Source organism: Streptomyces sp. NPDC019890, from assembly GCF_044903445.1.
Taxonomy (GTDB): Bacteria; Actinomycetota; Actinomycetes; order Streptomycetales; family Streptomycetaceae; genus Streptomyces.
The window spans coordinates 530,056-579,938 of record NZ_JBJDQK010000004.1; the positions used below are offsets into that span (position 1 = coordinate 530,056).

Annotated in this window: 41 protein-coding genes and 1 pseudogene (1 of these 42 running past the window's edge); 26 read left to right on the plus strand and 16 right to left on the minus strand. The window is 70.2% G+C overall.

Going from position 1 to position 49,883, the window contains the following annotated elements; genetic code table 11:
- Nucleotides 1-346, plus strand: partial view of a hypothetical protein gene (locus ACI2LP_RS14690; RefSeq protein WP_404724886.1) — the 3' portion only. 788 nt of this gene lie to the left of the window's left edge; only the last 346 of its 1,134 coding nucleotides appear in the window; its start codon lies off the left edge, out of view; the stop codon is at nucleotides 344-346.
- A gap of 14 nt (nucleotides 347-360) precedes the next feature.
- Nucleotides 361-1,710, plus strand: coding sequence for a hypothetical protein (locus ACI2LP_RS14695; protein ID WP_404724943.1), 1,350 nt, complete (start codon nucleotides 361-363; stop codon nucleotides 1,708-1,710).
- A 71-nt stretch (nucleotides 1,711-1,781) separates the two neighbouring features.
- Here the strand turns inward: ACI2LP_RS14695 and ACI2LP_RS14700 are convergent, their stop codons facing one another.
- A complete protein-coding gene (locus ACI2LP_RS14700; RefSeq protein ID WP_404724887.1) occupies nucleotides 1,782-3,293 on the minus strand; it encodes a peptide MFS transporter in 1,512 nt (503 codons plus the stop codon).
- Between the two features lie 463 nt (nucleotides 3,294-3,756).
- On the opposite strand from ACI2LP_RS14700, the gene ACI2LP_RS14705 reads away from it, so the two are divergent.
- Entirely contained in the window at nucleotides 3,757-4,434 is a 678-nt protein-coding gene (locus ACI2LP_RS14705) for a response regulator transcription factor (RefSeq protein ID WP_360882079.1), read from the plus strand.
- A gap of 365 nt (nucleotides 4,435-4,799) precedes the next feature.
- Nucleotides 4,800-6,065 (plus strand): ATP-binding protein, encoded by a 1,266-nt coding sequence (locus tag ACI2LP_RS14710; RefSeq protein ID WP_404724888.1) that lies wholly within the window; start codon nucleotides 4,800-4,802, stop codon nucleotides 6,063-6,065.
- A gap of 3 nt (nucleotides 6,066-6,068) precedes the next feature.
- Here the strand turns inward: ACI2LP_RS14710 and ACI2LP_RS14715 are convergent, their stop codons facing one another.
- Complete coding sequence (locus ACI2LP_RS14715) at nucleotides 6,069-6,578, minus strand: GtrA family protein (protein ID WP_404724889.1); 510 nt, start codon at nucleotides 6,576-6,578, stop codon at nucleotides 6,069-6,071.
- Between the two features lie 192 nt (nucleotides 6,579-6,770).
- Between ACI2LP_RS14715 and ACI2LP_RS14720 the strand changes: the two genes are divergently transcribed.
- From ACI2LP_RS14720 to ACI2LP_RS14735, 4 genes are all read left to right on the plus strand, one after another.
- Nucleotides 6,771-7,889, plus strand: a complete 1,119-nt coding sequence (locus ACI2LP_RS14720; protein WP_404724944.1) for a 5-(carboxyamino)imidazole ribonucleotide synthase — start codon at nucleotides 6,771-6,773, stop codon at nucleotides 7,887-7,889.
- Nucleotides 7,886-8,422, plus strand: a complete 537-nt coding sequence (purE, locus tag ACI2LP_RS14725; protein ID WP_404724890.1) for a 5-(carboxyamino)imidazole ribonucleotide mutase — start codon at nucleotides 7,886-7,888, stop codon at nucleotides 8,420-8,422. The genes ACI2LP_RS14720 and purE overlap by 4 nt, the downstream gene beginning before the upstream one ends.
- A gap of 21 nt (nucleotides 8,423-8,443) precedes the next feature.
- Nucleotides 8,444-9,628 carry a dipeptidase gene (locus tag ACI2LP_RS14730; protein WP_404724891.1) on the plus strand — a complete coding sequence of 395 codons (1,185 nt, stop codon included), beginning with the start codon at nucleotides 8,444-8,446 and terminating at the stop codon, nucleotides 9,626-9,628.
- A 163-nt stretch (nucleotides 9,629-9,791) separates the two neighbouring features.
- Nucleotides 9,792-10,916: a dipeptidase gene (locus tag ACI2LP_RS14735; RefSeq protein WP_404724892.1), complete on the plus strand. Its 1,125-nt coding sequence runs from the start codon at nucleotides 9,792-9,794 to the stop codon at nucleotides 10,914-10,916.
- A gap of 12 nt (nucleotides 10,917-10,928) precedes the next feature.
- Here the strand turns inward: ACI2LP_RS14735 and ACI2LP_RS14740 are convergent, their stop codons facing one another.
- The gene (locus ACI2LP_RS14740; protein ID WP_404724893.1) at nucleotides 10,929-11,291 is read right to left on the minus strand and encodes a VOC family protein; all 363 of its coding nucleotides are present in this window, start codon (nucleotides 11,289-11,291) and stop codon (nucleotides 10,929-10,931) included.
- Nucleotides 11,292-11,385: 94 nt separating this feature from the next.
- Here ACI2LP_RS14740 and ACI2LP_RS14745 point away from each other — a divergent pair, with 94 nt between their 5' ends.
- Complete coding sequence (locus ACI2LP_RS14745) at nucleotides 11,386-11,901, plus strand: CGNR zinc finger domain-containing protein (RefSeq protein ID WP_404724894.1); 516 nt, start codon at nucleotides 11,386-11,388, stop codon at nucleotides 11,899-11,901.
- Between the two features lie 34 nt (nucleotides 11,902-11,935).
- Here the strand turns inward: ACI2LP_RS14745 and ACI2LP_RS14750 are convergent, their stop codons facing one another.
- The gene (locus tag ACI2LP_RS14750) at nucleotides 11,936-13,279 is read right to left on the minus strand and encodes a UDP-glucose dehydrogenase family protein (protein WP_404724895.1); all 1,344 of its coding nucleotides are present in this window, start codon (nucleotides 13,277-13,279) and stop codon (nucleotides 11,936-11,938) included.
- A gap of 166 nt (nucleotides 13,280-13,445) precedes the next feature.
- Between ACI2LP_RS14750 and ACI2LP_RS14755 the strand changes: the two genes are divergently transcribed.
- Nucleotides 13,446-14,612, plus strand: a complete 1,167-nt coding sequence (locus tag ACI2LP_RS14755) for an acyl-CoA dehydrogenase (protein WP_404724896.1) — start codon at nucleotides 13,446-13,448, stop codon at nucleotides 14,610-14,612.
- A 64-nt stretch (nucleotides 14,613-14,676) separates the two neighbouring features.
- On the opposite strand, the gene ACI2LP_RS14760 is transcribed toward ACI2LP_RS14755, so the two are convergent.
- A complete protein-coding gene (locus ACI2LP_RS14760) occupies nucleotides 14,677-14,985 on the minus strand; it encodes an antibiotic biosynthesis monooxygenase family protein (protein ID WP_404724897.1) in 309 nt (102 codons plus the stop codon).
- Between the two features lie 104 nt (nucleotides 14,986-15,089).
- The gene (locus ACI2LP_RS14765) at nucleotides 15,090-16,304 is read right to left on the minus strand and encodes an LCP family protein (RefSeq protein ID WP_404724898.1); all 1,215 of its coding nucleotides are present in this window, start codon (nucleotides 16,302-16,304) and stop codon (nucleotides 15,090-15,092) included.
- Between the two features lie 106 nt (nucleotides 16,305-16,410).
- On the opposite strand from ACI2LP_RS14765, the pseudogene ACI2LP_RS14770 reads away from it, so the two are divergent.
- Nucleotides 16,411-16,960 (plus strand): annotated as a pseudogene (locus ACI2LP_RS14770) (acyl-CoA thioesterase).
- Between the two features lie 57 nt (nucleotides 16,961-17,017).
- Here the strand turns inward: ACI2LP_RS14770 and ACI2LP_RS14775 are convergent.
- Nucleotides 17,018-18,466, minus strand: a complete 1,449-nt coding sequence (locus tag ACI2LP_RS14775) for an LCP family protein (RefSeq protein ID WP_404724899.1) — start codon at nucleotides 18,464-18,466, stop codon at nucleotides 17,018-17,020.
- A gap of 148 nt (nucleotides 18,467-18,614) precedes the next feature.
- Between ACI2LP_RS14775 and ACI2LP_RS14780 the strand changes: the two genes are divergently transcribed.
- Nucleotides 18,615-19,625 carry a glycosyltransferase family 2 protein gene (locus tag ACI2LP_RS14780; protein WP_404724900.1) on the plus strand — a complete coding sequence of 337 codons (1,011 nt, stop codon included), beginning with the start codon at nucleotides 18,615-18,617 and terminating at the stop codon, nucleotides 19,623-19,625.
- Nucleotides 19,626-19,688: 63 nt separating this feature from the next.
- Here the strand turns inward: ACI2LP_RS14780 and ACI2LP_RS14785 are convergent, their stop codons facing one another.
- From ACI2LP_RS14785 to ACI2LP_RS14800, 4 genes are all read right to left on the minus strand, one after another.
- Nucleotides 19,689-21,419: an LCP family protein gene (locus ACI2LP_RS14785; RefSeq protein ID WP_404724901.1), complete on the minus strand. Its 1,731-nt coding sequence runs from the start codon at nucleotides 21,417-21,419 to the stop codon at nucleotides 19,689-19,691.
- 51 nt (nucleotides 21,420-21,470) lie between these two features.
- Nucleotides 21,471-23,210 (minus strand): LCP family protein, encoded by a 1,740-nt coding sequence (locus tag ACI2LP_RS14790; RefSeq protein ID WP_404724902.1) that lies wholly within the window; start codon nucleotides 23,208-23,210, stop codon nucleotides 21,471-21,473.
- A 221-nt stretch (nucleotides 23,211-23,431) separates the two neighbouring features.
- Complete coding sequence (locus ACI2LP_RS14795) at nucleotides 23,432-24,943, minus strand: LCP family protein (RefSeq protein WP_404724903.1); 1,512 nt, start codon at nucleotides 24,941-24,943, stop codon at nucleotides 23,432-23,434.
- Nucleotides 24,944-25,113: 170 nt separating this feature from the next.
- Entirely contained in the window at nucleotides 25,114-25,866 is a 753-nt protein-coding gene (locus ACI2LP_RS14800; RefSeq protein WP_404724904.1) for a TIGR03089 family protein, read from the minus strand.
- Nucleotides 25,867-25,994: 128 nt separating this feature from the next.
- On the opposite strand from ACI2LP_RS14800, the gene ACI2LP_RS14805 reads away from it, so the two are divergent.
- The 3 genes from ACI2LP_RS14805 to ACI2LP_RS14815 all read left to right on the plus strand — a co-directional run bounded on the left by ACI2LP_RS14805 (nucleotide 25,995) and on the right by ACI2LP_RS14815 (nucleotide 29,709).
- Nucleotides 25,995-27,329, plus strand: a complete 1,335-nt coding sequence (locus tag ACI2LP_RS14805; RefSeq protein WP_404724905.1) for a peptidoglycan recognition protein — start codon at nucleotides 25,995-25,997, stop codon at nucleotides 27,327-27,329.
- Between the two features lie 107 nt (nucleotides 27,330-27,436).
- Nucleotides 27,437-28,519, plus strand: coding sequence for a sugar phosphate nucleotidyltransferase (locus tag ACI2LP_RS14810; protein WP_404724906.1), 1,083 nt, complete (start codon nucleotides 27,437-27,439; stop codon nucleotides 28,517-28,519).
- 146 nt (nucleotides 28,520-28,665) lie between these two features.
- A complete protein-coding gene (locus ACI2LP_RS14815; protein WP_404724907.1) occupies nucleotides 28,666-29,709 on the plus strand; it encodes a DNA-3-methyladenine glycosylase 2 family protein in 1,044 nt (347 codons plus the stop codon).
- Nucleotides 29,710-29,721: 12 nt separating this feature from the next.
- Here the strand turns inward: ACI2LP_RS14815 and ACI2LP_RS14820 are convergent, their stop codons facing one another.
- From ACI2LP_RS14820 to ACI2LP_RS14830, 3 genes are all read right to left on the minus strand, one after another.
- Entirely contained in the window at nucleotides 29,722-31,035 is a 1,314-nt protein-coding gene (locus ACI2LP_RS14820; protein WP_404724908.1) for a coenzyme F420-0:L-glutamate ligase, read from the minus strand.
- Entirely contained in the window at nucleotides 31,032-31,988 is a 957-nt protein-coding gene (gene cofD / locus ACI2LP_RS14825; RefSeq protein WP_404724909.1) for a 2-phospho-L-lactate transferase, read from the minus strand. Before cofD ends, ACI2LP_RS14820 begins: the two co-directional genes overlap by 4 nt.
- A gap of 67 nt (nucleotides 31,989-32,055) precedes the next feature.
- The gene (locus tag ACI2LP_RS14830) at nucleotides 32,056-32,556 is read right to left on the minus strand and encodes a cysteine dioxygenase (protein WP_404724910.1); all 501 of its coding nucleotides are present in this window, start codon (nucleotides 32,554-32,556) and stop codon (nucleotides 32,056-32,058) included.
- Between the two features lie 663 nt (nucleotides 32,557-33,219).
- Between ACI2LP_RS14830 and ACI2LP_RS14835 the strand changes: the two genes are divergently transcribed.
- The 3 genes from ACI2LP_RS14835 (at nucleotide 33,220) to ACI2LP_RS14845 (ending at nucleotide 38,937) form a co-directional block, all read left to right on the plus strand.
- Nucleotides 33,220-33,483: a WhiB family transcriptional regulator gene (locus ACI2LP_RS14835; RefSeq protein WP_023541320.1), complete on the plus strand. Its 264-nt coding sequence runs from the start codon at nucleotides 33,220-33,222 to the stop codon at nucleotides 33,481-33,483.
- Nucleotides 33,484-33,664: 181 nt separating this feature from the next.
- A complete protein-coding gene (locus tag ACI2LP_RS14840) occupies nucleotides 33,665-37,372 on the plus strand; it encodes a glycosyltransferase (protein ID WP_404724911.1) in 3,708 nt (1,235 codons plus the stop codon).
- Nucleotides 37,369-38,937, plus strand: coding sequence for a DUF5719 family protein (locus ACI2LP_RS14845; RefSeq protein ID WP_404724912.1), 1,569 nt, complete (start codon nucleotides 37,369-37,371; stop codon nucleotides 38,935-38,937). Before ACI2LP_RS14840 ends, ACI2LP_RS14845 begins: the two co-directional genes overlap by 4 nt.
- A 155-nt stretch (nucleotides 38,938-39,092) precedes the next feature.
- Here the strand turns inward: ACI2LP_RS14845 and ACI2LP_RS14850 are convergent, their stop codons facing one another.
- Entirely contained in the window at nucleotides 39,093-39,521 is a 429-nt protein-coding gene (locus ACI2LP_RS14850; RefSeq protein ID WP_404724913.1) for a metallopeptidase family protein, read from the minus strand.
- 274 nt (nucleotides 39,522-39,795) lie between these two features.
- On the opposite strand from ACI2LP_RS14850, the gene ACI2LP_RS14855 reads away from it, so the two are divergent.
- The 7 genes from ACI2LP_RS14855 (at nucleotide 39,796) to ACI2LP_RS14885 (ending at nucleotide 46,175) form a co-directional block, all read left to right on the plus strand.
- On the plus strand, nucleotides 39,796-40,221 hold the full coding sequence (locus tag ACI2LP_RS14855) for a DUF3499 domain-containing protein (RefSeq protein WP_404724914.1): 426 nt from the start codon (nucleotides 39,796-39,798) through the stop codon (nucleotides 40,219-40,221).
- A gap of 53 nt (nucleotides 40,222-40,274) precedes the next feature.
- On the plus strand, nucleotides 40,275-40,400 hold the full coding sequence (locus tag ACI2LP_RS14860) for a hypothetical protein (protein ID WP_404724915.1): 126 nt from the start codon (nucleotides 40,275-40,277) through the stop codon (nucleotides 40,398-40,400).
- Between the two features lie 61 nt (nucleotides 40,401-40,461).
- Nucleotides 40,462-41,826, plus strand: coding sequence for a phosphomannomutase/phosphoglucomutase (locus ACI2LP_RS14865; RefSeq protein WP_404724916.1), 1,365 nt, complete (start codon nucleotides 40,462-40,464; stop codon nucleotides 41,824-41,826).
- A 602-nt stretch (nucleotides 41,827-42,428) separates the two neighbouring features.
- Complete coding sequence (locus ACI2LP_RS14870) at nucleotides 42,429-42,611, plus strand: Trm112 family protein (RefSeq protein ID WP_360882018.1); 183 nt, start codon at nucleotides 42,429-42,431, stop codon at nucleotides 42,609-42,611.
- A gap of 33 nt (nucleotides 42,612-42,644) precedes the next feature.
- Entirely contained in the window at nucleotides 42,645-43,781 is a 1,137-nt protein-coding gene (locus ACI2LP_RS14875; RefSeq protein ID WP_404724917.1) for an SIS domain-containing protein, read from the plus strand.
- 86 nt (nucleotides 43,782-43,867) lie between these two features.
- A complete protein-coding gene (gene manA, locus ACI2LP_RS14880) occupies nucleotides 43,868-45,043 on the plus strand; it encodes a mannose-6-phosphate isomerase, class I (RefSeq protein ID WP_404724918.1) in 1,176 nt (391 codons plus the stop codon).
- Between the two features lie 154 nt (nucleotides 45,044-45,197).
- Nucleotides 45,198-46,175 (plus strand): cation diffusion facilitator family transporter, encoded by a 978-nt coding sequence (locus ACI2LP_RS14885; RefSeq protein ID WP_404724919.1) that lies wholly within the window; start codon nucleotides 45,198-45,200, stop codon nucleotides 46,173-46,175.
- A 149-nt stretch (nucleotides 46,176-46,324) separates the two neighbouring features.
- On the opposite strand, the gene ACI2LP_RS14890 is transcribed toward ACI2LP_RS14885, so the two are convergent.
- Nucleotides 46,325-48,418, minus strand: coding sequence for a fructose-specific PTS transporter subunit EIIC (locus ACI2LP_RS14890; protein WP_404724920.1), 2,094 nt, complete (start codon nucleotides 48,416-48,418; stop codon nucleotides 46,325-46,327).
- Between the two features lie 361 nt (nucleotides 48,419-48,779).
- Here ACI2LP_RS14890 and ACI2LP_RS14895 point away from each other — a divergent pair.
- Nucleotides 48,780-49,883, plus strand: a 1,104-nt coding sequence (locus ACI2LP_RS14895) for an adenosylhomocysteinase (protein WP_404724921.1), incomplete at its 3' end; no start/stop codon positions are given.

Consider the following 49,883-nt stretch of genomic DNA (forward strand, 5'->3'; position numbering starts at 1 on the left):
TCAGGTCTCGGTGAAGTACGGCACCACAGTGCTGGCCGAACAGCCGTGGGGCGTCGGCCGCCCCTGGGGCGTCACGATCTTCTGGATCCTGCTCGCGGTCGTCGTGCCCGCCGCGGTGTTCCGCATCGGCATGGCGATCGTGGACCGCGTCCGCCCCGGCGCCCGCCCTCGCGGCAACGGCCGCCACCGTACGGTCCGGCTCCCCGCCTTCCGCCGCCCCGGCCCACGCCCGTCCCCTACGGAACCGTCCGCGCCGAAGAGCACCGCGACCACCACGGCTCTGCCGTGGTTCACGCCTGACTCCGCACCGTCAGAGAACCGATCCACGACGAAGGGACATTCGTGAGCACGCAACGGAGGATGAGCGCGGCCGGAGTCGCGCTGATGCTCGGCGGTGCGGGGATCCTGCTGGCCGCAAGCCCCGCCCAGGCAGCCGAGGTCTCGTACCGGACGGAGTGCATCCCACCGCCGATCTCGGGTCTGCCACCCGTGCAGGGCACCACCAAGGTGCAGATCACAGCGCCCGCCGAGGCCAAGGTCGGCGACGAGGTCGAAGTGGTGTGGAAGTTCGTCGAGGCGGCTTCCAAGAACCCGGACATCCTCGACCTGGAGAAGGACACGGTGAAGCCGACCGGCACCCTCAAGGCGGCCGGTGCGCAGACCGCGGACATCGCCATGGAGGGGCCGCGGACGAACCCGCCGATTCCCAAGAACAGCCCTATGAAGCTGTCCGACATGAAGGGCAGGATCAAGCTCACCAAGGCGGGAGAGGTCACGCTCACGCCCGATGCGTACACCATCAACGTCTCCAAGCCGATGTCCACCGACACCAAGTGCACGCCGAAGGAGACGGTCAAGGCCGCGGCGACGATCAAGGTGTCGGACGGCGGTGGCACGTCGGGCGGTACGACCACGTCCGGCGGGACGACCGCGGGCGGCACCACTGTCTCCGGCGGTACGACCACTTCGGGCGGGACCACTTCGGGCGGGACCACTTCGGGCGGGACCACCTCGGGCGGCACCGCCTCGGGCGGGGGCGACGGCGGCCAGAGCGACTTCCCGGGCAAGGAGGTCGCAGTCACCTTCGAGTGCAAGTCGCCGGGACCGGCGAGCATCAACTCCAAGGTGACGATCAACGCCAAGAAGAACGGCGGCAGTTACGACCTCGTCGTCAAGACGGCCAAGGGCGTCATGAACAGCCCGGCGGCACTCCCCGCAGGCGCGCTCAAGCCCTCCATGGCCGTCCTTCTCGGCGGCGCGGACAAGGGCACCGTCCCCGTCACGGGCCCCGCCAACAAGGATCCGCTGGAGCAGGGCAAGCCGGTGGACCTGCCCGACATGGCCGGTACCTACAAGCCGGGCGCCAGTGGCAAGTCCACGCTCAGCCCGGGCACGCTGACGATCGACGTCACCCTGGCCGGTCAGAAGATCAGCATCCCGTGCACGGTCAAGGGCGCGGCGACGGTCTCCCTGGAACTCGACACCTCGGCCCAGCCGGGCGGCGCGTCGGGCGGCTCCGGCTCCGGCGGCACATCCTCAGGCGGTGCGTCCTCGGGCGGCTCCGCGAGCACCAGCGGCGGCCTCGCCCAGACCGGAGCCGAGGACAACGGCGCCCTGCGTGCCCTCGCCCTGGTCGCGGGCACCGTGATCCTGCTGGGCGGCGCGGTGTTCACGTTCACCCCGTGGCGCCGGCTGCGCGGCACGCGGTAGCGGTCCCGGTACGGCGAAGGGCCGTCGCACCGAATCCGGTGGGACGGCCCTTCGTATGCGCAATAGCTACGTCAGTGGACGTCGCCCATCAGCGTTTCGACCTTCTTGCGGTACATGTAGATCGCGAATCCGGCCGTGGCGGCGAGCAAGGCCTGCATGGCGATGATCGCGGTTCCGTTCAGGTCGACCCCCGCGAGCGAGAGCAGACCCGTGACGCAGTCGCCCGCGGTGACGGAGAGGAACCAGACACCCATCATCTGGCTGGCGTACTTCTTGGGCGCCATCTTCGTGGTGACCGAGAGACCGACCGGGGAGAGGCACAGCTCTGCGATGGTCTGGATCATGTAGATCGAGACCAGCCACATCGGGCTGACCTTCGTGCCGTCACCGGCCATGCCCATGGGCACGACGAAGACGAAGAACGAACCGCCGACGAGGACCAGAGCCATCGCGAACTTCACGATGGTGCTGGGCTCCTGGTTCTTGCGGGCCAGCCACAGCCACATCCAGGCGAAGACCGGGGCGAGCGCCATGACGAACAGCGGGTTCAGCGACTGGAACCAGGTGGCCGGGAAGCCGAAGCCGAGCAGGCTGTCGCCGGTCTTGCTGTCCGCGAACAGGGACAGGGTGGAGCCGCCCTGGTCGTAGATCATCCAGAAGACGGCCGCGGCCACGAAGAACCAGATGTAGCCGCTCATCTTCGACTGCTCGGCCTTGTCCAGGCCCTTGTCGAGCTTGATGCGGACGAGCACGGCGATCGGGATGATCAGACCGGCCAGGGTGAGCGGCACCAGCGCCCAGTTCAGGGTGTACATGCCCGCAGTGACCACGGCGCCGTAGAAGCCGGCGATCACGACGGCGCCGATGGCGACCTTGACCAGAATGCCGGTGCGCTCCTCGACGGAGAGCGGGTTCGGGACGACGCTGCTCTTCGCGCTCAGGTTCCGGGTGCCGATCAGGAACTGGGCCAGACCCAGGGCCATACCGACCGCGGCAAGCGCGAAGCCGAGGTGCCAGTTGTGCTTCTCACCGACGGTGCCGATCACCAACGGCGCGGCGAACGCACCGAGGTTGATGCCCATGTAGAAGACCGTGAAGCCACCGTCACGGCGCGGGTCGTCCGGGCCGTCGTAGAGGTGACCCACCATCGTGGAGATGTTGGCCTTCAGCAGACCGGAGCCGACCGCGACGAGGATCAGGCCGACGAAGAACATCGCCTGGCCCGGTACCGCGAGCGAGAGGTGGCCCGCCATGATCACGAAACCGGCGATGGTGACGGTCTTGCGAGCGCCCCAGACGCGGTCGCCGAACCAGCCGCCGGGCAGGGCCATGAGGTAGACCATCGAGACGTAGACGGCGTAGATCGCCGACGCCGTGGCCGCGGTCATGGCGAGGCCGCCGCCCTGGGAGCCGGTCGCCGCGTCGGCGCCACCGGAGACCAGGTAGAGCACGAGAAGGGCGCGCATGCCGTAGTAGCTGAAGCGCTCCCACATCTCGGTCATGAAGAGAGTGGCCAGGCCGCGGGGGTGGCCGAGGAAGGTCTTCTCGGTGACAACCGAGTCCTTCGTCAGGCTGGACGCCATGTCGATCCTTGCTAGCTCGGGACGCGGTGCTTCGTGAGCGGGGTACGCGCCCTGCGGGGGGAGGCCGGCACCGGCAAGGGACGTGCCCCACCCCACGCCTGAGGGGTCGCTCCGCGGTCTGCAGAGGGGGACAGTCGCCACCGGGATCCACGCCCCTCGCGCCATGTCGCGCTCAGGGCCCGGCCCACAGGTCATTCACTGTTGTCGAGGCTGGGCAGGCCAACCTCGCACAGAAAAGAGACCCTTGGCTCGTGTGCAGGCCAAAGGTCCCGTGTCGTGCTACAGGCGTCTCGCCACCATACGACACGACACTGCGGCATATGGAAGGACTTGAGAGATGGATCACAGGTTTTCCTGGAACCAGCTGCCCTGAATCGAAGGTCGTAGTCATGATCGCATCCCAAAGCCACAGGGCTCGACGATCAAGCACCAGTGCGTACGTGTTGCGGACTACCATCACCCCATGACCCGTGTACTGCTCGCCGAGGACGACGCGTCCATCTCGGAGCCGCTGGCCCGCGCCCTGCGCCGGGAGGGTTACGAGGTGGAGGTGCGGGAGGACGGCCCGACCGCGCTCGACGCGGGACTGGCCGGTGGCGTGGACCTCGTCGTGCTCGACCTGGGACTGCCCGGTATGGACGGCCTGGAGGTGGCGAGACGGCTGCGCGCCGAGGGCCACACCGTGCCGATCCTGGTGCTGACCGCGCGCGCGGACGAGGTGGACACCGTGGTCGGTCTCGACGCCGGCGCGGACGACTATGTGACCAAGCCGTTCCGACTCGCCGAACTGCTCGCCCGGGTCCGGGCGCTGCTCCGCCGCGGCGCGACGGAACCGGCGGCGGCGCCGGCCACGCACGGGGTGCGGATCGACGTCGAGTCGCACCGCGCGTGGATGGGCGACGAGGAACTGCAGCTCACGGCGAAGGAGTTCGACCTGCTGCGGGTCCTGGTCCGGGACGCGGGCCGGGTGGTCACGCGGGACCAGCTGATGCGCGAGGTGTGGGACACGACGTGGTGGTCGTCCACGAAGACGCTGGACATGCACATCTCATGGCTGCGGAAGAAGCTGGGTGACGACGCGGCGAACCCGCGGTACATCGCGACGGTGCGCGGGGTCGGCTTCCGCTTCGAAAAGAGCTAAGTCCAGTCGCCACGGTCCGTGGCCGCCCCTTCCCGAGCGCGGCTGCGCTCCCGGGCCCGCCCCGGATCTGGCGAACCCCGAATGGGTCCGGAGCCCGCGCACTGCGGGCCGCGCGGGGCTTTCGCGCCGCCTGGAAGGGACTCGCCCCGGATGTCGTTACCGTGGGAGGAGCCGTGAAGGGTCGTCCCCGCAGGGGATCGGCGGCAGGACCCGGTGATCAATGCGCACCGCCGTAGGCCGCCGACCCCGAGGAGTCGAGCCCGTAGGGGCTCCGGAACCCGCGCCCCGCGGAGGCCCGCACCGCGGACCGCCCAGCCGCGCAACGGCACCCCGCACCAGAAACGCACCCCCCGCCGGAGGCGACCTTGCGTCGACGACTGATCAGTTCAACCCTCGCCGTCGTGCTCGTCGTCATCGCCGTCTTCGGCGTCTCCCTCGTCCTCGTCGAGTCCCGCACCATCTCCAATTCGGCCCAGGAAAGCGTCGACTCCGAAGCCCTCCGGCTCGTCAGCATCGTCGACAGCCGCCTCGTCGGCGGTGAGCCCGTCAACCCCGACATCCTCGCCGAGCAGATCGGGGCCAAGCGGTACGCCCTCATCCAGATCCCCGGCCGCGACCCCATCGAGATCGGCAAGCGCCCCACCGACGACGTCATCCGCGGTGTCGCGCACGGCGAGCGCAAGGAGACCGTGACCGTCGAGGAGTCCCGCTCCTCCGTCACCCGTGAGCTGGGCCGGACCCTGATGATCATCGGTGCCGTCGCCCTGCTCGCGGTCGTCGCCGCGGTCCTGCTCGCCGTGCGCCAGGCGAACCGCCTCGGCTCCCCGCTCACCGACCTCGCCGAGACCGCCGAACGCCTCGGCTCCGGCGACCCGCGCCCGCGCCACAAGCGGTACGGCGTGCCCGAGCTCGACCGGGTCGCGGACGTGCTCGACGCCAGCGCCGAGCGCATCGCGCGGATGCTCACCGCCGAGCGCAGGCTCGCCGCGGACGCCTCGCATCAGCTCCGTACACCGCTGACCGCGCTCTCCATGCGGCTGGAGGAGATCACCGTCACCGACGACCTGGACACGGTGAAGGAGGAGGCGAGCATCGCGCTCGCCCAGGTGGAGCGGCTCACCGACGTCGTGCAGCGGCTGCTCACCAACTCCCGCGACCCCCGCACCGGTTCCGCCGTCGTCTTCGACCTCGACGAGGTCGTCAAGCAGCAGCTGGAGGAGTGGCGCCCCGCCTACCGCAGCGCGGGCCGCGCCATCGTCTGCTCAGGACGGCAGGGCATGCAGGCCGTCGGCACCCCGGGTGCGGTCGCCCAGGTGCTTGCCGCGCTGATCGAGAACTCCCTGATGCACGGCGGCGGCACCGTCGCCCTGCGCACCCGCGTCACCGGCAATCAGGCCGTGGTCGAGGTGACCGACGAGGGCCCGGGCGTACCGGCCGACCTCGGCGCGCGGATCTTCGAGCGGACCATCAGCGGCCGCAACTCCACCGGCATCGGACTGGCCGTGGCCCGCGACCTCGCGGAGGCGGACGGCGGCCGCCTCGAACTCCTCCAGCAGCATCCGCCGGTCTTCGCGCTGTTCCTGAGCCGGGTCGCGCGCGGCCGCAAGAGCGACCCGCCCACCGTCAGATGAGGCTCAGCGGCTTACCCGGTCCGGCTCCGCACGCCGCGGGCCGAGGAACGATTCCGCAGTGTGCACCGCCTCCCGCGCAGGCAGCGCCCGGAACACCCAGGTCCGGTAGGACCAGAAGCGGAACAGCGTCGCGATGCCGATGCCGAGGAACTTGAAGACATTGCTCTGCAGCGGGCTGTCCCAGCCGAAGCCGTACGTCGCCGCGTACAGAATCCCGTTCTCGATCACCAGGCCGACCACGCTGAACAGCAGAAAGAGCGTGAGCTCCTTGGTCCGGCCGCTCTTGTCGCGGTCGCGGTAGGTGAAGTAGCGGAAGCCCACATAGTTGAAGGCGATCGCGATGACGGTGGCCAGGATGGACGCCCGGACCACGGGGACCTCGGTGGTGTGCCGTACGAGGTTGAACACCGCCAGATTGACGAGCAGGCCCATGCCTCCCACCGCTCCGAATTTGGCGACCTCGCGCATGAGCTGGTCGAGCTGTCCGCGCAGCGCTCCGCCTCGGTGACTCATAGTGAGAGTTCAGCCCCATCGTTTCGGTAGCGTCAACCCGCTCATGCTAACCAGTGAGCCTCCCACGTGCCCGGCGGCATCGACAATGGTGTGGCGCGGCTGTGACCAGGGCGACGGCGGCCGGGTGCCGCGGGCGACGGGGGGCGCCGGGGCGGCGGATACCCTAGGTGGGTGACGTTCCCGGTAGTCGGCATGGTCGGCGGCGGCCAGCTCGCCCGTATGACCCACGAGGCGGGCATCCCCCTCGGCATCAGATTCAAGCTCCTCAGTGACACCCCGCAGGACTCCGCGGCCCAGGTGGTCAGCGATGTCGTCATCGGCGACTATCGCGACCTGGACACGCTCCGTGAGTTCGCGCGGGGCTGCGACGTGCTTACTTTCGATCATGAGCATGTCCCGATCGAGCACCTGCGGGCCCTGGAGGCGGACGGCATTCCCGTCCGCCCGGGGCCGGACGCCCTGGTGCATGCGCAGGACAAGGGCGTGATGCGTGCCAAGCTCGACGAGCTCGGTGCGCCCTGCCCGCGCCACCGCATCGTGACGGACCCCGCCGATGTGACGGCCTTCGCCGAGGAGGGCGACGGCTTCCCCGTCATCCTCAAGACGGTCCGCGGCGGCTACGACGGCAAGGGCGTCTGGTTCGTCCGTACGCAGGCGGACGCCGAGGCGCCGTTCAAGGCGGGCGTCCCCGTCCTCGCCGAGGAGAAGGTCGACTTCACCCGCGAGCTCGCGGCGAACATCGTCCGCTCCCCGCACGGCCAGGCCGTCGCCTACCCCGTCGTCGAGTCGCAGCAGGTCGACGGCGTCTGCGACACGGTGATCGCGCCCGCGCCCGGTCTGGACGAGGAGGTGGCCGGCCAGGCCCAGCAGCTCGCCCTGCGGATCGCCAAGGAGCTCGGCGTCGTCGGCCATCTCGCGGTCGAACTCTTCGAGACGGCCGACGGCCGCATCCTCGTCAACGAGCTCGCCATGCGCCCGCACAACTCCGGCCACTGGACCCAGGACGGGGCCGTGACCTCCCAGTTCGCCAATCACGTACGCGCCGTGCTCGACCTCCCGCTCGGGGACCCGCGCCCGCGCGCGAAGTGGACGGTCATGGCGAATGTGCTCGGCGGCGACTACCCCGACATGTACGCGGCGTATCTGCACTGCATGGCCCGCGACCCGCAGCTGAAGATCCATATGTATGGCAAGGACGTAAAGCCCGGCCGCAAGGTGGGTCACGTCAACACCTACGGCGACGATCTGGACGACGTGCTGGAGCGCGCCCGTCACGCAGCCGGCTACCTCAGAGGAACGATCACCGAATGACCAGCCCCGCACAGCGCCCCCTCGTCGGCATCGTCATGGGCTCGGACTCCGACTGGCCTGTGATGGAGGCCGCCGCGCAGGTACTCGACGAGTTCGAGATCCCCTTCGAGGTCGACGTCGTGTCCGCGCACCGGATGCCGCGCGAAATGATCGCGTACGGAGAGGCAGCGGCGGACCGCGGCCTCAAGGCGATCATCGCGGGCGCCGGGGGAGCGGCCCATCTGCCGGGCATGCTCGCCTCCGTCACCCCGCTGCCGGTGATCGGCGTTCCCGTACCGCTGAAGTACCTCGACGGGATGGACTCGCTGCTGTCCATCGTGCAGATGCCCGCGGGCGTGCCCGTCGCCACGGTCTCGGTCGGCGGCGCGCGTAATGCGGGTCTGCTCGCGGCCCGCATCCTTGCCACGCAGGACACCGAACTCCTCGTCCGTATGCGGGAGTTCCAGCAGGAGCTGAACGACCAGGCCACGGAGAAGGGCAAGCGGCTGCGGGCCAAGGTGGCGGGCGCGGAGTCTTTCGGCTTCGGGAAGTGACCTCCGGGAAGTAACACAGACATGGACTTCCTCACCCGGGCACACGAGCTTCTTGCGTCCCACCCCGTCGTCGACGGACACAATGACCTGCCCTGGGCGCTGCGCCGGAGCGTCCGTTACGACCTGGACCGGCTCGACATCGCAGCCGACCAGACCGGCCGGCTGCACACCGACCTCCCCCGGCTGCGCTCCGGCGGGGTCGGCGCGCAGTTCTGGTCCGTGTACGTGCGCAGCGACCTGGCCGGGGACGACGCGGTCAGCGCGACGCTGGAGCAGATCGACGGGGTGCGCCAGATGCTGGCGCGCTACCCGGCGGACCTGGCCGGCGCGCTGAGCGCGGACGACATGGAGAAGGCGCGCGGCGAGAGCCGTATCGCGTCGTTGATGGGCGCTGAGGGTGGCCACTCCATCAACAACTCCCTGGGCACGCTGCGCGCGCTGTACGCCCTGGGCGTGCGCTATATGACGCTGACCCACAACGACAACATCGCGTGGGCGGACTCGGCGACCGACGAGGTGGGCGTGGGCGGGCTCTCGGCCTTCGGCGAAGAGGTCGTACGGGAGATGAACCGCATCGGCATGCTCGTCGACCTCTCGCACGTCGCGGTGTCGACGATGCGGGACGCGCTCGCCACCTCGGTCGCGCCGATTGTCTTCTCACACTCCTCGTCCAGGGCGATCTGCGACCACGTACGCAACATCCCGGACGACGTACTGGCGCAGCTGCGCGCCAACGGCGGCGTGGCGATGGCGACCTTCGTGCCGAAGTTCATCCTCCCGGCGGCGGTCGACTGGACCCGGGCCGCGGACGAGAACATGGAGGCGCACGGCCTGCACCACCTGGACACCACACCGGAGGCGATGAAGGTCCATGCGGCCTTCGAGGCGGCGAACCCGCGGCCGGTGGCGACCGTGTCGACGGTCGCGGACCACCTGGACCATATGCGCGAGGTGGCCGGCGTCGACCACATCGGCATCGGTGGCGACTTCGACGGCACTGCCTTCGTCCCGGCAGGCCTCGACGACGTCGCGGGCTACCCGAACCTGATCGCGGAGTTGCTGCGGCGCGGCTGGTCGGGGTCCGACCTGGCAAAGCTGACCTGGCAGAACGCGGTGCGGGTGCTGCGGGCGGCGGAGGACGTGGCGCGCGAGTTGCAGACGCGGCGCGGTCCGTCCAACGCGACGATCGGGCAGCTCGACGGCTGAGCACGGCTGAATACGACTGAGCACGACTGGATACGGCCGAGTGCGCTTCGGGGGTACGGGGATCAGGCCCCCGTACCCCCGAACGCACCACGTTGCCGCGAACCCTCGCGGCTCCCGTGCCACGGTGGGCGTACGGCACCGCCGTCGAAGCTCGGAGGACGCCATGGCAGATCTGCAGCAGGACGACCCCGACCCCGCCGTCGCGGTCGGCGACCTCGACGACCCGGCGCCGCCGAGCAGAGAGCCGTCAGCGGAGCTGCCCGAGCCGGAGCCGTCAGAGCTGTCAGAGCCGCCCGAGCAGCCGGAGCCGCCCGAGCCGGCGGCCGAGAGCATGGAACGCGCCCGGGAACTCCTCGCCACGCACCCCGTAGCCGACGGCCGGAGCGGGCTTGCCGGGGCGCTGCGGGACATCTCGTCGTACGACATCGAACAGGGCGAGGGGCTGCTGGAGACGGACATACCGCGACTGCGGGTCGGTGGCGTCGGTGCGCAGTTCTGGTCCCTGCATGTGCCGCCCGAGCTCACGGGTGACCGTGCGGTGACGGCGACGCTGGAACAACTCGATCTGGTCCGCACCCTGGTGGCCCAATGCCCCGAGGGTCTGCGCCTCGCGCTGAGCGCCGACGACATGGCCGACGCGCGCAACTGCGGGCGGACGGCCGCGCTGCTCGGCCCGGTCTCGGGCCCGGCGCTCGGCGGCTCGCTCGCCACACTGCGGGCGTATCACGCGCTGGGCGTTCGCAGCCTGACCCTTGCGGGCACCCGCTGGACGCAGCGCACCGGACTGACCTCCGCCGGCTGGGAAGTCGTCCGCGAGATGAACCGCCTGGGCGTCCTCGTCGATCTGTCCGGCTGCACGCCGGAGACGATGTGCCGGACGCTGGCGGTGGCCAAGGCCCCGGTCGTCATCTCGCACCATCCGGAAGAGGTCCCGGACGACGTCCTGCTGCGGCTCCGTGCCAACGGTGGTGTCTGCATGGTCGCCTGCACGGCGGCCACACTCCACGAAGCGGCGAACCGTCTGACCCATGTCCGCGACACGGCCGGCCCGCAGTCGGTGGCGCTCACCGGCGCTTATGACACGGGCACCCCGCACGCCCCCGGCCTGGGCGACGTGTCCTGCTTCCCCCGCCTGATCGCCGAACTCCTGGACCGCGGCTGGCCGGAGGCGGACATCGAGGCCCTGACGTGGGGGAACGTGTCGCGGGTGCTGCGGGCGGCGGAGTTCACGGCCAGATCGACAAAGCCCCGCCGCTCCGTCCCGGTGCTGACGCCGCTGGATGCGTGAGCGACGCCGACCTCAGCACGCGCACAGGCAGAAGGGGTGTCCCGCCGGGTCCGCGTACACCCGCCACGACCTCGACCGGTCATCCGCGTCCAGCGGCTTGGCGCCCAGGGCCAGTACCCCCTTCTCGGCCGTGTCCAGGTCCTCCACCGTCAGGTCAAGATGGAACTGCTGCGAGGCGTCCGGCGCCGGCCACCGCGGCGGTACGAAGCCGGGCGCGGCCTGGAACGCCAGCGCGGCGCCCGGCACGCCCTGCAGGGCGACCCAGCCGTCGTCGTCGACCTTGACCTCACCGCCCAGCAGATCTGCGTAGAAGCGGCCGAGTGCGACGGGGTCGGGACAGTCCAGCACGACGGTCCCCAGGGTGGCGATGGCCATGGTTCCTCCTCGATCCGGAGCCAGAGTTACCGTTAAAGCGATTCAACCGGTAACTGTTACCTCATGCTCCCTCATCAGCGGTAACGTCGCAACCATGAATGAACGGGCACCCGCACCCGGCGGCCTCGCGCTGGTCGAGGCGCTGGTGAACACGCTGGACATCGAGACCGGCGCCGACTCCCTCGACACCACGGACGGCCGCGCCGCCTTCGGCCTCGCCGAGCGGGACGTGCCTGCCGCCCGCGAACTGCGCGAGGCCCTTCGCGCCGCCTGCCTGGCGCACGCCGGACACCGCGCGCCGGGCCGCTCGCCCGCCGCGCTCGACGAGCTGCTGGCCAGGGCCCCGCTCCATGTCACCGTCGCCGAGGACGGGTCCGCCGCGCTCCGCCCCGCGGACCCGGGCAGCCTCGTGTCCCGTATCGCACACGCACTCGCCGCGGCGGCCGCGGACGGGACCTGGGCGCGACTGAAGGCCTGCGAGGCGGAGGACTGCCAGTGGGCGTACTACGACCGCAGCCCGGCGGGCCGGCGCCGCTGGTGTTCGATGTCGGTGTGCGGGGCGCGCGCCAAGATGCGTACGTACCGGGCCCGGCGCACCAGCACGGGCTGAGGGCTGAAGTCGCGGGCCCGCGGGCCCCGGCGGGTCAGGCCCGCGGGCGGCCCATCGCCCGGTACGTCCAGCCCGCCTCGCGCCACTTCGCGCTGTCCAGCGCGTTCCGGCCGTCCAGAATCATCCGGCTCGACGTGACCTCGCCCAGCGCCGCCGGGTCCAGCTCGCGGAACTCACGCCACTCCGTCAGGTGCAGCACCACATCCGCGCCCCGCACCGCCTCCAGTGCCGTGTCCGCGTACCCCAGCGTCGGGAACAGCCGCCGAGCGTTCCCCATACCCTTCGGGTCGTAGACCGTGACCTGGCCGCCCTGGAGGTGGATCTGCCCCGCGACGTTCAGCGCCGGCGAGTCCCGTACGTCGTCCGAGTCCGGCTTGAACGTCGCGCCCAGTACGCCCACCCGCTTGCCCAGGAAGGAATCGCCGCCGACCGCGTCCCGCGCCAGCTCCACCATGTGGCCGCGCCGGCGCATATTGATCGAGTCGACCTCCCGCAGGAAGGTCAGCGCCTGGTCGGCGCCCAGTTCACCGGCGCGCGCCATGAACGCGCGGATGTCCTTCGGCAGACAGCCGCCGCCGAAGCCGATCCCGGCCCGCAGGAACTTCGCCCCGATCCGCTCGTCGTACCCGATCGCCTCGGCGAGCTTGACGACATCGCCGTCCGCGGCCTCGCACACCTCCGCCATCGCGTTGATGAACGAGATCTTCGTCGCGAGGAACGAATTCGCGGAGGTCTTCACGAGCTCCGCCGTCGGGAAGTCCGTCACGACGAACGGCGACCCTTCGCCGACCGGCGTCGCGTACACCTCGCGCAGCAGCTTCTCCGCGCGCTCGCTCTCCACGCCCACGACGATCCGGTCGGGGTGCAGCGTGTCCTGCACGGCGAAGCCCTCGCGCAGGAACTCGGGGTTCCAGGCCAGCTCCGCGTCCGCCCCCACCGGGGCGAGCTCGGTGAGCAGCGCCGCCAGCCGGGCCGCGCTGCCGACCGGCACGGTCGACTTCCCGACCACCAGCGCGGGCCGCTTCAGCTGCGGCGCGAGAGAGCTGAAGGCGCGGTCGACGTACGACATGTCACACGCGTACTCGCCGTGCTTCTGCGGCGTGTTCACACACACAAAATGGACGTCGCCGAATTCCCCGATCTCCTCCCAGGAGGTCGTAAAACGCAGCCGCCCGCTCGATCCCTCGATCCCCGCGACGTGCTTGGCGAGCAGTTCCTCGAGCCCCGGCTCGTACATCGGGACCTTGCCGGCCGACAGCATCTCGATCTTCTCGGGCACGACATCGAGGCCGAGCACTTCGAAGCCCAGTTCCGCCATGGCCGCTGCGTGCGTGGCGCCGAGATATCCGGTGCCGATCACGGTGATCTTGAGGGCCATGCGGTGCTCCAGTGAATCGCGGGCTGGGAATGCGAGCCTGAGCATAGTCGGGCCTCGGCACGGGCACTTTTCCGCTGTCGCCAAGGTCACGTATGCCTGGGGACGACGAGCCCTTTAAAATTACGTTACTTAACGGTAGTTAGCGTTCCTTGGGGAGTGAGAGACCTTGTCCGGATCGACCGGTAACTCGGCGTTTGACCTGTACCGCCCGTCCGAAGAGCACGACATGCTGCGCGACGCCATCCGCTCGCTCTCCGAGGCAAAGATCGCTCCGTTCGCGGCCGAGGTCGACGAAGAGGCCCGCTTCCCGCGGGAGGCGCTGGACGCCCTGGTCTCCGCCGACCTTCACTCGGTCCACGTCCCCGAGGAGTACGGCGGCGCGGGCGCCGACGCGCTCGCGACCGTGATAGTCATCGAAGAGGTCGCACGCGTCTGCGCCTCCTCGTCCCTGATCCCTGCCGTGAACAAGCTCGGCTCGCTCCCGGTGATCATCTCCGGATCCGAGGACCTGAAGAAGAAGTACCTGAGCCCGCTCGCCAAGGGCGACGGGATGTTCTCGTACTGCCTCTCCGAGCCGGACGCGGGCTCCGACGCGGCGGGCATGAAGACGAAGGCCGTCCGCGACGGTGACTTCTGGGTGCTCAACGGCGTGAAGCGCTGGATCACCAACGCCGGCGTCTCCGAGTACTACACGGTGATGGCGGTCACCGACCCCGAGAAGCGCTCCAAGGGCATCAGCGCCTTCGTCGTCGAGAAGTCCGACGAGGGTGTCTCCTTCGGCGCCCCGGAGAAGAAGCTCGGCATCAAGGGCTCCCCGACCCGCGAGGTCTACCTCGACAACGTCCGTATCCCCGCCGACCGCATGATCGGAGCGGAGGGCACCGGCTTCGCCACCGCGATGAAGACCCTGGACCACACCCGCATCACGATCGCGGCCCAGGCCCTCGGCATCGCCCAGGGCGCGCTCGACTACGCCAAGGGCTACGTCCAGGAGCGCAAGCAGTTCGGCAAGCCGATCGCGGACTTCCAGGGCATCCAGTTCATGCTCGCCGACATGGCGATGAAGATCGAGGCCGCCCGCCAGCTGACGTACGCGGCCGCCGCCAAGTCGGAGCGCGGGGACGCGGACCTGACCTTCCAGGGCGCCGCCGCGAAGTGCTTCGCGTCGGACGTGGCCATGGAGGTCACCACGGACGCGGTCCAGCTGCTCGGCGGCTACGGCTACACGCGTGACTACCCGGTCGAGCGCATGATGCGCGACGCCAAAATCACGCAGATTTACGAGGGTACGAATCAGGTGCAGCGGATCGTGATGGCGAGGAACCTTCCGTAACCTGAAAGCCACGCTGTAAGCGCAGGTCAGAGGCGCCCTCCGGGGTGCCTCTGGCAGTTGGCCCTCAGACCACCACGGCGACCTCGTAGTTGCTTCCGTGCATGTTCGTACAGAGGGCTCGGCAGCTCCCGAAGAGTTTTTCGAACTCAGGCTTGTCCCGCCACCCGATCACGGAGTCGAGGTCCCGCCAGGCCGCGAAGGACACGAAGTGGTTCGGGTCCGCCAGGTCGTGGACGAGCCGGGCCGTCAGGAAACCCTCGTTGGCCTGCTTGGTCCAGGTCAGGAACTCCGTCCAGCGCTCGACGAACTCGTCGGCCTTTCCGTCGGTCACATGCCAGCTGCCCGAGGCCCAGTACCGGGTGTCCTCCGCCATGACGCGCACCTCGTTCCTTGATCGCTTCGTGAGGCAGCCTATGGCTGCCTCACGAAGTCCGCGATCTCAGTGGAGCGTTCGGGAAGGCGTCCGGGAGGACGGTGTCAGCGGTCGGAGGTGACCGTGACCTTCTCGTCGTTCTTCAGCTGCTCGACGAGCTGCTTCACCTTCGTCTTGTCCCAGACCAGGTTCCCGCCCCTGCTGCCCGAGATCGGCATGTTCATCGACTTGCCCTCGCCGCCCGTCACGCCCTTCATCGCGAAGAACATCTGGCCCAGCGACCACAGGCTCATGTCCTTGTCGACGATCAGTGTGTCCAGGCCCGCGCTCATCGTCGGGTAGAGCTTGAACGGGTTGAGGATCGTGCCCGGCGTCGCCGTCTGGCTTGCCAGGGCCGCGAGGAACTTCTGCTGGTTCTTCGTACGGTCCAGGTCGCTCTGCGCGAAGGCGTACCGCGTGCGCACGAAGGCCAGGGACTGCTCGCCGTCCAGCGTCTGCTTGCCCGCCTGGAAGTCGGCGCCCGAGTTCTTGTCCTTGAAGGCCTTCGGGATGTCGATCTCCACGCCGCCGATGGCGTCCACGATGTTCGCGAAGCCCGCGAAGCCGATCTCGACGTAGTGGTCGATGTGCAGGCCGGTGTTGTGCTCGACCGTACGGACCAGCAGCTCCGGGCCGTCCTCCGCGTACGCGGCGTTCAGCTTGGTGTGGCGGCCCTTCGCCGGGAAGAGCTTGCCGGACTGGGAGCCCTTGAACGACGGTATCTCCACGTCCGAGTCACGAGGCAGCGAGATCAGCGTCGGGCCGTTGGAGCCGTCGTGCAGGATCATCATCGAGTCGGTCCGCTTGCCCTCGGCCGAGCCCGTGTGGAGCTTCTTCTTCTCCTCGGCCGACATGCCCTCACGGCTGTCGGAGCCGACGATCAGGTAGTTCGTGCCCTCGCCCTCGCCCGGGCGCTCGATCACCTTCGAGAGGTCGACCTCGCGCTTGAGCTTCGAGTCGGCCCAGAAGTACGTGCCTATGGAGACGGCGAGCAGCGCCACCACCAGGACCAGCGAGCCGATCTTGAGGCGGCGGCGCCAGTTCGGGGCTGGGCGGGCGTACGGCGCGCCGGACTGCGGCGGGACCCCGTTCCCTCCGCCCTGGCCTCCGTAGACCTGGCCCGTGTTGTAGCCACTGTCGTAGGAGGCGTCGTAACCGTCGTCGTATCCCTGCGACTGCTGCTGCGGGACCGGTCCTCGCTGCACATGGCGCATTACGCGAGCGCCTTCGGGCTGCGCACCCCGGCTGCCGCGTCCGTATCCTTCGGGCCAATCATTCATGCGGACCAGTGTGCAGGCCGGGGCTCCCGCCTCCCAGAGGGGGTGAGGAATCGCACCAGGGCTGTTGCGATTCTGATGCAATGGGGCCCGGCATATGGTGGAGGGCATGACAGACCAGGCCCAGCGACCGGAGTCAGAGATTCCGGGCAAGCCCACTTCGGCGTCCCGTACTACCTTGAGTCACATCATGACCGGCCACGACACCAACCTTCTCGGCACGGTGCACGGCGGCGTGATCATGAAGCTGGTGGACGACGCGGCGGGCGCGGTCGCCGGCCGTCACTCGGGCGGACCTGCCGTCACCGCCTCCATGGACGAGATGGCCTTCCTGGAGCCGGTCAGGGTCGGCGACCTGGTGCATGTGAAGGCCCAGGTCAACTGGACCGGCCGGTCCAGTTGACCTGGGCCGCGTGCGGGTGCTGGCCGAGCGCTGGAACGAGTCGACGCCGGCGACGCAGGTCGGCAGCGCGTACCTGGTCTTCGCGGCGGTCGACGGGGACGGCAAGCCGCGTCCCGTACCGCCGGTGATCCCGGAGACGGAGCGGGACAAGCGCCGCTACCAGGAGGCGCAGATCCGCCGCACGCACCGGCTGGCTCGCCGCCGGGCGATCAGGGAGCTGCGAGCGAAGCGCGCGGCGGAGGGCATGGAGGACTAGCGGTATCCGAACCGGGGCTCCGCCCCGGACCCTCCGGGGGCTGCCCCCGGTCACAAGCTACGGGCACACCACCTGGTCACCCGTCACCGCTCCGAATTCCCCCTGGTGCGTTTCCTCCGCGCGGACCGGCGTCACCCCTCTGTACCTCGTCCCCACCGTCACCTTCAGCGTCGGGCCCTGGCCCTTCACCGCCCGCAGTTCGCAGCCCGGCAGCGCCGCCGCGAGTGATCTCGCCGAGCGGTCCCAGCGTGGGTCGTATCTCACATAGGTGCGCCGCACCTCCGCGCCGGACCTGCTCTCCGGCGTACGCGTCGTATTGAAGCCCGTCGCCCGCAGCGCGTCGTCGACCTTCCCGCCCAGACCATCCGTACGCGTGCCGTTGTAGATCTGGACCCGGATCTGCCGCGGCGACACATCGACCGTCGTCGCCTTCTGCTGCTGCGGGCGGTGTGGCGCGAGCGGCTTGTCCTCGCGGAGCATCCGGAAGAGCTTCGTCGACTTCGGCTCGTCCCATTTCAGGGTGGAGCCGAGGCCCTTCACCGGGTAGCCCACACTGTTCACCGGTACGGACGTGAACTCCGACGACGCGGCCGTGAAGCCCCGCATCGCCCGCCCCAGGGCAAGCATCTCCTCCGTCCCGAAGCCCTGATCCGCCCGTACGGAGTTGAGCATCGTCGAGGCGACCTCACGGAGCTTGACCGGGTTGAGCAGCACCCCACTGCTCGTCGCCTGGTTGATCAGTGCCGCGACGAAGCGCTGCTGGCGCTGCATCCGCCCCAGATCAGCCGCCCCGTCGATATGGCGCGAGCGCACATACTGCAGCGCGTGCCCACCGTCCAGCTTGTGTGTGCCGACACCGAGGTTCAGGCCGGTATAGCTGTCCTTCATCGCCCGAGGCGTGCACACCTCCACCCCGCCCAGCGCGTCCACCGTCTTCATGAAGCTGGTGAAGTCGACCTCCAGATAGTGGTCGATCTTGACCTTCGTCATCTGCTCGACGGTCCGTACCGTCAGGGCCGGCCCGCCCTCCGCGTACGCCGCGTTGAGCTTCACCGGATGCGCCCCGTGGTGATTGCCGGTGGTCTCGTCGGTGTGCTCCGGGATCTCCGCGTAACTGTCCCGCGGCAGGCTCACCACACTCGCCCGCTCCCGGTCCTGCGAGATGTGCACCAGCATGATCGTGTCGGTGCAGTGGCAGGGCGCGCCCCCCAGCCGGTACTTGTACTTCTCCGCCCGCGTGATCTTGTCGCGGCCGTCCGTGCCGACCAGCAGGAGGTTCATGCCGTGCCCCGCCTCGGGCCGGTTCTTCATGTCCTTGAACGGATCCACCCGGCTGATGCCAGTGTCCAGGCTGGTCACCACCGCGTGCCCGATGCCGCCCGCGCCGAGCACCAGCACCGAGAGCGTCGTCGCCACCCGGACCCCCCAGCGCGGCCGCTGGACCGGCCGTCTGGGCCGGTGCTGGGCATTCGGCCGGGGACGGGCGGAGCGGGGCGGCGTGGGCACGAGGGGATACCTCCGCGAGTAACAGAGGGGATACCTCCGCGAGTGACAGGGGGATCGTGCACACCGTAGGCCGATACGATCTGCGGCCACCGGCACCGACCCGGCCGCCGCGCGTCCGTGTCCCCCATTCGCGGTAACGTGGCGCCCGATGAACGCCACGCCCCCCGTCTCCGTAATCATGCCGGTCCTCAATGAGGAGCGGCATCTGCGCAACTCGGTCCGTCACATCCTCGAGCAGGAGTACGACGGCGAGATGGAGGTGGTGATCGCGCTCGGGCCGTCCACGGACCGCACCGACGAGATCGCCGCCGAGCTGGTACGCGAAGACCCTCGCGTCCACACCGTCCCGAACCCCACCGGCCGCACGCCTGCCGCGCTGAACGCCGCCATCAAGGCCTCCCGCCACCCGATCGTGGTACGCGTCGACGGCCACGGCATGCTGTCCGCGAACTACATCGCCACCGCTGTCCGTCTCCTTGAGGAGACCGGCGCGCAGAACGTCGGCGGCATCATGCACGCCGAGGGCGAGAACGACTGGGAGCACGCCGTCGCCGCCGCCATGACGTCGAAGATCGGCGTGGGCAATGCCGCATTTCACACCGGCGGTCAGGCGGGCCCGGCCGAAACCGTGTATCTGGGTGTCTTCCGCCGCCAGGCGCTGGAGCAGCAGGGCGGCTACAACGAGGAGTTCATCCGCGCCCAGGACTGGGAGCTGAACTTCCGCATCCGTGAGGCGGGCGGCCAGATCTGGTTCTCGCCGGAGCTCAGGGTGCAGTACCGGCCGCGGCCCTCCGTCAGGGCGCTCGCCAAGCAGTACAAGGACTACGGCCGCTGGCGCCATGTCGTCGCCCGTTACCACCAGGGCTCCATCAATCTGCGCTATCTCGCCCCGCCGACGGCCGTCTGCGCCATCGTCGCGGGCCTGGTGGCCGGCGTGGCCCTCACCCCGGTCGGCTTCGTCGTCCCGGCGGGCTATCTGGTCGCGATCGTCGCCGGATCCCTCCCCGCGGGCAAGGGCCTGCCGCTCAAGGCGCGCCTGCAGATCCCCGTCGCGCTGGCCACCATGCACATGTCGTGGGGGTACGGCTTCCTGACCAGCCCGCGCGCGCTGGCGAGGAAGGTCATCGCGAGCCGTCGCCCGGCCGTGAAAACCGTTTGATCCAGCCACGTACGCGAAGGAGCCCCGGGCATCCGCACCGGGGCTCCTTCGCGTCCACGTGAACTACCAGGTGAAACCGGGCTGGATCGCCATGCACTCCTTGTCGTTGCCGCCGTTCAGCGGCCGCGCCGATGTCGGCGTCTTGTTGTCGTCCTTCGGCGCCGTCTTCGGGTAGGTGTCGCCCTGCCGCCAGTCCGCGCCCACGATCAGCGTGATGCCGGTGACGTCCGTCGACTTCTTCACCGAAGTCAGCGGAATCCCGAGGGACTTGGCGACCGCCTGCGCGTCGCCCTCCAACTCGGCGTTGGAGAAGCGGATGACCGTGCTCTCCTGCGGGTTGGTCGTGGCGTCGGCCTGCGCCCGGGTGAAGCCCTTGCCGGAGAGGAGCCCCGCGACCGCCGTCGCCCGGCCCTTCTCGGCGATCGCGCCGTCGCCGCCCGTGCCGTTCTGCACCATCACCGCGATCTCACCGGGCGCAGCGGCCGGGTCCTTGGAGACGGCCGGAGCCGCCGGCTTCTTCTTCGGAGCCTTGCCGTCCAGCGGAATGTCCTCACGGACCATCCGGAACAGCTGCTCGGCGTCGCCCGGCTTGGGCTCGACCTTCCCGCTGAAGCCGGGCCGCTGAGTGTAGAAGTTCGGCATGGTCGTCATGGTGATCCGGTCGGTCGGGACGCTCTTGAGCTCCTCGCCCAGGTCGTAGAGCTCCTTGACGGTGCCGATGCCCTTGTCGACGGTGAGCGCGTCGATCGCGGCCTCGGCGAGATTGCGCAGCTTGGCCGGGTCGGTCAGCTTGGTGTTCTTGCGCAGCTCACGGACCATCGAGTTCATGTACATGTGCTGAGCGTGCGTACGGGCCAGGTCGGTGCCGTCCTCGAAGCCGTAGCGCGTACGCAGCCACTGCAGCGCCTGCTCGCCCTTGACCGGGTGCGTGCCCGCTGCCATCTTGAGGCCGGAGCCCTGGCCCTGCCTGTTGCGCGAGTTGACGTTCTGCCTGACGCAGACAGGGACGCCGCCGATGGCGTCCGCCATGGAGACCACACCGGCGAAGTCGATCATCATGAAGTGGTCGATGGTGATGCCGGTGAGCTGGTACCAGGTGGCCACCGTGCAGCCGGGGCCGCCGCGGCCGAGCGACTCGTTCGTCGGCCTCCAGCCGGTGGCCGCAAATGTCTTGCCCTTGCTGTCCGTGCACTCGGGGATCTTGAGCAGGGTGTCACGAGGCATACTGATCACCGAGATATTGCTGCGGTCGGCGGAGACGTGCACCAGCATCTGTACGTCCGCCAGCGGTGTGCCGCCGAACGTCTTCTTGGCGCCACCGAGCTCCTGGTTCTTCTTGGAGTCCCGCGCGTCCGAGCCGATGAGCAGGATGTTCAGCGGGACCTGACCGGCGGCGTTGGCCTGATGGTCGCGCATCTTGCCGCCGAGGTTCAGGTCGTCCTTCTTGAGCTTGCTGTTGAGGTGCTCGTAGTACAGATATCCGGCGCCGGCCGTGCCGAGTATCAGCAGCGACAGCACGGACGCGACCCAGCGCAGGACGCGGCGCTTGCCGCGTTTTCCGTGTCTGTGGGGGCCGCTGTGCCGGCGACCGGGCGCGCGGCCGTCCCCGGAGGCACCTGACCCCTCGGCCGCGACACCCTCCGCCGTACGGGCCTCACGGCCGGTCCTGCCGCGGCGGCCCCGGGCGGCCTGGTCGTCGCCCCCCTCGCCGTACAGGCTGTCGTCCCAGCCCAGATCGCGGGCGTGCGGGACGCGGTCACGCGTCCCCTCTCCCCGCACGCTGTTCTTTCCCACCCCGGGTCCCCCCTGTCGTTCAGGCGCTCCTCATGACCCGGTGTCACGGGGTCACTTGGCGCACACCTGTTTGTCCGCTTCGACCTTCTGCACACCCTCCGGCGCTTTCGCCGGACCGGTGATGGGCACCCCTGCGCCCTTGAAATCGGATCCGAGGGTCAGCGTCATCGCCTCACGTCCCACGGCGTCCTTCGTGCCCGGCTTCAGCGCCGTGGCAGGCAGGCCCATCAAGTCCGCGAGCTTGCGGGCCTGATCGGCCTGGTTCGGCGCGTACACCAGCGTCGTTCTGGCGAGCTTGGCGGGAGCGTTGCCCTCGTTGCTCGACTTCAGTACGCCTTCCTCGTTCTGCAGCCAGGTGAGGGTCGACAGCGCCGCCCCTTGCTTCCCGCTGCCGTTGTAGACAGCGACCCGCACGTCGGAGGCGGCCGCCCGCGGCCCCTTGAGCAGCGCAGCCTGCTGGTTCTTGGCGTCCTGCTCCTTCTCCTTGACCTCGGTGAGCGAGGTGTCGTTCTGGATCATCGAGAACAGCGGCTGGGCCTTGCTCTCGTTGAGCAGCACGGTCGCCTTGTCGGTGTTGTCGACCACCGGCACGGTCGCGAAGGTGATGTTCTTCGGGTTCACCTTCGCCAGCTCCATGCCGAGATCGCGCAGCCGGGAGATCTTGCCTATGCCGTTGTCGACCGTGAGCGCCTTGGTGGCGGCCTCGGCCAGGTCCCACATCTTGGTGGGGCTGGAGAGAGTGTCGCTCGACTTCATCTTCCGGATCAGCGAGCTCAGGAACTGCTGCTGGATCTCGATCCGGCTGAGGTCGCCGCCGAAGCCCACCGAGTGCCGTGTGCGCACGAACGCCAGCGCCTGCTCACCCTCGATGACGTGCTTGCCCGCCGGGAGGTTGAGTTTGGAGTCCTTGTCGTTGATGTCCTTGGCGAGGCAGACCTCGACACCGCCGACCGCGGTCGTCATGGACTTCACCGCGTTGAAGTCGGCCATCATGAAGTGGTCGACGGTGACGCCGGTGATTTCTTCGACCGTACGCATGGTGCAGCCGGGGTCGCGGCCCTCCTGGCCGAGGCTCTCGTTGAACCGCGTCTTGCGCGTACCGCCGATGTCCTTGGTGCCCTCTGCGGTCTTGGTCGGGCAGTCGGGGATGTTGGTGATCAGGTCCCGCGGTATGGACAGCGCGGTCGCGTTCGTCCGGTCCTTGGAGACATGGAAGAGGATCGTGGTGTCGGCGTGCCCGACGCTGTTCTTGTCGCCGTAGCCGTCATTGCCCTCGCCGGACCGCTTGTCCGTGCCGATGAGCAGGATGTTGATGGCCTGGTCCTTCTTGAACCCGCCGGAGCCCGCGCCCGCGACGTCGACCGTGTTCAGGTTCGAGTCGAAGTGCTGGTAGACGAGGTACGCGCCGACAGAGCCGGCGACGACGATGAAGGCCATCACGCCGCCCGTCCACAGCAGCGCCTTCTTCTTGCGCGACGCGGGCTGCTTGCGCTTGCGGCGGCCGGCCGTGGGGGGATTCGTACCGCCGGAGGCATTGCCCGCGCGGCGGGATCGCTGACCCGGCACCTCGCGGCCCGGGGCCGCGGTCCTGCGGCCCTGGCGGCTTCCGGGCGCGGGAGTTCCCGAAGCGGCATTTTTCGGAGGGGTACTTCTCGCAGCGTTACTTCTCGGCGGGGACGAATGCTGTGCGGATTGGTCCAGTCGCAGTTCGTAATTGCCGGTCTGCGGGTTGAGTACCCACTGGTCGGCGGGGTCGATCTCGTCCGCCCGCCCACGGCTTTGCGCATCCACGGTTGCTTGAGTCCTCCGTCGGTGCCACGCGAGGCGCCTCCCCCGAAGGGCGCTCGGTCTTTCGATGCAGCAGTGCGCGACCCGAGGTCGGAAGCACCGGATCGCGTCACACTATCCGCCCAGTTCAACGTCGAGCGACGTCCGTGACAAATTCCACGCCCCTTACAACCGGGCAATTCGCCCAATCTTCATGGTCTGCGGCTCCTGACTTGGCCATCGCTTTACTCGCACGTGCCCACAGCGGCATTCGTGCCGGAGAAAGTCGGCCCCGGAGTCGGGCTCGCCGTACCGGTGTCGTCCGGCCTCTCGTCGGCCGACGTTTCCTTGTCGTCCTTGCCCTCCTTGCCGTTCTTGCCCGCAGGGACGACCGCGACCGGCGTGTCCTCGCGAAGCCGCTTGAAGAGCTGACTCGCCTCGGGCTCGACGAGTTCGTCGCGGTTCGGATCGGCGCTGTACGGCTGTCGTGGAACCGTCAGGAATTGCACCTTTTCGGTCGGGATACTGCGAATAGAGCGCGTCAGGTCGTACAGATCTTTCAAAGAATCCAGGCCCGGGTCGGTGGTCAGCGACTTGGTCGCCGCGTCGAGCACCGGGTAGAGCCGGGTCGGATTGAGGAGTACGCCATTGCTCTGCACCTTCTTGACGAGCGCGCCCAGGAACTGTTGCTGGCGTTCCATCCGCTCGGTGTCGCTGCCGTTCCCGATGGACTTCCGGGCCCGTACGTAACCGAGCGCCTCCTCGCCGCTCAGCGTCTGCTTGCCCGCGCGCAGCTTGAGATGCGCGTCGGCGTCGTCGATCGGTTCCTTGAGGCAGATCTCGACCCCGTGCACGGCGTCGACCATGCCCTTGAAGCCGCTGAAGTCCACCACCATGTGGTGGTCGATGCGGACGCCGGTGAAGCGCTCGACCGTGCGGATCGTGCAGGCCGCGCCGCCGAACTCGAACGCCCAGTTGAACTGCGCGAACTGCTCTCTCGTACGGGTGCGGTCGGGCTTGCGGCAGCTCGGGATGTCGACCATCAGATCGCGCGGAATGGACATCGCCGTCGCGCTCTGCCGGTTGGCCGCGATATGCAGCAGGATCGTGGTGTCGGAGCGCTGGCTGCCGCCGTCGTCGCGGCCGTACTTGCTGTTGCCCGCGCCGGAGCGGGTGTCGGAGCCCAGGAGCAGGATGTTCTGCGCGCCGAGCGCGACGGGCGTGGGGCGCTCCTTCTCGTACGTCTCGAGCTCGGCGGCGGCGGTGGTGTCGGTGGTGATGTTGGCGTCGAGCTTGCGGTAGAACCACCAGCCGACGCCGGCGGCGGCGAGGACGACGACGGAGGTGCCGAGGGCGGCCCAACGAAGCCAGTGGTGCTTGCGGTTGACTCCGTCGCCGCCTTCCTCGCTCCGACCGTCACCGCTGCCCTCGTCGCCGTTGCCGTCTTCGCCGTTGTGGCCGTCGCCGGTGTCCGCGTCGGTACCGGAGTCCGTTTCGGCGACCGTAGGCGACTTCGCGTCCGCGTCACGTGCGGAGTCTGTGTCCGACTCCGCGCGGGAGTCCGCACCGCGATCCGTGTCCGATGCTGTACCGGCATCCGTACGCGACTCTGTACCGGTTTCCGCGGGCGCGGGCGCGGCATCGTCGGCGCCCCGGGGCGCACCCGTACTGGCGTCGGTGCCCCCGGCACCATCCGTACCGGCCGCGTCCTTGCCGGCTTCGCCGGCCCCGGCACTTTCCGTCACGTCTGCGTCCATCCTTATGGCGTCGGCGGCGCGCTGGGTCGCCGATCGCAGGACTAGACGGCTGAACCTCGCGCTTGGTTGTGCGTTGAAGCACGCGTATCGCCGATCATCCACCGGAGTTGAGGCTGGAGCCGGGGGGCTCGGCCCGGGTGTGCGCCAAGCGGGTGGACCTCAGAGGCTTGTCATACCGCGGTGTTGGTGACGCGCTCGCTCTCGATCCGCTTCTCGAGGCCCTCCGGGGGCAGCTTGTCGAGGTGTCGGCACAGGACGACGGACCCGCCCGCCGCGAGCGGCGCGTACAGACCGCAGGACAGCCCCTCCCACGTGTCGTATCCGCGCCCCGCGAGCAGCCGGGAGCCGGGCGTGAGGCCCAGTCCGGCGGCGTCGGCGCGCGCCCGCTCGACGAGCTGGGCGCCGGTCAGATCGCTGCCGCCGACACTGAGCGCGGGCGCGTCCGGGTCCACCGGCGCGTACGGAGCGAAACGGTCGCCCTGGCTCGGCACCTCGACCGCGTAGTCGGCGTACCCGGCGGGCGGGACGGGGAAGCGGCGGCCGAGCGGCTCCAGGGACAGGGCGATCCGCTCGCCGCCGCAGGCGAGTCCGGCGTCGAACTGCCCGGGTCCGGCGACGACCAGATCCGCATCGGCCGGATCTCCCCCCACCTCCGCCGTCACCCCGACCGAGGCGCAGGCGAGCAGCCAGACCGCGCTCTGCCAGTGCGCCGGAAGCAGCAGCGCGAGCCGGTCACCGGGCGCGGCGGCGAGGTCGCCCTGAAGCAGATTCGCCGTCTTGGCCACCCAATTGGCGAAGGTGGCGACGGACAATTCGACGCGCTCACCGGTGGCGTCGTCGTAGAAAGTGACCAAGGGGCGGGCCGGGTCCGCGGCGAGCGCGGATCGCAGCAGGTCGGCAGGGGTGCGGTCGCTGGCGTTCACCCGCGCAAGCGTACGCGGCGGGGGTGGGGACGCGACGTCCGTACCGGTGACCGGTTCCACCGGTCGGACCGATGGTCAGTCAGTTCTCCGCCGAGCGGAGTCGACGGACGGGGCCCAGGATCTTGTTCATGCGTGGATTTCTTGCTTACTCGACCGGCGTCGCGTGCACAGCCGCGCTGGTGCTTCCGCTTTCGTTGTCCTCCGGCGCTCATGCCGCGCCTCCGCAGGTGCCGGATGTACCCGGCTCCACTCAGTCGCTGCCGCTGGAGGTGATCGGGCCGAGAGCGACGGACGGGCCCCTCGGACGGGCGGCGGAACAGGGGTTGACTGAGCGTGAGGTCAGACCCTTCTCGCTCGTCGGCGTCGTCTGGGACGACGTGGACGCCGAACTGCACGGCGCGGTCCAGGTCCGCACCCGGGCACTCGGCTCGGCACAGTGGTCGGGCTGGCAGGACCTGGAGACGCACAACGAGGAGCACCGGGCCGACCGCGGCACCGAGGAGAGCGACTCGGGGAAGGTGCGCGGGTCGACGGCCCCGCTGTGGGTGGGGGAGTCGGACGGTGTGGAGGTACGGGTGAAGGGGGGCCGGGCCGAACGCGCCCCGCTGCCCAAGGGCTTGCGCCTCGAACTCGTGGACCCGGGCGCCGCGCCCGAACCGGCCGGGGGGCGTGAGCCGGGCGTGGCCAACCGGACGGTCGCGGACGCGCCCGAGGGAGAGCCGGAGGGGCCTGACGTACTCCCGGCCCTCTCTGAGGAGGAGCCGGAGGAGCCGGAGGAGCCGGACGTACTCCCCGCCCTCTCCGAGGAGGAGACCAAGGCACAGGCAGCTGTCCCACAGACGGCCGAGAAGCCGTACATCGGCCCGCGCCCGAGCATCATCACGCGCAAGGGATGGGGCGCCGACGAGTCGCTGCGCGAGAAGGAATTCGCCTACACGACGACCGTGAAGGCCGCCTTCGTGCACCACACCGCCACCGGCAACAGCTATACCTGCGCGCAGGCGCCCTCCGTCCTGCGCAGTATTTACCGCTACCACGTCGTGAGCAGTGGCTGGCGCGACATCGGCTACAACTTCGCCATCGACAAGTGCGGAAACATCTACGAGGGGCGTGCGGGAGGCGTGGACAAGGCGGTGCTCGGCGCACACACGCTGGGATTTAACACGGACAGCATGGGCATCGCCGTACTCGGCACGTACAGTCTCTCCACCCCGCCGGCGGCAGCGGTGACCGCCATTGCCAAGCTCACCGCCTGGAAGCTCGGGCTGTTCGGAGCCGATCCGAGCGGCAAGGTGGTGCTGACGTCAGGAGGGAGCGGCAAGTACGCGAAGGGCGTCAAGGTTTCCTTCAATGTCATTTCCGGACATCGGGACGGATATATCACCGAGTGTCCGGGAGCCCGCCTCTACAGCAAGCTCGGCACCGTCCGGAGCGCCGCGGCCGCGTACCAGGGACGTGGCTGATGTCGCCGGCCGGGCATGCTCCGACCCACTGCCTACACTGCCGGTCTCGCACGAGTTGACCCCAACGAGCGACCACACCGGCCCCAGCAGGAAGCAGAGACGACAAGGTGACAGAAGCGATCCTCCTGGTCGGCGGCAAGGGCACCCGGCTGCGCCCGCTCACCGTCAACACGCCGAAGCCGATGGTCCCGGCGGCGGGCGTCCCGTTCCTCACACATCAACTGGCGCGGGCCAGGGCGGCGGGGGTCGAGCACATAGTGCTCGCGACGTCGTATCTGGCCGAGGTCTTCGAGCCGTACTTCGGCGACGGCTCCGAGCTCGGGCTCCACCTGGAGTACGTCACCGAGGAGGAACCGCTCGGCACGGGCGGCGCGATCCGCAACGTCGCGTCACGGCTGCGGTCGGGCCCCGAGGACCCGGTGCTGATCTTCAACGGGGACATCCTGACGGGCCTGGACATCACGGCGCTGGTCGCCACGCACCGGTCGTCGGGCGCGGATGTCTCGCTCCATCTGACCCGGGTCGAGGACCCGCGGGCCTTCGGCCTGGTGCCGACGGACGCGACGGGCCGGGTGCGGGCCTTCCTGGAGAAGCCCCAGACCCCGGAGGAGATCGTCACCGACCAGATCAACGCGGGGGCGTATGTGTTCCGCCGCTCGGTCATCGACACGATCCCGACGGGCCGCCCGGTCTCGGTCGAACGCGAGACGTTCCCCGATCTGCTCGCCTCCGGCGCCCATCTCCAGGGCATGGTCGACTCCACGTACTGGCTGGACCTGGGCACCCCCCAGGCCTTCGTCCGCGGCTCGGCGGACCTGGTGCTGGGCCGCGCACCCTCCCCGGCAGTCCCGGGCCGCTGCGGCGACCGCCTGATCCTCCCGTCGGCCTCGGTGGCCCCCGACGCCAAACTCTCGGGCGGCACGGTCGTCGGCGCGAACGCGGTGGTCTCCTCGGGCGCCCGCATCGACGGCAGCGCGCTCCTCGCCGGCGCGATGGTGGAGGAGGGCGCGGTGATCTCGTCCTCCCTGATCGGCGCGGGCGCACGGATCGGAGCCCGCACGGTGCTGTCGGGGGTGGTGGTCGGCGACGGCGCGGTGGTGGGCGCGGACAACGAACTGCGCGACGGGGCGAGGGTGTGGTGCGACGCGGTACTGCCGGGCTCGTCGGTGCGTTTCTCCTCGGACCAGTAGGCAGGTCCTCAATCACCGGACGGGCTGACACATTCAGCCCCTCCGGCGTTTGAGGAGCGGAGCCCCAGTTACGGGAAGAGGCGGGGTGGGGGAAACAACACCGCCTACCCTCAGAGTGCGCACCCCGACCCCCAAGGACCCCCGCCGTGTCAGCACGCTTCGCACCCCGCCCCACCGGGACCACCATCCGCGGCGGGGAGACCGTCGTGCCCGCAGGCGTCCCACGGCAGGCCACCCCCGCCGGGAGCGGCGCTCCGACCGGCGCCCGGTCCGCAACGCAGCCCGCCCCCCAGACGCGGCGATGGACACCCCCCGGCCCCCTCGACCTCGGCCTCGTCCTCGGCCCGCTCCGCCGCGGCCCCGCCGATCCCACCTTCCGCGTCACCCCCGACGGCTCCGTATGGCGCGCCTGCCGCACCCCCGCCGGCCCCGGCACCCTCCGCGTAGCGATGCGCGGCGGCGCCGCAGAGGCCGAGGCCTGGGGCCCCGGCGCGGAGTGGCTGCTGGAGCAGCTTCCCGCGCTGCTCGGTGAGGGCGACGACCCCGCCGCCTTCACCCCCCGCCACCGCCTCGTCGCCGTCTCCCAGCACCGCCGCCCGGGCCTGCGGCTGACCCGTACCGCGCTCGTCCTCGAGTCCCTGATCCCCTCGATCCTGGAGCAGAAGGTCACCACGGACGAGGCATACCGGGCCTGGCGGCTCCTCGTACGGAAGTACGGAGAGCCCGCCCCGGGTCCGGACACGCGCCTGCGTGTGATGCCCGAACCCCGCACCTGGGCCCTGATCCCCTCCTGGGAATGGCACCGCGCCGGCGTGGACAACAAGCGCGCCTCCACCATCCTGCGCGCCGTCCGCGTTGCCCGCCGGCTGGAGGAGGCCGCGGCCATGGAGCCCGAACAGGCCCAGAAACGGCTCGAGTTGATCCCCGGCATCGGCCCGTGGACCTCCGCCGAGACGATCCAGCGCAGCAATGGCGCGCCCGACGCCATCACCGTCGGCGACCTCCATCTGCCCGGCATCGTCGGCTACGCCCTCGCGGGCGACCGCAACGCCGACGACGCGGCGATGCTCGAACTTCTCGCCCCCTACGCCGGCCAGCGCCACCGTGCCGCCCGCTTCATCCTGCTCAGCGGCCACGCCCCGGCCCGCCGCAAACCGAAGATGCCCCGCGGCGACATCGGCAAGCTCTGAGCGCGTGGGGCGTCAGCGGACCTCGATGAACGCGGAAGCCTCCCGCACCGGCCTCGGCCGCGGCGCCTCGGCCGCATGCCCCACGGCCACCGCTCCCATCGGCTCCCACTCGGCCGGCAGCCTCAGCACGTCCCGTACGACATCGCGGCAGAACATCGTGGACGACACCCACGCCGAACCCAGCCGCTCGCCGGCCAGCGCCACCAGGAAGTTCTGTACGGCGGCGCCCGCCGCGACCACGAACATCTCGCGTTCGGCGCCGTCGCGCCGCGGATCGCCGTAGCTGTGCGAGCCCTCCATCACCATGCAGGGCACGACCAGACAGGGCGCGCCCCGCAGCACCTCGCCGCGCCGCACCCGCTTCGCGATGGACTCCTCGCTCTTGCCGTCGCGCCGCAGATCCGAGATCCACGCGTCCCGCATCGCGTCCAGCAACCCGGTGCGCGAAGCGGCGGATTCGAGCAGTACGAACCGCCACGGCGTCGTGTGATGCGGCGCCGGAGCCGTCACGGCGGCCGCGACTGCGCGCCGCACAGCGCCCGGATCCACCGGCTCGTCGGTGAACTCCCGCACGGTACGGCGCTGGGTGACCGCCTCCCGTACCGCCTCGGAGGTCCCCAGCCGGAACATGTCGTCGGCCGCGACGCGCACGATCGCCCGGGCGCCGTCGCCGGAGCCGACCAACTGCGGCAGCCCGCGCACCACCGCGACCGGCAGCCCCTCGGCCTTGCCCTTCACCAGGTCGCCCGCCGCGGCGAGTTCGTCGGCGACGGCCACGACCGTCGCGCTCAGCGGATTGCCGTGCGCGTCGACGCCGCCGCGCAGATCGTCCAGGACCCGCACCCCCGCCGCGCCGATCGCCACATCGGTCAGACCGTTGCGCCAGGGCCGCCCGAAGGTGTCCGTGACGATCACGCCGACGTCCACGCCGAGCGTCTCCCGCAGCCCCGTACGGATCGCCCGCGCCGAGGCATCGGGGTCGGCGGGCAGCAACAGCACTGTCCCGGCAGGGGTGTTGGAGGCGTCGACCCCGGCGGCCGCCATCACCAGGCCCTGCCGGTTCTCGACGATACGAAGGGTGCCGCGCCGCGCCACCACCCGTACCGTCTCCGCGTCGATGGCCGCCTCACGGTCCGTCGCGGCGACGACCCTTCCCTCCGCCTTGCTCACGATCTTCGAGGTGACGAGCAGGACGTCCCCGTCCACCAGGCCCGGCTCGGTGGCGGCGATCAGCTTGGCCAGGTCGTCACCCGGGCGCACCTCGCCGAGGCCGGGCAGTGCCCAGACCCGGTAGCCGGGCGCGTTCCCGGCCGACGGCGAGCTCACGCCCGTACCTCTTCGGCCAGTGCCAGTGCCTGCCGCGCCATCTCGGCGGCCGCGTCCACGTCCGTCATCAGCAGCGGCACGGCCCGGCAGCGGATCCCCGCCGCCTCGACCTCGGCCACCGCGCCCTCGTCGACGGTGTCGACGAGCCAGCCGTCCAGCAGTCCGGAGCCGTAGTGCTGAGCGACGGCCGCGGCCGTCGACTCCACGCCCACCGCCGCGAGCACCTTGTCCGCCATGCCGCGCACGGGCGCGTCCCCGACGATGGGGGACAGACCCACGACCGGTACGCCCGCGTCGGCGATGGCCTCGCGGATCCCCGGCACTGCCAGGATCGTGCCGACGCTGACGACGGGGTTGGACGGTGGGAAGAGGATGACGTCCGCGGCGGCGATCGCCTCCAGCACGCCGGGCGCCGGCTTCGCCTGGTCCGCGCCGACGGGCACGACGGCCTCCGCGGCCACCGATGCCCGCAGCTTCACCCAGTACTCCTGGAAGTGGATGACCTTCTTCTCGCCCTCGATCTCGACGGCCACATGCGTCTCGACGCGGTCGTCGGACATCGGCAGCAGTCGCACGCCCGGGTTCCAGCGGGCGCAGAGCGCCTCGGTGACTGCGCTGAGCGGATAGCCCGCGGCGATCATCTGCGTACGGACGATGTGGGTGGCGAAGTCGCGGTCGCCGAGCCCGAACCACTCGGGGCCCACGCCGTACGCCGCGAGCTCCTCCTTGACGCGGAAGCTCTCGTCCGTGCGTCCCCAGCCCTGCTCCTCGTTGATGCCACCGCCGAGGGTGTACATCACGGTGTCGAGGTCCGGGCAGACCTTGAGTCCGAACAGATGGATGTCGTCGCCGGTGTTGCCGATCACGGTGACGTCCGCTTCGGGCGCGGCCTGCTTGAGACCGCGGAGGAAACGGGCGCCGCCGATGCCGCCGGCCAGAACCACAATGCGCATGCAGACAGTCTGTCAGGCGCAGCCTGATCGTTTGAGGGGTGGTGGTCGGGCGACGGGCGCGGGCCTGTCAGGCGCGTACGACATCCCGGTCGGCCGGGGCGCACTGGGAGCTGTGCATCGGCATATCGGTCAGACCCGGGTAGTAGATGTGCAGGCTGACCGCGGGCTCGAGCGAATCGTTGACCACTTCGTGCACATAGCCGGGCGCGAACACGCGCTGCGAGCCCGCCGCGAGCGACCGCGACGTCCGCTCGGTCCGCTCGGTGAGCTCGCCGTCGAGGACGGTCAGTACACCGGAGGAGAGGCCGTGGTCGTGCAGTCCGCTGCCCTGCCCCGGTACCCAGGACAGCAACCACACCTCGTAGCCGGGGCCGGTGTGCAGCCGGTGGTACCAGCGGGTGGTGGTGTCGTACTGGACGAGGTGGGCCCACTGCGCGCGGTCGTCGGCGATGGAGCGGGCCAGCCCGACGAAGTCGGCGACGGTCGCCGGGTGCTCGCGGGCGGGCTGGAGAAGGTGCTGTACGGCGAGGATGTCGCCGGCGATCTGGAGGTCGCTGTCGCTGTTCATGGGTGCGGTGGTTCCTCGGCAGAGAACGTGCAGTGCTGGGGTGTCGCAGGACTCGCGGGTTGATCTACATGCGAAGAGATGCTGGAGCGCTACGGCGCATCAACAGCTGGAACAGCAACAGCGGGCCTGGACAGCGCTGCGGAACCCACGGAGGGGGGTCGCGGAGTGCACTGAGGTCGCTGGCATGTCATCAAAGGTGACGGTTGGCCTCTTCGCTTGTCAACTCAATGACCGATTTGGTGGCAATGTTTCACCTCATCCGGTTACGGCGTCCGGAGAAAGGTTTGTGCGGTGGTGGTCGCGGAGACATGGCGCTGCAACCGCGCTCGTAAACGCCGCCGCGCTCCCGTGATCGGATTGTGATCCGGATCGCTTCAATGGCTCGATCGCAACAAGATCGAACCATGCGGCGTCTTCCCTCGTGAGCCGCTCGTGAGTGGCTGTGGGGAGGGGGCGCGGGCAGGCCGCTGGCATGTGTCAGGTTTTTGATGATTTGAACACTTTCCGCATAGCCTTGGTTCCACAGAGTGAATACCGGGCCCAATAGCAGATCTCGGCTTGACTGGCCCGGATCCACACACTTGTAATTTCACTCGTGTCGTTCGGCCGAAATTGATAGCTGCGACATCACGGGGACGCAAAAAAGACAGACGAGGGGCGCACATGACCGAGCTGTTCGAACAACTGCTGGTCGAGGACGCGGACGAGGAACTCGGCTGGCAGGAGCGCGCGTTGTGCGCCCAGACCGATCCCGAGTCCTTCTTCCCCGAGAAGGGCGGATCCACCCGCGAGGCCAAGAAGGTCTGCCTCGCCTGCGAAGTCCGCTCCGAATGCCTTGAGTACGCCCTCGCCAACGACGAGCGATTCGGCATCTGGGGCGGCCTGTCCGAGCGCGAACGCCGCCGGCTGAAGAAGGCCGCCGTCTGAAGCCCGACCCGGCCCCCGCGGCCCGACCAAACACCACAACCACGTACGTAAACCACGGTCCGCCGACTGCATCCTCACCGCAGTCGGCGGACCGCTCTCGTGCCAGCCGTTAGTGTGGGGCCCCGTCAAAGACGCTCCACGCCCCTACGGGGCGACCCCCGGCCGGAGGGCCCGTACCTCAATGTCCGCCACCACAGCCGCGTTCGCCCCTGCACAGCCGCCCGAGTTCCCGCGGCATGTCGTCACCGCCGTGCTCGTCTCCCACGACGGCGCGCGCTGGCTCCCCGACGCCCTCGCCGGACTTCTCGGCCAGGAACGCCCCGTACAGAACGTCATCGCCGCCGACACCGGCAGTGCCGACGACTCCGCGCGGCTGGTCACCGAGGCACTCGGCGCCGAACGCGTGCTGCACCTCGCCCGCCGCACCGGCTTCGGCGCCGCCGTCGACGAGGCGGCCCGCACGGCCGGCGTCCTCACCCCCGACGACCTGCCCTATCTGAAGCGGCCCAGCGGCTGGGACCCGGTCAGCAGGACGTGGCGCGACGACGCGTACGACATGCCCGAACTCCCCTACGGCGAGCCCGTCCAGTGGCTGTGGCTGCTCCACGACGACTGCGCGCCCGCCCCCGACGCTCTCGCCGAACTGCTGCGCGTCGCCGACTCCGACGAGTACGCCGCCGTCGTCGGACCCAAGCTCCGCGGCTGGTACGACCGCAAGCAACTCCTCGAAGCCGGCGTCTCCATCGCCAACAGCGGACGCCGCTGGACCGGACTGGACCGCCGCGAACAGGACCAGGGACAGCACGACCAGATCCGCTCCGTCCTGTCCGTCTCCTCCGCCGGCATGCTCATCCGCCGCGACGTCTTCGACCAGCTCGGCGGCTTCGACCGGCGACTGCCCCTCATGCGCGACGACGTCGACCTGTGTTGGCGCGCCCACTCCGCGGGACACCGCGTCCTCGTCGCCCCCGACGCCGTCATGCGGCACGCCGAGGCCGCCGCCCGCGAACGCCGTACCGTCGACTGCGCGGGCCGCTCCGTCGCCAGCCCGCACCGCGTCGACAAGGCGGGCGCCGCCTACACCCTCCTGACCAACGCACGCGGCGCCGTCCTCCCCTACGTACTGCTGCGCATCGTGTTCGGCACCCTGCTGCGCACGCTCGCGTATCTCGTCGGCAAGGCACCCGGCCAGGCCGTCGACGAAGTCATGGGACTCTTCGGCGTCCTGCTGAGGCCCGAGCGGATCATCGCCGGCCGCCGCAGACGATCGCACCGAGCGGTCGAGGCGAGCGAACTGCGACCGCTCTTCCCGCCGCCCGGCGCGACCATCCGTGCCACCGTCGAACAGGTCGCAGGCCACATCGGTGCCGGTTCCGACTCCGACTCCGGCGGCTCCCGGCACGGCGCCGTCGAATCGGGACCCGGCGGGGACGACGCGGACTTCCTGGAGATCGAGCAGTTCGCGCGGCTGAAGAAGATCGCCCGCAAGCCGGGTCCTCTCCTCTTCGCCGTACTGCTCCTCGTCTCGCTCGTCGCCTGCCGTGGCCTGTTCGGCGGCGGATCGCTGGCCGGCGGCGCACTGCTGCCCGCCCCCGCCGACGTCTCCGACCTCTGGTCCCGCTACGCCGACAACTGGCACCCCCTCGGCACCGGCGGCACCCAGACCGCACCCCCCTATCTCGCGGTGCTCGCGGTCCTGGCCACGCTCTTCCTCGGCTCCACCGGCTTCGCACTCACCGTGCTGCTCGTCTGCTCGGTCCCGCTCGCCGGGCTCACCGCCTACTTCGCGTCCCGCCCTCTCGTGGAATCCCGGCTGCTGCGGGCCTGGGCGAGCATCGCGTACGCCTTCCTGCCCGCCGCGACCGGCGCGCTCGCCGGCGGCCGGCTCGGCACGGCCGTCCTCGCGATCCTGCTTCCGCTCATCGCCCGCGCGGGCGCCGCAGCCCACGGTCTGCGCAGCACCGGCAGCGGACGCCCGAGCTGGCGGGCCACCTGGGCATACGCACTCCTGCTCACCTTCACCACGGCGTTCACGCCCATCGTGTGGCCGCTCGCGCTCGTGCTGGGCATCGCCGTCCTCGTACTGCGCCGCGACGACATCACGGCTTACGGGCTGCGCTTCGTCGCCGCCGTCGGCACCCCGCTGCTCGTCCTCGCACCCTGGTCGCTCACACTGCTGACCAGTCCGTCCGCCTTCTTCCGCGAGGCCGGACTCGAATTCGGCGCCGGGTCGGCGAGCGCGCTCGACCTCCTCGGCATCAGCCCGGGCGGCCCCAAGGCCGCGGGCGGCATCCTGCTCATCGGCATCGTGCTCGCGGCACTCGCCGCCCTGCTGCGCGGTGAGCGGCAGTTCGCGATCCGCAACGCATGGGCCGTCGCCCTCATCGCGCTGATCTTCGCGGTGATCGCCAACGGCTCGGCGTGGGCGGGACCCGCCACCCTCGTCTACGGAATCGCCCTCCTCACCGCTGCCGTACTCGGCGCCGAAGGCGGCCGCGAGCGCGTCGCCGCCCAGAGCTTCGGCTGGCGCCAGCCGGTCGCCGGGCTCATCGCGCTCGCGGCCGGCCTCGCGCCCCTCCTCGCCGCGGGCAACTGGATGCTCAACGGTGCGGCGGGCCCCCTGTCGCGGCGCGACCCCGTTCAGGTCCCCGCCTTCGTCGCCGAGGAGAGCGACACCCGTGACCAGCCGCGCACCCTCGTGCTCGGCGGCACCTCCCCGGCCAAGGTCTCGTACAGCCTCGTCCGCGGCTCCGGCGGCCGCCTCGGCGACGCCGAGCTCGCCGAGGCGGGCGGCAGCGACGCCCGGCTCGACAAGATCGTCGCCAACCTCGTCGCGGGCTCCGGCGCCGACCAGACGAGCCAGCTCAGCGGCTTTGCCATCCGTTACGTACTCGTACGCGACGGAGCACCCCGCCAGACCAGTCGCGTCCTGGACGCGACGCCCGGCCTGAGCCGCCTCAGCCAGCTCGACGGCAGCGCACTGTGGCGCGTCGACCGCCAGGTCGCCCGGGCCACCATCGTCACCGGCAAGGGCGATCCGTTGCCCGTCGCGTCCGACGCCGTCGAGGCCCACGCCAAGATCCCGGCCGGCGAATCCGGGCGGGTACTGCGCATCGCGGACCGCGCGGACGAGGGCTGGCAGGCCACTCTCGACGGCCGTGAACTGAACAAGACGGTCGTCGACGGCTGGGCCCAGGGCTTCGAGCTCCCCGCCGGGGGCGGCCGGCTGGACCTGACGTACGACGACCCCGCCACCCACACCGGCTGGATCTGGGCGCAGGGTGGGCTCGCGCTGGTGCTGGTGGTGCTCGCACTGCCGGGCAGGCGGCGGGAGTTCGACGACGACCTGCCGGAAGAGGAGATCGCGGTACCGGCGCAGCCCGTGGCGGGCGAGGGGCGCCGGGCACGCAGGCTGCGCGCTCAGGCGGAGGCGGAGGCGGAGCTGGAAACGGCGGCGGGTGCTGCGGACGCTGCCGTGGCTGCCGATCCGTACGCCCAACTCTCCGCCGAACAGGACGTCTTCGCGCAGCAGCAGCAACAACCGCAGGAACCGCAGTCGCCGTATGCGGCTGTGCCCCAGCAGCAGTACGGCGAGTGGGACGCACAGTCGTACACGGATGCCGGTGCCGGATACGCCGCCCCGTACGCCAACGAGCAGTACCAGTACGGCAATGGACAGTACGCAAACGGCGCCGAGCAGTACGGCGGTGAGCAGTACGGCGGTGAGCAGTACCAGCAACAGCCGTATCAGGCCGGCCAGTACCAGGACCCGTATCAGACGGCGCCGTACGGAGACGGGCAGTACGACTCCTACACCTACGGCGAGACCAACCAGCACCCCGACCCGAACGGCAACCCCGGCAACGCAACGCGAGGCGAGTCAGAGTGAACCGCACCACCATCTCCCTGCTCGCCGCCGCCACCGCACTCGCCGCCGTGACCGGACTCGCCGCGCTGACCGCGCCGGACGGCGGTGCCGCAACGGAGGCGAAGGCCCCGGCGCGGCTGCCTGTCGAACGCTCCAGCCTGCTCTGCCCCGCGCCGAGCAGCTCCGAGCTCGCTCAGACGCAGTACACCTCCTTCACCCCGGCCGGGAAGTCGGCCGACACGAAGGACGGAACGGCCGAACTGAAGGCGTCCACGGCGGTGTTGACCGACCCCGGCTCTGCGACGCCCAAGAAGGACGAGACCAAGAAGAAGGACGGGGCCAAGAAGGGCACCGACGCGGCGAAGGGGCCGAAGAAGCCGACGCCGGACAAGGCGGTGCTCGCGCTCAAGGAGCCCGGCAAGCCGGTCGGCGCCGAGGCCGGCGGCGGCGACGCCCCCGCCCTCGTCGGCACCGCCACCGGGCGCCTCGCCCCGGGCTGGACCGCCCAGCAGACCACCACGGTGACCGCGGGCAGCGCACGCGGCGTGCTGGGAGTCGGCTGCACCGGCCCGGACACCGACTTCTGGTTCCCCGGCGTGTCCACGGCGGAGAACCGCCAGGACTACGTCCACCTCACCAACCCGGACGCCACCGCGGCCGTCGCCGACATCGAGCTCTACGGCAAGGACGGGCCCCTCAAGACCACTCTGACCGAGGGCATCCCGGTCCCCGCCGGGTCCAGCGTCCCGGTTCTGCTGTCCACGCTCACCTCCGAGGCGGCCGCGGATGTGACGGTCCATGTCACCACCCGCACGGGCCGCGTGGGCGCGGTGGTGCGGGCCGCCGAGGACAAGACCGGCAGCGACTGGCTGACCGCATCGGCCGACCCGTCGGGCACGGCGGTGCTGCCCGGCATCCCGGCGGACGCCACTTCGGTACGCCTGGTGGTCTTCGCGCCCGGTGACGACGACGCCGACCTGAAGGTGCAACTCGCGGGCGCCACCGGCAGGATCACCCCGGCCGGACACGAGACGGTGCACGTCAAGTCGGGGATGACCACGAGCGTCGACCTCCTGGACGTGACCAAGGGCGAGGCCGGATCCCTGATCCTCAGCCCGGCCCAGAGCGGCCGGGCCACCCCGGTGGTCGCGGCGCTGCGCGTCGTACGCGGCAAGGGCGACAAGCAGGAGGTCGCCTTCATCCCGGCGACCGCACCGGTGGGGGAGCGGGCGACCGCGGCCGACAACCGGGCCAAGGGCTCGACGCTCGCGCTGACCGCGCCCGGCGCGACCGCCCAGGTGAAGGTCACGGCGTCGGCGGGCACCGAGGGCGGCACCCCGGTCGTCAAGACGTACACGGTCAAGGCAGGTACGACGCTGGCCGTCACCCCGCCGGTGCCGGCCGGGCTGAAGGGGGCGTACGCGCTGACCGTCGAAACGCAGTCGGGCGGCCCGGTGCATGCGTCGCGGATGCTGGCGCTGCCGCAGGACGGCATCCAGATGTTCACGGTGCAGACGCTGCCGGACGACCGGGGGACGGTGGCGGTGCCGGAGGCGGAGCAGGATCTGTCGGTACTGGGCGACTGACCGGCTGACGGCTGACGGCTGACGGCTGACGGCGGTGGTCGTCCGGCCGGCAGATGCCGAAACCTGTCAGCCGCAATCTGTCACCAGCCGTAACCGGTCGGTCGTTCATGCGGTCTGCGGTCTGCGGTCTGCGGTCTGCGGTCTGCGGTCTGCGGTCAGTCCTGGCCGTACCGCGGATCCACCGACTCCGGCGCCAGCCCCAGCAGCTCCGCGACCTGCTCCACGACCACCTCGTGCACCAGCATCGCCCGCTCGTCGCGGGTCTTCGTACGAATCTCCACAGGCCGCCGGTAGACCACAATCTGGGCGGGCCGCCCCTTGTTCGCGGGGAGCGAGGTGCCCAGCGGCACCGTCTCCTCCGGCGCGCCCGGCACGTCCAGTACGAGAAAGTCCACGTCGGCCAGTTGTGGCCAGCGCCGTTCCAGGCGCTCCACCGAGTCCTGCACGAGGTCGCGGAAGGACTCGGCGCGGCTCGCGGCAAGGGGTACCTGGGGAGGGGCGACGGGCCCGCGCATGCCGCGGCCGTGGCGGTCTCGGCGGCGGGGTCGCGGCCCGGACGGCGGGGGCGGTACAGGACTGTCCATCACTGACGCAGCGTAGCTCTCCAGGGGGCGTGGCGATCGACTGCGCGCGCCGGGTTGAAAGGTTGTCGTTTATTGAACATTCCGGCCAAGCTTGGGTCCGATTGCATATCTCCCTGCGATCGTCGATCGCTTCGCGAATGACCTCATTTACGCCAAGTCATGACCGACTCACTGGCGGTCGTCGCTTGCGGGCTCCTCTTTCCGTGCAGGTCAGGGCAGTTGCTCGGGGAGCGGTCGGCGGGGACCTCGCACTACGACACGGTGGAGTGACCTGGTGGAGAGTCGTCGCAGCCCGCTCAAGAGTGCGGTACCGTCCAACCTCGTGAGCCCTGTACGTCGCTGTTCGCGCACCGCGTGCGGCCGCCCTGCCGTCGCGACACTGACGTACGTCTATGCCGATTCGACCGCGGTCCTCGGCCCCCTCGCCACCTATGCCGAGCCCCACTGCTACGACCTGTGCGCCGAGCACGGTGAGCGGCTGACCGCCCCGCGCGGCTGGGAGGTCGTGCGGCTCACCGACGGCTCCGCCCCGGCCCGCCCCAGCGGTGACGACCTCGAGGCGCTCGCCAATGCCGTACGTGAGGCGGCGCGCCCCCAGGGCCGGACTGCCGAGGCCGGTGTTCAGAACGGCCGCCGGGCGGACCCGAGGGAGGTCGCGCGCCGCGGCCATCTGCGGGTGCTGCGTTCCCCGGACTCCTGACCGCGTTCCCGGCCGGCAATCTCTCGGCTCAACTCGCCGACATCGGGGCGGCGTTGACCGCGCAGGCGGCAGCCATCGGCCCTTTCACGGCCGCGGCGGACGCGGGCCTGTCGCCCGAGCTGTCGGCGGTGGCCGCGGCGTTCCCCGTACAAGCGGCACTGGGCCGGATGCTCGCTTAGTTTGGGCGGGTACTTTGAGGTGACCGCAGTGACCTCAGGAGAATTCAGGAGGGTTGGGCCCGTGACTGCTGATCTGTCGCAGATCGTGAAGGCGTACGACGTCCGCGGGGTGGTGCCGGATCAGTGGGACGAGGCGCTGGCCGAGCTGTTCGGGGCGGCGTTCGTCCAGGTGACGGGAGCCGAGGCGATCGTCGTCGGCCATGACATGAGGCCTTCGTCGCCGGGGCTCTCGGGCGCGTTCGCTCGCGGGGCGGCGGCCAGGGGCGCGGATGTGACGCTGATCGGGCTGTGCTCGACCGACCAGCTGTACTTCGCGTCGGGGCACTTCGGCCTGCCGGGCGCGATGTTCACGGCCTCGCACAACCCGGCGCAGTACAACGGCATCAAGATGTGCCGGGCGGGCGCGGCGCCGGTGGGCCAGGACACCGGCCTCGCGGACATCCGCGCGCTGGTCGAGTCCTGGTCCGAGCAGGGGGCGCCGGAGCCCGCGGCCGAGCCGGGCACGGTGACCGAGCGCGACACACTGACGGACTACGCCGCGTACCTGCTGTCCCTGGTGGATCTGTCGCGGATGCGTCCGCTGAAGGTGGTGGTGGACGCGGGCAACGGCATGGGCGGCCACACCGTCCCGACCGTCTTCGAGTCCCTCCCCGTGACGCTCGTACCGATGTACTTCGAGCTGGACGGCACCTTCCCCAACCACGAGGCGAACCCGCTGGACCCGGCGAACATCGTCGACCTGCAGGCCCGCGTCCGGTCCGAGGGCGCGGACCTGGGCCTGGCCTTCGACGGGGACGCGGACCGCTGCTTCGTCGTGGACGAGCGGGGCGAGGGCATCTCGCCGTCGGCGATCACGGCGCTGGTCGCTGCGCGCGAACTGGCGAAGCACCCCGGCGGCACGGTGATCCACAACCTGATCACGTCGTGGTCGGTCCCGGAGGTCGTACGCGAGAACGGCGGCACCCCGGTCCGTACGCGGGTCGGCCACTCCTTCATCAAGGAGGAGATGGCCCGTACGGGAGCGATCTTCGGCGGTGAGCACTCGGCCCACTACTACTTCCGCGACTTCTGGAACGCGGACACGGGCATGCTCGCGGCCCTCCACGTCCTGGCGGCCCTGGGCTCGCAGGACGGCCCGCTGTCGGCGCTGGTCGCGCAGTACGACCGGTACAAGGCCTCGGGTGAGATCAACTCCACGGTCGACGACCAGGCGGGCCGCATGGCGGCGGTGAAGACGGCGTTCGCGTCGCGCGAGGGCGTGACGATCGACGAACTGGACGGCCTGACGGTCTCGACCGAGGACTGGTGGTTCAATCTCCGCCCGTCGAACACGGAGCCGCTGCTGCGCCTGAATGTGGAGGCACGGGACGAGCCGACGATGGCGAAGGCGCGGGATGAGGTGCTGGGGTTGGTAAGGGGGGCGTGAGGGGCCGCGCACGGCCGATGACCGGCAAGGTGCCGGCCCGGAGCCGGGCGTGAGGGCCGCTCCGGGCGGTGGCCGGCGCGGAGCCGCACGGCTGTCGCGGCCGGCAGCAGCCCGCATCGCCCCGCCGACCGCGTCCCGGCCGCGGCGCGCAGCCGCGGTCGTTGCGTGGGGCACCCGGCGGCGCGAAGCTGCCGCCACGCCGGGGGCGTGGGGGCCCCGTCCCCCACATCCTCGGGGCGGGTGGGTGGGGAAGCACTCCCCGGGGTCCGGGCGGAGCCCCGGCCTGGGGTGTGCGGCAGCGGGCCTCCCTGCTGGGCGTCCCCCGGCCCGCGGCGCGCAGCTGCGGCCACCGCCGGGGGCGTGGGGGACCCTGTCCCCCACATCTTCAGGGCGGGCGGGTGGGAAAGGCACGCCTCCGGGGGGCCGGGGCGGAGCCACGGTTCGGGGGAGGGGCGGGGGTGGGGGAACCGCCCCCGTACCCCCAGAACGCGCCGCACCCCGCCCCCCAGCGGTACGCTGACGTGGCCCAATCCACCACGCCGCGACCCCCCGTTCGCCCCGCGACGTACGACCCGCCACGCCCCCGAAAGGACACCCCGCACATGCCGCTCGAAGCCGGCCTCCTCGAGATCCTCGCCTGCCCGGCCTGCCACGCCCCTCTCACCGACCGCACGGCAGCCGACACGCCCGAGCTGATCTGCACCGGCAAGGACTGCGGCCTGGCCTACCCGGTACGGGACGGCATCCCCGTCCTCCTCGTCGATGAGGCACGCCGTCCCGCCTGACCCACCACCGCACGGCATCGGAGGCCAAACCCCATGCTCGACGAGTCGCTCCTCGACGCCCCGGAAGCCCTCGCCCGCGCCGATCGCCGAGGACTGCTCCGAGGCGCAGCCGAGGCCGGGGCGCGCGTACGCACCGCCGCCCGGCACGCCGCGGAGGCCGGTATCGCCGAGCTCAAACCCGAGGGCCGCCCCCGCGCCGTGCTCGTCGCGGGCCCCGGCACCGCGGCCACCGGCGTCGCCGACCTGATCGGCGCCCTGGCCGGCGCCTCCGCTCCGGTGACCCGGCTCCACCCCACCGGCGTCGCCCCCGCCGCCGGCGCCCTGCGCTGGTCGCTCCCCGGCTGGGCAGGCTCCGTGGACCTCCTCCTCATCGCCACCATCGACGGCAGCGAACCCGGCCTCGCCCTCCTCGCCGAGCAGGCGTACCGCCGCGGCTGCACCGTCGTCGCCGTCGCCCCCCAGCGCTCCCCGCTCTCCGAGGCCGTCGACGGGACACACGGCCTGGTCGTCCCCATGGCCACCGCGCCGCACGAGATGTACGAGGAGACGCAGTCGGCCAGCCCGGGCGCACTGTGGGCGCTGCTCACGCCGCTCCTCGTCCTCCTCGACCGGGTCGGCCTGCTCGAAGCACCCCCGGAGGCCCTCGCCAAGGTCGCCGACCGCCTAGACCTCGCCGCCGAACGCTGCGGCCCGGCCATCGCGACGTACAGCAATCCGGCCAAGACCCTCGCCGCCGAGCTCGCCGACAGCCTTCCGCTCATCTGGACGGAGGGGGACGGTGCCGCCCCGGCAGGCCGCCGCTTCGCCGCCGTACTGGCCGAGCTGGCCGGCCTCCCCGCCCTCGACGCCACGCTCCCCGAGGCGCTCCCTGCCCACGGCGTGCTCCTCGCGGGCAATTTCGCGGCCGGCGCCGACCCGGACGACTTCTTCCGCGACCGCGTGGAGGAGCAGCAGGCGCTCCGGGCCCGTGTCGTACTGCTGCGTGACCGGACTGCCGGCAGTCTGACCGCCGCCCCCGCCGCCCGCGAACTGGCGCTCAGCCACGACACCGCGATCAGCGAACTCGAACCGGAGGACGGCACCGAGCTGGAGTCGATCGCCGAACTCCTCGCCGTGACCGACTTCGCGACCATCTATCTGGCCCTGGCGGCCTCCGGCATCCCCACGTAACAAACGCACCGGACACAACAAACGCACCGGTAAGGGCCCGGCCGCAACCGGAAGAACCAGAACGGACCAGGAAGAAACAGGGAGAAATGGACCGCCTCTCCAACACCGTGCGCCCCTACGCCTGGGGCTCCACGACCGCCATCCCGGAACTGCTCGGCATCGCCCCCACCGGCGAGCCCCAGGCCGAGATGTGGATGGGCGCCCACCCGGGAGCTCCCTCCCGTGTCACCCGTGACACCGACTCACAGCCGCTCTCCGACCTCATCGCCGCCGACGCCGTACGCGAACTCGGCCCCGCGACCGTCGAGAAGTTCGGCCCCCGCCTCCCCTTCCTCCTCAAGATTCTCGCGGCCGGCGCCCCCCTCTCCCTCCAGGTCCACCCGAACCTCACGCAGGCGCAAGAGGGTTACGAGGCGGAGGAGCGCGCGGGTGTCCCCATCGACGCCCCGCACCGCAATTACAAGGACGCCAACCACAAGCCCGAACTGATCTGCGCGCTCACGCCCTTCGACGGCCTGTGCGGTTTCCGTACGCCCCTCGAAGCTGCCGATCTCCTGGCGGGTCTCAACGTGAACTCGCTCAAGCCGTACGTCGACCTGCTGCACGCCCACCCGGAGGAGGCGGCGCTCCGCGAGGTGCTGACCGCGGTGCTGACGGCCGACCCTGAGGAGATGACGGCCACTGTCACCGAGGCCGCGGCCGCCTGCGAACGGCTCGGCGGCACCTACGCCCCGTATGCCTCGGTCGCGCACCACTTCCCCGGCGACCCCGGCGTCATCGCCGCGATGCTTCTGAACTACGTCCAACTGCAGCCCGGCGAGGCCCTGTTCCTCGGCGCCGGCGTCCCGCACGCCTATCTGAACGGCCTCGGCGTGGAGATCATGGCCAACTCCGACAACGTGCTGCGCTGCGGACTCACCCCCAAGCATGTGGACGTCCCCGAGCTGCTGCGTATCGTCCGCTTCGAGGCGAGCGACCCGGGCGTTCTGCGCCCCGAGGCATCGCCCTCCGGTGAAGAGGTCTACGACACCCCGATCGACGAATTCCGCCTCTCCCGCTATGCCCTGGCCCCCGGCGCGGCGCCCCGCGACCTGACCGTACCCACTCCGCAGATCCTGCTCTGCACGGCGGGCAGCGTGACGGCGGGCGGCCTGACCCTCGCTCCCGGCGAGTCGGCGTTCGTACCGGCAGGGGACAAGGCGGAGATCTCGACTACGGGCGGCGGCCCCGGCACAGTCTTCCGCGCCACCGTGGTGGCCTGACGGTGACGGTGACGGCGGTGGTGGCTTGGCGAAGGCGTTGAAGGTGGCCTGACGCAGCGCCACCAAGGGCGGCTGCAACAATGGCGCATCGCAAAGCCCGGGCAAAGCCCCGGCAGCGGCGACCGACGTAGGTACGAAGGGACATCCGGCACTCATGAGCGCGTCAGGCGGAACCAAGGCGATCGTGGCGGCACTCGCCGCCAATCTCGCAATCGCGGCAGCGAAGTTCGTCGCGTTCCTGTTCAGCGGCTCGTCGTCGATGCTCGCGGAGAGCGTCCACTCGGTCGCCGACTCCGGCAACCAGGGGCTGCTGCTCCTCGGCGGCAAGAAGGCCCAGCGCGAGGCGACCCCCCAGCACCCCTTCGGCTATGGCCGCGAGCGCTACATCTACGCCTTCCTCGTCTCCATCGTGCTCTTCTCGGTCGGCGGCATGTTCGCGATCTACGAGGGCTACGAGAAGATCAAGCACCCGCACGAGATCGAGGCCTGGTACTGGCCGGTCGGCGTGCTCGCCTTCGCGATCATCGCCGAGTCCTTCTCCTTCCGTACCGCCATCAAGGAGTCGAACGAGACGCGCGGCAATCTCTCCTGGACGGAGTTCGTCCGCCGCGCGAAGGCCCCCGAACTCCCGGTCGTCCTGCTGGAGGACCTGGGCGCGCTGATCGGTCTGGTCCTGGCGCTCGGCGGCGTGGGCATCGCCCTGGCCACGGGCGACGGAGTGTGGGACGGCATCGGCACGCTCTGCATCGGCGTACTGCTGATTCTGATCGCACTCATCCTGGCGGCCGAGACGAAGTCGCTGCTCCTGGGCGAGTCGGCCGGCCCGGACGAGGTCGAGAAGATCAAGGCGGCGGTCGTCGACAGCGACACCGTCACCGGCATCATCCACATGCGTACGCTCCACCTGGGCCCGGAGGAACTGCTGGTCGCGGCCAAGATTGCGGTCAAGCACGACAACACGGCGAGCGAGGTCGCGGATGCGATCAACGCCGCCGAGGACCGCATCCGTAACGCCGTTCCCATTGCGCGCGTGATCTACCTGGAGCCGGACATCTACAGCGAGTCGGTGGCCGCGGCAGGCAGCGACCCGGCAAAGTCCCCGGGCGGCCCGGGCCCGAGCGCGGCGCACTGACCTCCGCCCGCGCATCCCGTACGAAGAAGGCCCCCAGCCGGTCAGGCGAATCCTGGCAGGGGGCTCTTCTCATGCACTATGCGTACGAGACGCCTTACGCGTACGAGAACGGGGGCAGCGATGCAGCTGCCCGGTCTCTCGCGTACTCCCTACTGAATCTCGCCCAGCACCTGGAGAATCGCGGCCTCGTCCGGCGCAGCCGAGAGCCGCTCCCGGAAGCCGGTGTCCATGAGCTTGCGCGAGAGCAGCGCCAGGATCCGCAGGTGCTCATCGCCCGCAGCCGCTTCCGGCACCGTGATCATGAAGATCAACTTGGCCTTTGTGCCGTCGAGCGAGCCCCACTCGACGCCCTCCGCCGACCGCGCGAACCCGACGATCGGCGCGGTGACGGCGTCGGTCTTGGCGTGCGGGACGGCGATCTCCTCGCCGAGCCCGGTGGTGCCCTGGTCCTCGCGGGCGAACGCGGCGGCCACGAGCGCGTCGGGGTCGGCGACCTTGCCGGTCGTGGCGAGCATCGCGGCCATCTCGCGGATGGCGGCGTCCTTGCTGTCGGCGGCGAGGTGGACCTTCACGGTCTGCGCGGTGAGATACCCGGACAGCACAGCGTCCTCGGTCGCCGCAGGCGGCGAAGTGGGCGACGTCTCGGTCCGTACGCCACCGGAAGCCGCGACCTCAGTACCGGCCCCGACCCCGCTACCGGACCCGGCACCGCTACCGGCCCCGACTCCAGCGAGCACCGGCTCGGCAACCACCGCACCCGCACCGGCGGCCGCAGGCACAAGCGCTGCCGCCCCGCGGTCCCTCCGCTCCTTGATGTCGATCAGCGCATTCGTGCTGATCGCGGTGACGACGGTGCCGATGACAACCGCGAGGAAGAACATCGGCACGCCGCCCACCGCACCGAGCACGGCCACGATCGGCCCGCCGTGCGGAACCGCGTCCTGCACACCGGCCAGACCGGCGAACGCACCGGCCGCCGCACCACCGAGCATGTTCGCCGGAATGACCTGCGCGGGCCTGGCCGCCGCGAACGGAATCGCGCCCTCCGAGATGCCGAACATCCCCATGAACAGCGCGGCCATACCGGTCTCCCGCTCCTGCTCCGAATAGAGCCGCCGCCTCAGCAGCGTGGCGAGTCCCTGCCCGAGCGGCATGACCGGAATCGCGGCCGCACACATACCCATGACGGTCTGGTTGCCGGTGGCTATGAGCCCGGCACCGAAGAGGAAGGCGGTCTTGTTGACCGGGCCGCCCATGTCGAACGCGATCATCAACCCGAGAATCGCGCCCAGCAGGATCGCGCTCGTTCCGGTCATCCCGCTGAGCCAGTCGGTGAGATGCGTGAAGACCCACGAGATCGGCTTGCCGATGACGTAGATGAAGAACAGTCCAAGCGTGGTCGTCGCGACGATCGGGATCACGATGATCGGCATGATCGGCCGGGCGAACTTGGGGACCTTGACCTTCTTGATCCACAACACCAGATACCCGGCCAGGAACCCGGTGACGATGGCCCCGATGAACCCGGCGCCGGCCTTGGAGTCGTACAGCTCACCGGTGTTGGCGATCCAGCCACCGATCATGCCCGGCACGAGCGCGGGCCGGTCGCCGATCGCGTAGGCGATATAGCCGGACAGGATCGGGATCATCAAGGTGAAGCCGACGACGCCGATGGCAAAGAGGTGCGCCCAGAACGTTCCCTCCGGGATCGCATAGCCCTTGGACGTGGCATCGCCGCCCAGCGCGAGCGAGATGGCGATCAGCAACCCGCCCACGACCACGAACGGGATCATGTACGAGACGCCGTTCATCAGCGCCTTGTACACCGCGCTGCGCTCCTTGCCGCCGGCACCCCCGGTGGTCAGCGGCGTGGCGTCGCCGCCCCCGCCGCCTCCGCCGCCCGCGCCGTGCACGGGCGCACTCTGCACCTGCTCGATCAGCCGCTCCGGATGGTGGATGCCCTCGGCGACGCTGACAGCCAGCACCTTCTTCCCCACGAACCGACTGCGGTCGACATCCTTGTCGGCGGCGATGATGACCGCGTCCGCGTCCTTGACATCGTTGTCAGAGAGCACATTTTCGGCGCCGATGGAGCCTTGAGTCTCCACCTTCATCTCGATGCCGAGGGCCTGCGCAGCCTGCGCCAACTTCTCCGCCGCCATATAGGTGTGGGCGATGCCGGTCGGACAGGCGGTCACTGCGAGCAGCTTCAATGGCCGCTGCTCACTTGCCGGATTTGTCACGTGGTTCTCCTAACGCTTGTGGCGCAGATCGTGCTGATGTTCCCGATCCCCGAGCATGGTGCAGCACGGGGATGCGACATCAACAGCCCAGGTGACCCAACTTCACAGGGTCTCCCCGTGACACTGGATGTGGCCGGATCCCGCCACAGGCGGGCTGGGGCCCACCCCGTCCACCGGTGTAGATTCGTGACCAGAGCCAGACGTCGCTGCTGATGGCGGTCGGGCGGTTCCCTATCCGGGACCGGCCGAGGGAGAGAGGGCCTCCGACGGACTGCACTGCGAGCGCCCGGGCATTCCTGTGTCCGCCGCCGCAGAGCCAGCCGTACCCACCCTCGACCCACACCACGAGGAGCAGCTCGCAATGTCGACTGTCGCCACTGGACAGGATTTCAAGGTCGCCGACCTCTCCCTCGCCGCCTTCGGGCGCAAGGAGATCACCCTCGCCGAGCATGAGATGCCCGGCCTGATGTCGATCCGCAAGGAGTACGCCGAGCAGCAGCCGCTGGCCGGTGCCCGGATCACCGGTTCGCTGCACATGACCGTGCAGACGGCCGTGCTGATCGAGACGCTGGCCGCCCTCGGCGCCGAGGTGCGCTGGGCGTCCTGCAACATCTTCTCCACCCAGGACCATGCCGCGGCCGCCATCGCCGTCGGCCCGAACGGCACGCCCGAGGCGCCCCAGGGCGTCCCGGTCTTCGCCTGGAAGGGCGAGACGCTGGAGGAGTACTGGTGGTGCACGGAGCAGGCGCTGACCTGGCCGAACACCCCCACGGGCGGTCCAAACATGATCCTCGACGACGGTGGCGACGCCACCCTCCTCGTCCACAAGGGCGTGGAGTTCGAGAAGGCGGGCGTGGCCCCGGACCCCTCGACGGCGGACAGCGAGGAGTACGGCCACATCCTCACCCTGCTGAACCGCACCCTGGGTGAGTCCCCGCAGAAGTGGACCCAGCTGGCGTCCGAGATCCGTGGTGTGACGGAGGAGACGACGACGGGTGTGCACCGGTTGTACGAGATGCACCGGGACGGCACGCTGCTGTTCCCGGCGATCAACGTGAACGATGCGGTGACGAAGTCGAAGTTCGACAACAAGTACGGCTGCCGGCACTCGCTGATCGACGGCATCAACCGGGCCACCGACGTGCTGATCGGTGGCAAGACCGCCGTTGTGTGCGGCTATGGCGATGTGGGCAAGGGCTGCGCGGAGTCCCTGCGCGGCCAGGGCGCACGCGTGATCGTCACCGAGATCGACCCGATCTGCGCGCTCCAGGCGGCCATGGACGGCTACCAGGTCACCACGCTCGACGAGATCGTCGACAAGGCCGACATCTTCGTCACGACCACCGGCAACAAGGACATCATCATGGCCGCGGACATGGCCAGGATGAAGCACCAGGCGATCGTGGGCAACATCGGCCACTTCGACAACGAGATCGACATGGCCGGCCTGGCGCGGATCCCGGGC

Excerpts from the sequence above, each read along its gene's own strand:
- ACI2LP_RS14695 (WP_404724943.1), top strand. The coding sequence starts at position 361 with ATGAGCGCGGCCGGAGTCGCGCTGATGCTCGGCGGTGCGGGGATCCTG.
- ACI2LP_RS14700 (WP_404724887.1), bottom strand. The coding sequence starts at position 3,293 with ATGGCGTCCAGCCTGACGAAGGACTCGGTTGTCACCGAGAAGACCTTC.
- ACI2LP_RS14705 (WP_360882079.1), top strand. The coding sequence starts at position 3,757 with ATGACCCGTGTACTGCTCGCCGAGGACGACGCGTCCATCTCGGAGCCG.
- ACI2LP_RS14715 (WP_404724889.1), bottom strand. The coding sequence starts at position 6,578 with ATGAGTCACCGAGGCGGAGCGCTGCGCGGACAGCTCGACCAGCTCATG.
- ACI2LP_RS14720 (WP_404724944.1), top strand. The coding sequence starts at position 6,771 with ATGGTCGGCGGCGGCCAGCTCGCCCGTATGACCCACGAGGCGGGCATC.
- purE (WP_404724890.1), top strand. The coding sequence starts at position 7,886 with ATGACCAGCCCCGCACAGCGCCCCCTCGTCGGCATCGTCATGGGCTCG.
- ACI2LP_RS14730 (WP_404724891.1), top strand. The coding sequence starts at position 8,444 with ATGGACTTCCTCACCCGGGCACACGAGCTTCTTGCGTCCCACCCCGTC.
- ACI2LP_RS14735 (WP_404724892.1), top strand. The coding sequence starts at position 9,792 with ATGGCAGATCTGCAGCAGGACGACCCCGACCCCGCCGTCGCGGTCGGC.
- ACI2LP_RS14740 (WP_404724893.1), bottom strand. The coding sequence starts at position 11,291 with ATGGCCATCGCCACCCTGGGGACCGTCGTGCTGGACTGTCCCGACCCC.
- ACI2LP_RS14745 (WP_404724894.1), top strand. The coding sequence starts at position 11,386 with ATGAATGAACGGGCACCCGCACCCGGCGGCCTCGCGCTGGTCGAGGCG.
- ACI2LP_RS14750 (WP_404724895.1), bottom strand. The coding sequence starts at position 13,279 with ATGGCCCTCAAGATCACCGTGATCGGCACCGGATATCTCGGCGCCACG.
- ACI2LP_RS14760 (WP_404724897.1), bottom strand. The coding sequence starts at position 14,985 with ATGGCGGAGGACACCCGGTACTGGGCCTCGGGCAGCTGGCATGTGACC.
- ACI2LP_RS14765 (WP_404724898.1), bottom strand. The coding sequence starts at position 16,304 with ATGAATGATTGGCCCGAAGGATACGGACGCGGCAGCCGGGGTGCGCAG.
- ACI2LP_RS14780 (WP_404724900.1), top strand. The coding sequence starts at position 18,615 with ATGAACGCCACGCCCCCCGTCTCCGTAATCATGCCGGTCCTCAATGAG.
- ACI2LP_RS14795 (WP_404724903.1), bottom strand. The coding sequence starts at position 24,943 with ATGGACGCAGACGTGACGGAAAGTGCCGGGGCCGGCGAAGCCGGCAAG.
- ACI2LP_RS14805 (WP_404724905.1), top strand. The coding sequence starts at position 25,995 with ATGCGTGGATTTCTTGCTTACTCGACCGGCGTCGCGTGCACAGCCGCG.
- cofD (WP_404724909.1), bottom strand. The coding sequence starts at position 31,988 with ATGCGCATTGTGGTTCTGGCCGGCGGCATCGGCGGCGCCCGTTTCCTC.
- ACI2LP_RS14830 (WP_404724910.1), bottom strand. The coding sequence starts at position 32,556 with ATGAACAGCGACAGCGACCTCCAGATCGCCGGCGACATCCTCGCCGTA.
- ACI2LP_RS14835 (WP_023541320.1), top strand. The coding sequence starts at position 33,220 with ATGACCGAGCTGTTCGAACAACTGCTGGTCGAGGACGCGGACGAGGAA.
- ACI2LP_RS14840 (WP_404724911.1), top strand. The coding sequence starts at position 33,665 with ATGTCCGCCACCACAGCCGCGTTCGCCCCTGCACAGCCGCCCGAGTTC.
- ACI2LP_RS14850 (WP_404724913.1), bottom strand. The coding sequence starts at position 39,521 with ATGGACAGTCCTGTACCGCCCCCGCCGTCCGGGCCGCGACCCCGCCGC.
- ACI2LP_RS14870 (WP_360882018.1), top strand. The coding sequence starts at position 42,429 with ATGCCGCTCGAAGCCGGCCTCCTCGAGATCCTCGCCTGCCCGGCCTGC.
- ACI2LP_RS14875 (WP_404724917.1), top strand. The coding sequence starts at position 42,645 with ATGCTCGACGAGTCGCTCCTCGACGCCCCGGAAGCCCTCGCCCGCGCC.
- manA (WP_404724918.1), top strand. The coding sequence starts at position 43,868 with ATGGACCGCCTCTCCAACACCGTGCGCCCCTACGCCTGGGGCTCCACG.
- ACI2LP_RS14885 (WP_404724919.1), top strand. The coding sequence starts at position 45,198 with ATGAGCGCGTCAGGCGGAACCAAGGCGATCGTGGCGGCACTCGCCGCC.